The 57,671-nt window shown below is 44.0% G+C and carries 45 protein-coding genes, 3 tRNA genes and 3 rRNA genes (1 of these 51 running past the window's edge); 36 read left to right on the forward strand and 15 right to left on the reverse strand.

The window, feature by feature from the left end:
* Positions 1 to 250 precede the first annotated feature (250 nt).
* A complete protein-coding gene (locus tag FRZ06_20720) occupies positions 251 to 634 on the reverse strand; it encodes a DUF4363 family protein (GenBank protein QOX65606.1) in 384 nt (127 codons plus the stop codon).
* Entirely contained in the window at positions 631 to 1,341 is a 711-nt protein-coding gene (locus FRZ06_20725) for a DUF421 domain-containing protein (protein QOX65607.1), read from the reverse strand. The genes FRZ06_20720 and FRZ06_20725 overlap by 4 nt, the downstream gene beginning before the upstream one ends.
* A 118-nt stretch (positions 1,342 to 1,459) precedes the next feature.
* Here FRZ06_20725 and FRZ06_20730 point away from each other — a divergent pair, with 118 nt between their 5' ends.
* From FRZ06_20730 to FRZ06_20755, 6 genes are all read left to right on the forward strand, one after another.
* Complete coding sequence (locus FRZ06_20730; protein ID QOX65608.1) at positions 1,460 to 2,719, forward strand: MFS transporter; 1,260 nt, start codon at positions 1,460 to 1,462, stop codon at positions 2,717 to 2,719.
* A 606-nt stretch (positions 2,720 to 3,325) separates the two neighbouring features.
* Positions 3,326 to 4,850, forward strand: a 16S ribosomal RNA gene (locus FRZ06_20735).
* Between the two features lie 67 nt (positions 4,851 to 4,917).
* Positions 4,918 to 4,994 (forward strand) — tRNA-Ile (locus tag FRZ06_20740).
* A 307-nt stretch (positions 4,995 to 5,301) separates the two neighbouring features.
* Positions 5,302 to 8,186 (forward strand): 23S ribosomal RNA (locus FRZ06_20745).
* 60 nt (positions 8,187 to 8,246) lie between these two features.
* A 5S ribosomal RNA gene (gene rrf / locus FRZ06_20750) occupies positions 8,247 to 8,363 on the forward strand.
* Together the 16S, 23S and 5S rRNA genes with 2 tRNA genes alongside form the textbook arrangement of a ribosomal RNA operon.
* Before the next feature lie 8 nt (positions 8,364 to 8,371).
* Positions 8,372 to 8,446, forward strand: a tRNA-Glu gene (locus FRZ06_20755).
* A gap of 190 nt (positions 8,447 to 8,636) precedes the next feature.
* Here the strand turns inward: FRZ06_20755 and FRZ06_20760 are convergent.
* On the reverse strand, positions 8,637 to 10,337 hold the full coding sequence (locus FRZ06_20760; GenBank protein QOX65609.1) for an XRE family transcriptional regulator: 1,701 nt from the start codon (positions 10,335 to 10,337) through the stop codon (positions 8,637 to 8,639).
* Positions 10,338 to 10,561: 224 nt separating this feature from the next.
* Between FRZ06_20760 and FRZ06_20765 the strand changes: the two genes are divergently transcribed.
* The gene (locus FRZ06_20765; protein ID QOX65610.1) at positions 10,562 to 12,409 is read left to right on the forward strand and encodes a diguanylate cyclase; all 1,848 of its coding nucleotides are present in this window, start codon (positions 10,562 to 10,564) and stop codon (positions 12,407 to 12,409) included.
* Between the two features lie 2 nt (positions 12,410 to 12,411).
* On the opposite strand, the gene FRZ06_20770 is transcribed toward FRZ06_20765, so the two are convergent.
* Positions 12,412 to 12,627, reverse strand: a complete 216-nt coding sequence (locus FRZ06_20770; protein QOX65611.1) for a hypothetical protein — start codon at positions 12,625 to 12,627, stop codon at positions 12,412 to 12,414.
* A gap of 50 nt (positions 12,628 to 12,677) precedes the next feature.
* Here FRZ06_20770 and FRZ06_20775 point away from each other — a divergent pair, with 50 nt between their 5' ends.
* Positions 12,678 to 15,077 carry a hypothetical protein gene (locus FRZ06_20775; protein ID QOX66029.1) on the forward strand — a complete coding sequence of 800 codons (2,400 nt, stop codon included), beginning with the start codon at positions 12,678 to 12,680 and terminating at the stop codon, positions 15,075 to 15,077.
* Positions 15,078 to 15,161: 84 nt separating this feature from the next.
* On the opposite strand, the gene FRZ06_20780 is transcribed toward FRZ06_20775, so the two are convergent.
* Positions 15,162 to 16,703 (reverse strand): hypothetical protein, encoded by a 1,542-nt coding sequence (locus FRZ06_20780; protein QOX65612.1) that lies wholly within the window; start codon positions 16,701 to 16,703, stop codon positions 15,162 to 15,164.
* A gap of 356 nt (positions 16,704 to 17,059) precedes the next feature.
* On the opposite strand from FRZ06_20780, the gene FRZ06_20785 reads away from it, so the two are divergent.
* Positions 17,060 to 17,142: transfer RNA gene (locus FRZ06_20785), tRNA-Leu, on the forward strand.
* Positions 17,143 to 17,201: 59 nt separating this feature from the next.
* On the opposite strand, the gene FRZ06_20790 is transcribed toward FRZ06_20785, so the two are convergent.
* Both FRZ06_20790 and FRZ06_20795 read right to left on the reverse strand, forming a co-directional pair.
* A complete protein-coding gene (locus FRZ06_20790) occupies positions 17,202 to 17,987 on the reverse strand; it encodes an ABC transporter ATP-binding protein (protein ID QOX65613.1) in 786 nt (261 codons plus the stop codon).
* Positions 17,968 to 19,002, reverse strand: coding sequence for an iron ABC transporter permease (locus FRZ06_20795; protein ID QOX66030.1), 1,035 nt, complete (start codon positions 19,000 to 19,002; stop codon positions 17,968 to 17,970). Before FRZ06_20795 ends, FRZ06_20790 begins: the two co-directional genes overlap by 20 nt.
* A 411-nt stretch (positions 19,003 to 19,413) precedes the next feature.
* Here FRZ06_20795 and FRZ06_20800 point away from each other — a divergent pair, with 411 nt between their 5' ends.
* The 8 genes from FRZ06_20800 to FRZ06_20835 all read left to right on the forward strand — a co-directional run bounded on the left by FRZ06_20800 (position 19,414) and on the right by FRZ06_20835 (position 29,029).
* Positions 19,414 to 20,469 carry an ABC transporter substrate-binding protein gene (locus tag FRZ06_20800; GenBank protein ID QOX65614.1) on the forward strand — a complete coding sequence of 352 codons (1,056 nt, stop codon included), beginning with the start codon at positions 19,414 to 19,416 and terminating at the stop codon, positions 20,467 to 20,469.
* Between the two features lie 361 nt (positions 20,470 to 20,830).
* On the forward strand, positions 20,831 to 21,025 hold the full coding sequence (locus FRZ06_20805; GenBank protein QOX66031.1) for a hypothetical protein: 195 nt from the start codon (positions 20,831 to 20,833) through the stop codon (positions 21,023 to 21,025).
* A 411-nt stretch (positions 21,026 to 21,436) separates the two neighbouring features.
* Positions 21,437 to 22,378 (forward strand): L-lactate dehydrogenase, encoded by a 942-nt coding sequence (locus tag FRZ06_20810; GenBank protein QOX65615.1) that lies wholly within the window; start codon positions 21,437 to 21,439, stop codon positions 22,376 to 22,378.
* A 92-nt stretch (positions 22,379 to 22,470) separates the two neighbouring features.
* Entirely contained in the window at positions 22,471 to 23,499 is a 1,029-nt protein-coding gene (locus FRZ06_20815; GenBank protein ID QOX65616.1) for an ABC transporter substrate-binding protein, read from the forward strand.
* A 79-nt stretch (positions 23,500 to 23,578) separates the two neighbouring features.
* Positions 23,579 to 24,514, forward strand: a complete 936-nt coding sequence (locus FRZ06_20820; protein ID QOX66032.1) for an ABC transporter permease — start codon at positions 23,579 to 23,581, stop codon at positions 24,512 to 24,514.
* A complete protein-coding gene (locus FRZ06_20825; GenBank protein ID QOX65617.1) occupies positions 24,511 to 25,311 on the forward strand; it encodes an ATP-binding cassette domain-containing protein in 801 nt (266 codons plus the stop codon). The genes FRZ06_20820 and FRZ06_20825 overlap by 4 nt, the downstream gene beginning before the upstream one ends.
* A gap of 175 nt (positions 25,312 to 25,486) precedes the next feature.
* Positions 25,487 to 26,266: a methyltransferase domain-containing protein gene (locus FRZ06_20830; protein ID QOX65618.1), complete on the forward strand. Its 780-nt coding sequence runs from the start codon at positions 25,487 to 25,489 to the stop codon at positions 26,264 to 26,266.
* Between the two features lie 318 nt (positions 26,267 to 26,584).
* On the forward strand, positions 26,585 to 29,029 hold the full coding sequence (locus FRZ06_20835) for a sodium-translocating pyrophosphatase (protein QOX65619.1): 2,445 nt from the start codon (positions 26,585 to 26,587) through the stop codon (positions 29,027 to 29,029).
* Positions 29,030 to 29,132: 103 nt separating this feature from the next.
* Here FRZ06_20835 and FRZ06_20840 read toward each other — a convergent pair whose 3' ends face one another.
* Complete coding sequence (locus FRZ06_20840) at positions 29,133 to 29,534, reverse strand: bacteriohemerythrin (protein QOX65620.1); 402 nt, start codon at positions 29,532 to 29,534, stop codon at positions 29,133 to 29,135.
* Between the two features lie 21 nt (positions 29,535 to 29,555).
* Positions 29,556 to 29,939 (reverse strand): desulfoferrodoxin, encoded by a 384-nt coding sequence (locus tag FRZ06_20845; protein ID QOX65621.1) that lies wholly within the window; start codon positions 29,937 to 29,939, stop codon positions 29,556 to 29,558.
* 361 nt (positions 29,940 to 30,300) lie between these two features.
* Here FRZ06_20845 and FRZ06_20850 point away from each other — a divergent pair, with 361 nt between their 5' ends.
* Complete coding sequence (locus FRZ06_20850; protein QOX65622.1) at positions 30,301 to 31,614, forward strand: phenylacetate--CoA ligase; 1,314 nt, start codon at positions 30,301 to 30,303, stop codon at positions 31,612 to 31,614.
* Complete coding sequence (locus FRZ06_20855) at positions 31,614 to 32,045, forward strand: ACT domain-containing protein (GenBank protein QOX65623.1); 432 nt, start codon at positions 31,614 to 31,616, stop codon at positions 32,043 to 32,045. The genes FRZ06_20850 and FRZ06_20855 overlap by 1 nt, the downstream gene beginning before the upstream one ends.
* 217 nt (positions 32,046 to 32,262) lie before the next feature.
* On the opposite strand, the gene FRZ06_20860 is transcribed toward FRZ06_20855, so the two are convergent.
* Positions 32,263 to 32,838: a hypothetical protein gene (locus FRZ06_20860; GenBank protein QOX65624.1), complete on the reverse strand. Its 576-nt coding sequence runs from the start codon at positions 32,836 to 32,838 to the stop codon at positions 32,263 to 32,265.
* Between the two features lie 416 nt (positions 32,839 to 33,254).
* Between FRZ06_20860 and speD the strand changes: the two genes are divergently transcribed.
* Positions 33,255 to 34,037 (forward strand): adenosylmethionine decarboxylase, encoded by a 783-nt coding sequence (gene speD / locus FRZ06_20865; GenBank protein ID QOX65625.1) that lies wholly within the window; start codon positions 33,255 to 33,257, stop codon positions 34,035 to 34,037.
* Between the two features lie 18 nt (positions 34,038 to 34,055).
* Entirely contained in the window at positions 34,056 to 34,931 is an 876-nt protein-coding gene (gene speE / locus FRZ06_20870) for a polyamine aminopropyltransferase (protein QOX65626.1), read from the forward strand.
* A gap of 262 nt (positions 34,932 to 35,193) precedes the next feature.
* On the opposite strand, the gene FRZ06_20875 is transcribed toward speE, so the two are convergent.
* Both FRZ06_20875 and FRZ06_20880 read right to left on the reverse strand, forming a co-directional pair.
* Positions 35,194 to 38,304 carry an efflux RND transporter permease subunit gene (locus FRZ06_20875; protein ID QOX65627.1) on the reverse strand — a complete coding sequence of 1,037 codons (3,111 nt, stop codon included), beginning with the start codon at positions 38,302 to 38,304 and terminating at the stop codon, positions 35,194 to 35,196.
* 1 nt (position 38,305) lies between these two features.
* Positions 38,306 to 39,499 carry an efflux RND transporter periplasmic adaptor subunit gene (locus FRZ06_20880; GenBank protein ID QOX65628.1) on the reverse strand — a complete coding sequence of 398 codons (1,194 nt, stop codon included), beginning with the start codon at positions 39,497 to 39,499 and terminating at the stop codon, positions 38,306 to 38,308.
* A gap of 162 nt (positions 39,500 to 39,661) precedes the next feature.
* Between FRZ06_20880 and FRZ06_20885 the strand changes: the two genes are divergently transcribed.
* Both FRZ06_20885 and FRZ06_20890 read left to right on the forward strand, forming a co-directional pair.
* Positions 39,662 to 40,336, forward strand: coding sequence for a response regulator transcription factor (locus FRZ06_20885; GenBank protein ID QOX65629.1), 675 nt, complete (start codon positions 39,662 to 39,664; stop codon positions 40,334 to 40,336).
* Complete coding sequence (locus FRZ06_20890; protein QOX65630.1) at positions 40,333 to 41,394, forward strand: HAMP domain-containing histidine kinase; 1,062 nt, start codon at positions 40,333 to 40,335, stop codon at positions 41,392 to 41,394. Before FRZ06_20885 ends, FRZ06_20890 begins: the two co-directional genes overlap by 4 nt.
* Here the strand turns inward: FRZ06_20890 and FRZ06_20895 are convergent.
* Entirely contained in the window at positions 41,383 to 42,294 is a 912-nt protein-coding gene (locus FRZ06_20895; GenBank protein ID QOX65631.1) for a MerR family transcriptional regulator, read from the reverse strand. The genes FRZ06_20890 and FRZ06_20895 overlap by 12 nt on opposite strands.
* A gap of 117 nt (positions 42,295 to 42,411) precedes the next feature.
* On the opposite strand from FRZ06_20895, the gene FRZ06_20900 reads away from it, so the two are divergent.
* From FRZ06_20900 to FRZ06_20930, 7 genes are all read left to right on the forward strand, one after another.
* On the forward strand, positions 42,412 to 43,821 hold the full coding sequence (locus tag FRZ06_20900) for an MATE family efflux transporter (protein QOX65632.1): 1,410 nt from the start codon (positions 42,412 to 42,414) through the stop codon (positions 43,819 to 43,821).
* A gap of 88 nt (positions 43,822 to 43,909) precedes the next feature.
* On the forward strand, positions 43,910 to 44,869 hold the full coding sequence (gene moaA / locus FRZ06_20905; GenBank protein ID QOX65633.1) for a GTP 3',8-cyclase MoaA: 960 nt from the start codon (positions 43,910 to 43,912) through the stop codon (positions 44,867 to 44,869).
* 37 nt (positions 44,870 to 44,906) lie between these two features.
* The gene (gene moaC, locus FRZ06_20910) at positions 44,907 to 45,434 is read left to right on the forward strand and encodes a cyclic pyranopterin monophosphate synthase MoaC (GenBank protein ID QOX66033.1); all 528 of its coding nucleotides are present in this window, start codon (positions 44,907 to 44,909) and stop codon (positions 45,432 to 45,434) included.
* Between the two features lie 15 nt (positions 45,435 to 45,449).
* Positions 45,450 to 45,878 (forward strand): MOSC domain-containing protein, encoded by a 429-nt coding sequence (locus FRZ06_20915; GenBank protein QOX65634.1) that lies wholly within the window; start codon positions 45,450 to 45,452, stop codon positions 45,876 to 45,878.
* A gap of 233 nt (positions 45,879 to 46,111) precedes the next feature.
* Positions 46,112 to 47,509 carry an oxaloacetate decarboxylase subunit alpha gene (locus FRZ06_20920; protein QOX65635.1) on the forward strand — a complete coding sequence of 466 codons (1,398 nt, stop codon included), beginning with the start codon at positions 46,112 to 46,114 and terminating at the stop codon, positions 47,507 to 47,509.
* Between the two features lie 365 nt (positions 47,510 to 47,874).
* Positions 47,875 to 48,444, forward strand: a complete 570-nt coding sequence (locus FRZ06_20925) for a 50S ribosomal protein L25/general stress protein Ctc (GenBank protein ID QOX65636.1) — start codon at positions 47,875 to 47,877, stop codon at positions 48,442 to 48,444.
* Between the two features lie 259 nt (positions 48,445 to 48,703).
* Entirely contained in the window at positions 48,704 to 49,423 is a 720-nt protein-coding gene (locus FRZ06_20930; protein QOX65637.1) for a Fic family protein, read from the forward strand.
* A gap of 50 nt (positions 49,424 to 49,473) precedes the next feature.
* Here FRZ06_20930 and argH read toward each other — a convergent pair whose 3' ends face one another.
* Positions 49,474 to 50,826, reverse strand: a complete 1,353-nt coding sequence (gene argH, locus FRZ06_20935; GenBank protein ID QOX65638.1) for an argininosuccinate lyase — start codon at positions 50,824 to 50,826, stop codon at positions 49,474 to 49,476.
* On the reverse strand, positions 50,777 to 52,045 hold the full coding sequence (locus tag FRZ06_20940; protein QOX65639.1) for an argininosuccinate synthase: 1,269 nt from the start codon (positions 52,043 to 52,045) through the stop codon (positions 50,777 to 50,779). Before FRZ06_20940 ends, argH begins: the two co-directional genes overlap by 50 nt.
* 630 nt (positions 52,046 to 52,675) lie before the next feature.
* Between FRZ06_20940 and murB the strand changes: the two genes are divergently transcribed.
* From murB to whiA, 6 genes are all read left to right on the forward strand, one after another.
* Complete coding sequence (gene murB, locus FRZ06_20945; GenBank protein QOX65640.1) at positions 52,676 to 53,602, forward strand: UDP-N-acetylmuramate dehydrogenase; 927 nt, start codon at positions 52,676 to 52,678, stop codon at positions 53,600 to 53,602.
* Positions 53,603 to 53,654: 52 nt separating this feature from the next.
* Positions 53,655 to 54,479, forward strand: coding sequence for a PHP domain-containing protein (locus FRZ06_20950; protein ID QOX65641.1), 825 nt, complete (start codon positions 53,655 to 53,657; stop codon positions 54,477 to 54,479).
* Positions 54,480 to 54,569: 90 nt separating this feature from the next.
* Positions 54,570 to 55,418, forward strand: a complete 849-nt coding sequence (rapZ, locus tag FRZ06_20955; GenBank protein ID QOX65642.1) for an RNase adapter RapZ — start codon at positions 54,570 to 54,572, stop codon at positions 55,416 to 55,418.
* An 80-nt stretch (positions 55,419 to 55,498) separates the two neighbouring features.
* On the forward strand, positions 55,499 to 56,482 hold the full coding sequence (locus FRZ06_20960) for a YvcK family protein (protein QOX65643.1): 984 nt from the start codon (positions 55,499 to 55,501) through the stop codon (positions 56,480 to 56,482).
* A gap of 82 nt (positions 56,483 to 56,564) precedes the next feature.
* Entirely contained in the window at positions 56,565 to 57,386 is an 822-nt protein-coding gene (locus FRZ06_20965) for a 3-keto-5-aminohexanoate cleavage protein (GenBank protein ID QOX65644.1), read from the forward strand.
* A 137-nt stretch (positions 57,387 to 57,523) separates the two neighbouring features.
* Positions 57,524 to 57,671: the start of a DNA-binding protein WhiA gene (gene whiA, locus FRZ06_20970; GenBank protein QOX65645.1), read on the forward strand. It continues 806 nt past the right edge of the window; the window shows 148 of its 954 coding nt (coding positions 1-148); its start codon is at positions 57,524 to 57,526; its stop codon lies beyond the right edge, outside the window.

Consider the following 57,671-nt stretch of genomic DNA (forward strand, 5'->3'; position numbering starts at 1 on the left):
ATTCATATCAGTGCCATAGGCACCTGCGGAATCGGATTGCTCCAATGATACCGCAATGACGGATCAAGCCGGCGTAAACCGGAACAAACCAATCAATCGATATACTACACTAAAGATTCAGAATTCCTTAATGCAGCAGCGGACGCAATATTGTATCGCAAACTAGACTGTTTTTCGTTCATAAGCGACATCCCATCTTATGACACTTCACGCACAATATTTACTCTACTTAATTTAGATATTACTATGATTAAAAAATATTATCAAGGGTTATTAATTCATTTAAATGTAAAAAACCAAGCTGCTCTTTAATACAGCTAAGTTCACCGGAAGCAAGGGGCACACTGTTCGACTTAATGTAGTTTTTTGCTTTGGCAATGGAATAATCCGTTTCCATAACAGCAGAGGTATTAAAGAAGAAGGTATAGACTTTTTTCTGTTTATGCCATTTTTCAGTCAAGCTTTCTATTTGCGTTACAGCCTTCTCCCAGTCCTCAGAATAAACACTAACCAGAATATCATCTTCTATCATTCCGGTCAGCTCATGAAGATTACTGTCTGCATAATTAACGAAGATTCCCCAACTGGCAATAATAATGACCATGCTGGCAGCGGAAATGATTAGAGCTTTCACTTTATCGGCACCTCCTTTAGCATTTCTTTACGGCTCTTTCCTTTTGGATAAACATGCAGTTGCTTCTTTTCATCAAAGAAGCATAAGAATACTTGGGAGTAGTCATTAATTTTAAGCTTTGAAAGCTCTTTTTTTAGGTAAGCTTCCTCTTTGCCAAGAAAACTTAGATTTCTTTTATATAATATACCGTCTGATATCAAAACCATAGGCATGATTTCTGAGGAGGCCGGAATGCCCATGTCCTCAGGTGTCAGGGGGGATTTTTCTGGCTTTGGTATTACACTTAAATCTCCGTTAGCTTCAAGAACAGCATAATCCACATCAGCAATGGAGGGATAGTTCTTCAGCCTTAATTGCTCCATAAGGTCATCAATGGTAATTCTCTGGCTTTTCAATTCTTTCAGGTTAAGGTTCCCGTGGTCAATGAGAATACTCGGTTTACCATTTAGCAGAGCATTTATCTTGGTGGATTTGATAGAAAGGAACGAAATCAGAACTTCTAAAAAAAGCAGAGTCAGGATCGCGGCAGCACCATTGATGAGCGGAATATCTAAAGATTCGATTGGAATTGCAGCCAATTCGGCAATCATGAACAGCAATACCATTTCAAAGGGATCCATCTTCGACAATTCCGCTTTCCCCATGACTCGTATTACAAATAAAACGACAAAATAAAGAATGACAGTCCTAATCAGTATTATTAGCATTTTTTTCACCTCCGGGAAATCATACTTTAAGTATTGTGTACTTAAAAGAGGACTGTTATACTTAAATTTGGCACTTTTGAACAGCTGAATACAATAAGAGAGTTGGTTAGTTACAAGAATGAAAACAAAATATTACAGTTATGTAGGGATCTATTTATTTACTTTCGCAGGGCTCGGTTCGCTTTTGCCGCTGCTGGGACAGTACATGGCAAGCATCGGTTTTTCTGGAGTCCAGATCGGAATCGTTACAGCAGCCGGCACAGCCATAGGAATTGGTGCTTCACCATTCTGGGGATATCGATCCCATCATAGCAAGGATAGTACTAAAGTGCTCCTCTTCTTATGCATCGCAGCTACGATCATCATACTGAGCGAAGCCTTTGTGAAACAATATATCGTGTTTCTTTTCGTTTATATGGTATTCGCCTTTTTCCAAACCCCTATTATGCCTTTGATTGATGCTATGTCCATTAAGGATCAGGTAAACTTTGGATCTGTTAGAAAATGGGGTTCTATTGGCTTCGCAGTGGGTGTTTTTGTGGCGGGGCAGATTGCAGATGCAGCAGGTCTGATCATTATCCTTCCTTTATGTGCTTTGGGATATACGGTGGCATGGTTCATATTGGTTCGGCTTAGAAAGAACAGAAACAGGAAGGCAAACGGTATAAGGAGTTATGAAGAGGAAACCATTCAGAGATGTGCTGCCTCCGACCTGAAAGAATATCAATCAGGGAACCACAGCAACGATGCTGCTCATGAAAAAAAGAAGGGGAAAAACAGGGACAGCTATCTCATGCTTCTTAAGAATAAGAAATACATGGCGTTGCTCCTTGCAGCCTTTTTTATAACAGGTACGAATGTTGCCAATAACACATACTTCGGTTTTCTATATAAAGATGTAGGCGGAAGTATCGCTGGAATCGGAATTGCATTTCTTTTAATGTGCAGCTCCGAAGCACCTTTCATGGCATGGTCCGAACGATTGTCAAGACGATTCGGTATGGAAAAGCTGATTTTGTTTTCATTAATTATGTCAGCACTTCGATATTTATGGTACAGCACGGGACCCGCACCCGGATTACTTATTGGAACTTTTTTCGTTCAGGGAATGGTAACGGGAATTGTTTTAGTTGAACTGGTTCGTTATTTGAACTGTCTTGTTGATCCCGCCATCATTGGAATGTCAATGGCGCTCTACTATGCATTTTCATCGAACTTCAGCTCGATTGTCTGTCATCTCATTGGCGGCGCCATCCTTGATCATTATTCCGGAGCACACGTCTATCTGTTCTTTTCCATCTATAATATAATAGGAGCACTTGTGTTTGTCGGATTTGGTCTTCACAAAAAGAATCGAAATGATGTTATAAAAGAATGAAAAAAGTATAAAAAAGAGGTTGACAGGTGAAGCTAGATTTGTTAAGATAACACTTGCTGTCAGGCGATTCGGTGAATCCTAAGGCCCTGATAGTTAAGTAAAAAAAGATGAAAAAAGTCACAAAAATGAGTTGACAGAAACAAGCATCTTTGATACTATGAATAAGCACCTTTCGAGACGAGCTTAACGCTCTGAAAGAAAGGGGTAGCCCTCAAAAGACGGACAGTCGAGCTTCGAAAGGAGCCGAAAAAAAGTTAAAAAAGAGGGTTGACAAAGAAGCGTAGATGCGATATGATATAAAAGTTCGCTAAACGCGGATGCTTCGAAAGAAGCGATGAACCTTGACAACTCCATAGTGCAGAAATTTAGTCAAAGAGATCTTAGCTGATCTCGGAAAACTAAAGTACAAATACAATCAGCAATGATTGGTAAGACAAATTCAAACTTGTTTGAAGGAGTCAACGTACAATTCTTTGAAAAAAACAATAATTCTGAGATTCGTATGCCATATGAAAATATGCAAATGAAAATTAGAACAAAGCGAAACGCAAACGCGTTTTACTGAGCAAGATTTAACTGCTTGAGTAATCAAGTATTAAATACCATTTATTAAGAGTTTGATCCTGGCTCAGGATGAACGCTGGCGGCGTGCCTAACACATGCAAGTCGAGCGGTATATACTTAAATGAAACTTCGGTCGAGTGAGAGTATAGAGAGCGGCGGACGGGTGAGTAACGCGTAGGCAACCTGCCCCATACAGAGGGATAGCCTCGGGAAACCGGGATTAAAACCTCATAACGCGAGGGAGTCACATGGCTTCTTCGCCAAAGATTTATCGGTATGGGATGGGCCTGCGTCTGATTAGCTAGTTGGTGGGGTAACGGCCTACCAAGGCAACGATCAGTAGCCGACCTGAGAGGGTAATCGGCCACATTGGAACTGAGACACGGTCCAAACTCCTACGGGAGGCAGCAGTGGGGAATATTGCACAATGGGCGAAAGCCTGATGCAGCAACGCCGCGTGAGCGATGAAGGCCTTTGGGTCGTAAAGCTCTGTCCTTGGGGAAGAATAAATGACGGTACCCTTGGAGGAAGCCCCGGCTAACTACGTGCCAGCAGCCGCGGTAATACGTAGGGGGCAAGCGTTATCCGGAATTATTGGGCGTAAAGAGTGCGTAGGTGGTTTTGTAAGCGCGGGGTGAAAGGCAATGGCTCAACCATTGTAAGCCTTGCGAACTGCAAGACTTGAGTGCAGGAGAGGAAAGTGGAATTCCTAGTGTAGCGGTGAAATGCGTAGATATTAGGAGGAACACCAGTGGCGAAGGCGACTTTCTGGACTGTAACTGACACTGAGGCACGAAAGCGTGGGGAGCAAACAGGATTAGATACCCTGGTAGTCCACGCCGTAAACGATGAGCACTAGGTGTCGGGGCCGCAAGGTTTCGGTGCCGCAGTTAACGCATTAAGTGCTCCGCCTGGGGTACGCACGCAAGTGTGAAACTCAAAGGAATTGACGGGGACCCGCACAAGCAGCGGAGCATGTGGTTTAATTCGAAGCAACGCGAAGAACCTTACCAGGACTTGACATCCCTCTGACAGTCCCTTAACCGGGATCTCTCTCTTCGGAGCAGAGGAGACAGGTGGTGCATGGTTGTCGTCAGCTCGTGTCGTGAGATGTTGGGTTAAGTCCCGCAACGAGCGCAACCCTTGTCATTAGTTGCCAGCAGTTCGGCTGGGCACTCTAGTGAGACTGCCGGGGATAACTCGGAGGAAGGTGGGGATGACGTCAAATCATCATGCCCCTTATGTTCTGGGCTACACACGTGCTACAATGGCTGGTACAAAGAGAAGCGAGACGGTGACGTGGAGCAAATCTCAAAAACCAGTCCCAGTTCGGATTGTAGGCTGCAACTCGCCTACATGAAGTCGGAGTTGCTAGTAATCGCGAATCAGAATGTCGCGGTGAATGCGTTCCCGGGTCTTGTACACACCGCCCGTCACACCATGGAAGTTGGGGGCGCCCGAAGTCGGTCAGTTAATAGGCTGCCTAAGGCGAAATCAATGACTGGGGTGAAGTCGTAACAAGGTAGCCGTATCGGAAGGTGCGGCTGGATCACCTCCTTTCTAAGGAGACTTAAATTTCTGCACTATGAGTTTAATAAATTACCCTTGAAATCCTTAACCGGATTTCACTATAGGGGCTTGTAGCTCAGGTGGTTAGAGCGCACGCCTGATAAGCGTGAGGTCGGAGGTTCGAGTCCTCCCAAGCCCACCATTTATACTTTCAACAGTATAAACAACACAGAACTCCAATGATCCTCACAGGGGATCAGGAAGAGCAATGTACCTTGAAAACTGAACAATGCAAAATATATTTCGAATTAACAACGAAATCGAGGTTGTGTAGAAATACACAGCAAAAGTTAAAAACTAAGTAAAGTCTTTTCTAGATCTTAACGGATCGAAAGAGACTGTAAAGGGTTTTAACTACAATTTCAATAATTTGAACCGAGAAACCAGAAAAATTACTGAGTTAATTAACAAAGTAAACCAACGCTGTCTAACGCAGACAGCAAATCACTTTTGGTCAAGTGAATAAGAGCATAAGGTGAATGCCTTGGCACTAGGAGCCGAAGAAGGACGTGGCAAGCTGCGATAAGCTGCGGGCAGGAGCAAACATCCGTCAATCCGCAGATTTCCGAATGAGGAAACTCACTTGTGGTAATGCGCAAGTACCCTGTACTGAATTCATAGGTACAGAGGAGGTAACCGGGGAACTGAAACATCTAAGTACCCGGAGGAAGAGAAAGAAACATCGATTCCCTAAGTAGCGGCGAGCGAACGGGGAAGAGCCCAAACCGGATTTATCCGGGGTTGTGGACCACTCATAACGTGAAGCGTTCATAGTCGAAGCGAACTGGAAAGTTCGGCCGTAGAGGGTAAAAGCCCCGTAGGCGAAATGGACTAATCATAGAGTGGCACCAGAGTACCACCAGGCACGTGAAACCTGGTGGGAAGCAGGGGGGCCCACCCCCCAAGGCTAAATACTACCTAGTGACCGATAGAGAATAGTACCGTGAGGAAAGGTGAAAAGAACCCCGGGAGGTGAAATAGAACCTGAAACCTTATGCTTACAAGCAAAGGGCGCAAGTGACCTTGTACTTTTGTAGAACGGGCCAACGAGTTATGGTATGTAGCAAGGTTAAGGTGCTGGAGCACCGGAGCCGAAGCGAAAGCGAGTCTGAATAGGGCGTCAAGTTGCATGCTGTAGACCCGAAACCGGGTGACCTATCCATGTGCAGGTTGAAGTATCCGTAAAAGGATATGGAGGACCGAACTCATGTCTGTTGAAAAAGGCTGGGATGACGTGTGGATAGCGGTGAAATTCCAATCGAACCCGGATATAGCTGGTTCTCCTCGAAATAGCTTTAGGGCTAGCCTCAGTCAAAGATACTCGGAGGTAGAGCACTGAATGTTCTAGGGGCCTTCACCGGTTACCGAAAACTATCAAACTCCGAATGCCGAGATATTGTTTACTGGGAGTCAGACTGTGTGAGATAAGTTTCATAGTCGAAAGGGAAACAGCCCAGACCAACAGCTAAGGTCCCAAAATGTAAGTTAAGTGGAAAAGGATGTGGAGCTGCATAGACAACTAGGATGTTGGCTTAGAAGCAGCCACTCATTTAAAGAGTGCGTAATAGCTCACTAGTCGAGTGGCTCTGCGCCGAAGATAAACGGGGCTAAAACTTACTACCGAAGCTTTGGAATGATTCTAACGAATCATTGGTAGAGGAGCATCGTATGCGGGTAGAAGCTGTATCGTAAGGTATGGTGGACTGCATACGAGAGAGAATGTTGGCATGAGTAGCGTAAGGCAGGTGAGAATCCTGCCCACCGAAAATCTAAGGTTTCCTGAGGAAGGTTCGTCCACTCAGGGTAAGTCGGGACCTAAGCCGAGGACGAAGGTCGTAGGCGATGGACAACTGGTTGAGATTCCAGTACCACCGAAAATCGTTTGAGCGATGTGGGGACACAGAAGGATAAGCTGAGCGCGCCGTTGGTTGAGCGCGTCTAAGCGTCAAGGGAGATCTGGTAGGCAAATCCGCCGGATCAATTCTGAGGCGTTATGGGGAGGAAATTAAAGTACCGAAGCAGCTGATTTCACACTGTCGAGAAAAGCCGCTAGCGAGATCGTAGGTGCCCGTACCGCAAACCGACACAGGTAGATGAGGAGAGAATCCTAAGGTGAGCGAGAGAACTATTGTTAAGGAACTCGGCAAAATAACCCCGTAACTTCGGGAGAAGGGGTGCCAGCGCAAGCTGGCCGCAGTGAAAAGGCCCAGGCGACTGTTTACCAAAAACACAGGTCTCTGCTAAAGCGAAAGCTGATGTATAGGGGCTGACGCCTGCCCGGTGCTGGAAGGTTAAGGGGACTGCTTAGAGCAATCGAAGGCATGAACTTAAGCCCCAGTAAACGGCGGCCGTAACTATAACGGTCCTAAGGTAGCGAAATTCCTTGTCGGGTAAGTTCCGACCCGCACGAAAGGCGTAACGATCTGGGCACTGTCTCAACAATAGACTCGGTGAAATTGTAGTACCGGTAAAGATGCCGGTTACCCGCAGCAGGACGGAAAGACCCCGTGGAGCTTTACTGTAGCTTGATATTGGATTTCGGCGTTGCATGTACAGGATAGGTGGGAGACTATGAAACCAGGACGCCAGTTTTGGTGGAGTCACCGTTGGGATACCACTCTTGTAACGTTGAAATTCTAACTGTGCGCTGTTATCCAGCGTCAGGACAGTGTCAGGTGGGCAGTTTGACTGGGGCGGTCGCCTCCTAAAGAGTAACGGAGGCGCCCAAAGGTTCCCTCAGCGCGGTCGGAAATCGCGCGAAGAGTGTAAAGGCAGAAGGGAGCTTGACTGCGAGACATACAGGTCGAGCAGGGACGAAAGTCGGGCTTAGTGATCCGGTGGTTCCGAGTGGAAGGGCCATCGCTCAACGGATAAAAGCTACCCGGGGATAACAGGCTTATACCCCCAAGAGTCCACATCGACGGGGTGTTTGGCACCTCGATGTCGGCTCGTCTCATCCTGGGGCTGAAGTAGGTCCCAAGGGTTGGGCTGTTCGCCCATTAAAGAGGTACGCGAGCTGGGTTCAGAACGTCGTGAGACAGTTCGGTCCCTATCCGCTGTGGGCGTTGGAAATTTGAGTGGAGCTGTCCTTAGTACGAGAGGACCGGGATGGACATACCTCTGGTGCACCAGTTGTTCTGCCAAGAGCACGGCTGGGTAGCTATGTATGGACGGGATAAGCGCTGAAAGCATCTAAGTGCGAAGCCCCCCACAAGAATAGATTTCCTCCAGAAATGGTAAGACCCGTGAGAGACTATCACGTTGATAGGTCGGAGGTGTAAGTGCAGCAATGCATTCAGCTGACCGATACTAATAGGTCGAACGCTTGACCATTGATTTCAAGGTAAAATATTTTGACATTGTTCGGTTTTGAGGGTACATGATACCTTCAATATCCGGTGACTATAGCGAAGAGGTCACACCTGTTCCCATCTCGAACACAGTAGTTAAGCTCTTCAGCGCTGATGATACTTGGCGGGCAGCTGCCTGGGAAAGTAGGACGTCGCCGGTTTTTTTTAAGGCCCCATGGTCAAGCGGTCAAGACACCGCCCTTTCACGGCGGTAACCCGGGTTCGATTCCCGGTGGGGTCACCAATTAGTGCAAAAGCACGAAAAACTCTGTTTATTACAGAGTTTTTTTTTATTTTATAATCCCATTATCTATTTGAATAAACAAACCTATTGTGATATGGCACCCTAATGTGTCAAGACAACCTATTTTGGAAAAGGCAATCGATTGACTTAAAATCAATGATTGAATGAGCAAAAGCATATCTGACTGTCGTTATTGTAATGAGTCAACTGAAAGGCTGTGTTCAGATTTTTTACGACATTGTTTGATTAGTTGCCGCAGCTTTTTAATAGCCTTTTTTTTGTCCTTCGTTTCTTCTGAAAGCTCATCCCATAAAAAAAGAAAGTAATTGTGAAATGCTTTCACGATACTCTTATCTGAGATAGTAAAGTTCTTTTCTTGATGAGATATGTCTTTCTTTATTACATGATGATAGGTTTCAATCATCACCAGGCCATCATACTTTACCATCCAGTTAATATTTACAATATGCGGATAGTCATTCTTGCTTACAAAAGCGATTTCATAGTTATCATAGGTCTGGAGCAGATAAATGAGGTATTCCAGTTGACAGATGATATCAATATTATCAGGTTTTATATTTCTTAGAATATAGTTTTCATCAAAGGAGTATTTATTGTTCTCAATTAGGTCATCAAGTGCTTCAATGAAGTATATGTCTTTGTATTGATAGCTTCTGATCTGCACGTGAAATGCTTCCAGTCTCCGATTATGCAGGTGGATGCGGTATGAAAGCTCCTGACCTGTTATCCCTGTCAATTTCAAATATTTTTCATAGAGAGCCGATGGCATTGTCGTTGTACTTAAGCCTTCCTTAAATACGTATTTATTGCCTGGATGCTCTTCAATATCAGCAAAAACCTTTTGAAATTCGTAGGAATCCTGAGGCGGATATATTTTTAATAACGGGACCGCAGCCGATAGATCCTGATAATATCGTGCTGACCAGATTTCAATACTCTGCCTTGATTGAAACAGAAAGGCACTATCTGGCACTCCTTCGCTTTGTGTAGAAAAGCCACATATTGCTCCAGCTTTTGGAACAATGCATAACTCCTTGTTAAAGAACGATTCACCAGATTTTTTGTGGTAATAAACTTTAAGGTTTCCTGCAGAAAGTAGATGGAGGTTTTCTATGATTCTTACCGTTCGCTTTCCATTCTCGTCTACTTTAATCAGCAGGACTATCTCGCGACCGCATCGCAGCAATTCGTCCATGATCTGTACCAGCATGCGGGTGAGCTCTTGCGCGCCGGGACTTAATAGTAAATCACTATTGCATGTGAGCAAAATTGGTTCTCTAGAATTATGTTTCTTCATCGCTGTTAAAAGAAGATTAATAATTGCACAAAGGATTTCTGATGACCCGCTGATGATTTGCACCTTATCATGACCGGAAGTGAGCTGTGCTCTCGTTCTTCCAATCAGTTGAATTGCGTTTCTATGTTCCATTTCGTTTCGCGCTGATAAATCTTCATTTCCTGAATCTGTATTCGCACGGATTGCGTTTTGTTGTTGTGCCTTGATTGTAACATTTTTCCTGCTGTGCTTTAGTTTATTTTGTACTTTCAAGGAGTAATTTTGGGATGACTGCAAAAACAGTCTTAAGCTGAACTTCAGACTCTCTTCCGTTGGGCTAGATAATGGTACTTCGTATCTGGCCAGCAATTCGATCACTGCATTTCTTTGGACCAGGTTATCCAATCGTTTCATAATAGAATCCAGTATTAGTTCAATATATGGTGATTCATTGGATGGTACCCTTTCGTTTCGTAACCATTTATATATTAAGGAAGAGTCGATATTTATTTCTCTTGAAAGCTTACTGCTTTTCATATTTAAGGCGCTTAGAATTCCCGATAAACATTCGCTATAGGTAATATTCTCTTTCATTTTCTGCTCCCATACTTAACAAAAGTTAGATTAATTCAACGAAATTGATACCCATTCATTTTACTTCAAACATAGCACACTGTAAAATCCTGTTGGATTTTGTCAGAAAAGTGGACAGGACAAATTGGAAAGTTTAGGGATTTTTTCTTTTGATTTGTGTATGATAGAAAGCATCATAGCTGGATTCCCAATCTTAAGAAAGTGGCAGGCAAGGAGAGCATGGAATGGAGAAAATTCGACCTGAACGAAAACCGAATCATCGGAAAGTGCTGCTAGTGCTATCAACACTTATGATTTTTATGATCAGTTATCTATGCCTTTCAAATGGTGTATTCATTATATATCAAAATTTGTTCTATATCCCCATCGTATACTCCTGCTTCCGGTATGCAAGAAGCGGTTTGATTTTTTCCTCATTCATCAGCATGTTTCACTATGTGCTCTTTTCCATATTTCACCCTGAGCCACTGTGGGATGAGATTGTGAGGTTGGGTGTGTTTCTTGCAATTGGACTAATTACATATCGATTGTCCGAAGGGATAAAAAGAGAACGATTAACGGTTGAACATCTAAATCAGTGTCTTATAAAAGATTTGAATGCACGAGCGCAGCTAGAAGAGCATCTGGAGCAGGAGAAGGAACGGCTTCGGATCACCATTACCTCCATTGGTGATGGTGTAATTTCAACAGATCAGAGGGGAAGAATAACAATTTTAAACCAAGTAGCAGAACGAATGACAGGTTGGAAACAGGCAGATGCCCTTGGTTTGCCTATTGAGAAAGTTTTTCGAATTGTTAATGAAGAAACCGGAGATATCTGCGAAAATCCTGTTCATAAGGTTTTGGAGCTTGGTGTTACTCAAGGCCTCGCAAATCATACAGCATTAATCTCACAAGACGGTACTGTGCGGTCCATCGCGGACAGTGCCGCTCCTATTAAAAATAAATCTGGGGACATACAAGGTGTAATTATTGTATTCAGAGATGTTACCGATGAGAAAAAAAGGCAGGACGAAATCTACTTTAAAAGCTTTTATGATGCACTGACGGGAATGCATAACAGAAGATATTTTGAAGAAGAATTTAAAAGACTCGATGTGGCTAGAAATCTTCCGATTTCCATTATCATGGGGGATCTTAATGGCCTGAAACTTGTCAATGACACGTTTGGGCATGCACGGGGGGACAAACTCCTGATGAAAGCCTCCAGTGCATTGAAAACGGCTTGTCGATGCGGTGACATAGCTGCCCGCTGGGGTGGTGATGAATTTGTGATGCTGCTGCCCAAAACAACGAAGGCGGAAGTTGAGGATATTGTAAAAAAGATTTTGCGGTCCTGCAGTAAAATGAAGGTTGGATCACTGAATGTCTCTGTTTCATTAGGCTGGGGAACTAAAACTGAAAAAGATGAAAGCTTAAGTAAGGTTTTGAAAAGTGCAGAAGATTTTATGTACAAGCATAAGCTGGCCGAAAGCGGCAGTATGCGTGGAAATATCATCCATGCCATATTCCGTACCCTTCGGGAAAAAAATCCTCGAATTGAAAGCCACTCAGAGCGGGTGAGCCTCCTCTGTGAGCAGATTGGCACAGCGATGAACCTATCTGCGAAAGATATCAATGAATTGAAAGTCAGCGGACTTCTGCATGATATCGGGAAAGTCACAATTGATGACAGGATTCTCCAAAAGACTGAGAAGCTGACAGAATATGAGTGGTTAGAAATTAAGCGACACTCGGATATCGGATACCGTATCTTGAACACATCACCAGATATGTCTGATATTGCTGTAAATGTTCTTTCTCACCATGAACGTCCCGATGGTAAAGGTTATCCCCGGGGAATTTGCGGAGAAGAGATTCCACTGGCATCGAAAATCATCGCTGTTGCAGATTCCTATGATGCCATGACGAATGAGAGGCCCTATAATAAGATTCAAAACAAAGATGAAGCAATTGAGGAGTTGATCAAAAATAAGGAAACTCAATTTGATTCGATAATCGTTGACCTATTTATCGAAAAAGTACTTCGTGGCAGGGAGAGAATAAAATGCCCATCAGAGAATTCACCATAGAATCAAAGAAAGAGAAAGAGAAAGAGAAAGAGAAAGAGAAAGCGAAGTAGAAAGAGAAGTAGAAAGCGAAGGAAAAGGAGAAATGGAAAGAGAAGGAAAAGGAAATAGAAAAAAGAAAAAAAGAGAAAGCAAAAAGAAAAAGTTGGTAAGGTGCTAGTCAGCGAGTGATCGATGATTTGGAGAACAGGAGGAAGTGTTGTTGACGATAAGGAAGGCACAAATAACGGTCTTAATTGGAACTTTAATCACATTTGGCATTTTGGGTTTGATGGCCATTCAGATGAAGGACGACCAGCAGCTCATGACAAGAAACCTGCTTGCAGCAGCGGCGCTTTCGGTCGTAATTACTGGAATAACAGCAGTGATTACCATAAGCAGAAACAGTAATAGACAGAAAAAAGAGCTGCACAATATTGAACAAAGACTCGCGGACAGAGAGGAGGCCCTTCAAAAGAGTACTCTGATGGCTGATGGGATTGCATCTGGTGATTTCTCTCTATATCCTATTGCTCAGTCTGAGCAGAGTCCATTGTCAGCTGCATTACATTCCATTGCGTACAATTGCAATTTGCTAATAAATGAAGCCACAAAGATTTCGCAAACATCCTGGCAGGGAGGATGGAATGAGCAAGTGGACACCAGTTTACTGGAAGGCGGATTTGCAAAGATCCTAAAACTTCAGTCTGATGGACTCTACACAGCAGGGGAGCATATCAAACTTATAAAGGAATATATGAATCGATTTGCAGAGGGTGAGGACTTAGCAAATCTTGAAACAAGATGTGATGATAGTAGATTTTTATTCATAGATGAACTCAAAAATATATGTAAGCCCTGTGAAGCATTGCAGGAGGAGCTCGATCTTCTTCTCAAAGCAGTTGTGGAAGGTGACCTGTCTCACAGAGTCCATCAGGAGAGACTGGGTGGAAGATATCGGAAGATGGCAGATTGTGTGAATGAGACGTTAGATCTTGCAGCTGCACCATTGAACTTGTCTGTGATGTGTTTGAAACGGATCAGCGAAGGGAAAATTCCGGAGCGTATTACTGATTATGCGGGGGGATTCCTTGAGGTGAAAAATAGCATCAACCAATGCGTTGACGGTATGGAAGCCCTGATTGAGGTTAGAGATCTTTTAAATCGAATGAGTGTCAATGACTACACTCATACTATGGAAGGGAGATTCAATGGGATCTTCGAGGAACTTGCATCTGGAATCAACGGTGTCTCACAACGTATTCGAAATACCATACGAATATTAAACGACATTGCGGAAGGAGATCTTAGCGATCTGGATGACCTGCATAAAATTGGGAAAAGAAGTGAAAATGACATGCTGATGCCTTCTATGATCAAGATGATGGAGAATATTCAGGGATCTGTGGATGAAGCTTCACGGCTTACCAATGCTGTTATCGAGGGGAAGTTAACCATGCGATCAGATTCTGACCATTTTGAAGGTGCATGGAGAGAACTTATCGATGGTATGAGCCACATCATGGCTGAAGTATCGAAACCTCTGCAAGAAGTTTCAGAGGTCATGGGAGAAATGCGTTTGGGCAGACTGCAGACTTCGGTGAGAGGTGCTTATCAGGGAGATTTCAATCAGCTTGCTCAGTCCATCAATATCTTTACATCGGACTTGAGGTCAGTCATTAGTGACATAACGCTAACAGTAGGGCAAATTGCGGGAGGCAATCTGGCGGTAGATCGGGTCAGAGAATACCAGGGTGATTTTTCACATATTTCAGAAGCGCTCAACAATATTACTGATTCGCTAAACGAAGTCATGGGAGAAATGAATAAGGCATCAGATCAAGTGGCTGCAGGATCCCGGCAGGTTTCCGAGGGGAGCCAGTCCCTTTCTCAGGGATCAACAGAGCAGGCCAGTACCGTACAGGAATTAGCCGCCTCCATTACTGAAATAGCGGCTCAAACGAAACAGAATGCAGTAAATGCAAACAATGCTAATGATTTTGCTTCTCAGGCTAAGGTCAATGCGGAGAAAGGCAATCAGCAAATGAAAGAAATGCTCCGAGCAATGTCTGATATTAGTAATTCCTCAGTAGATATTTCAAAGATCATCAAGGTCATCGATGATATTGCATTTCAAACCAATATCCTTGCACTAAATGCAGCTGTAGAGGCTGCCAGGGCAGGTCAGCACGGGAAAGGCTTTGCAGTTGTTGCAGAAGAGGTTAGAAACCTTGCTGCCCGCAGCGCTGATGCAGCAAAAAATACCACAGAGCTGATTGAAAGTTCCATTGAAAGTGTTCGAACTGGGACTGAGATTGCCAATGAGACTGCAGCTGCACTTAACGATATCGTGGAGACGATTGGACAAGCAGCGAACCTGGTAGAAAATATCGCAGAGGCTTCCAACGAGCAGGCTTCTGGCATTGTTCAGATCAATAAAGGGCTCGATCAGGTTTCCCAGGTTGTTCAGAATAATTCAGCAACTGCTGAGGAGAGCGCCGCGGCAAGTGAGGAACTCTCCGGACAAGCAGAGCTCCTAAAGGAAATGGTCAGGAAATTCAAGCTAAGGGACTGCCTGGATGAATCAGATAAAGACAAGAGAGCCCTTTCCATCCGTAAGCATGAAGCAATGCCCGCAATACATACCTATGAGCAATTGACGCTTGGACATAAGTTGGGGAACAAGTATTAAAAAATATCCAGATGGCGGGAAGTTGTCCCGTCATCTGGATATTGTATACCTCATGCAGTATTAAGTACTGGGTAAAAAATAATCTTAAGATAAGAATAACGAATACGCAACACCAATAGAACCTATTATAAATAAAGAAAGGATCACCTTTGCGGGCATTTTTCCATTATTCTCAACCGCTTTTCCAAACAGACCAAATACAAACGGATGGATCAGGAATGGCATTGCAAAGATAAGAGGAATCAGTGATGCTGCTTCCTGGCTGAACATTCCGCCCTGAATCGCTGCAAAAAGCCCAAAGTGAGAAATTGCGGAAGATGTTGCCATTGCAGAATCATTAATGCTCATGCCCGAAAGTGCCAGCATTAGAAAGCTTCCAAACACTGCTACGATCTGAAAACCAAATGAAAACTGCATCAACCCTTTCACTTCTTTTGTCTTATCTCCGGAGGCAGATTTTAAAGTTCTCAGGGATAAATACGTAAGTCCGATCCCAACAACAACAAGCGGGACCACCCAGCCTACGTATAAAGAACCTCTCGATGCGCTGGCTGCTAAGATTGAAAATACGAAAATGTGCCCGAAAAAGGGGATGTTTATCATGATTGGAGCCCTCGATGCGGCTTCATCACCCAGATCACCTGCAGTACAAGCACCGGTTAATCCAGAGTGAGATAAAGCACCTGCCATACCGGGTCCGAGGTTTCTCACATGGTTTGCTTTAGCGATCCAGATAAGAAGGGTAAGCCCTCCAAACATCCAGAATAATTGACCGAAGAGGCCATATGCCATAACTGCTTTCATTCCCGTTATCTTGAATGCTTCTACCATAAGGGAGCCTCCTACAATGAAGTTGGCCGCCAAAACAACCGGAATTCCGGCAAAAAGTAGGGAGCGCAGTGTAGGGCCAAATTTCCAATCAGAGAAAACAGCTCCGATTCCGGCTGAAATCATCATTGCGAAAAATATTTGTGGTAAAGCGATAATTGGTTTTACCGAATTCGCAATTAAGGATGATAAAAACAAGATCATTATGATTATTATAATTTCGAGAACACCTTTTCTAAGATACTGGCGCTTATCCTTAATTTTTGCACGGGGGTCAATCAATATGACGGCTCCAGCAAGGCCCAGATATGCGATGATAGGATAAAATTGGTGAAGAGGGTCACCGCTCACAACACCACTAATCAGCCGATTAATACCTTCAATTCCCAGCAAAATAAAAAATGCTCGAATGATAAAGATTAACTGTGTATTTTTTGTTCCAAGCAGTATTTCGTCTTGGCATAATGATACTGTATCATCAACAGCGATCTCTTGGTGGGTTAGAATTTTTTTGATTTCCTGGCCTCCGACAAAAAACGAAGCGATTAATGCCGTTATGGTGACCTTACTCATCAGAATTACAACTGGCAGCTCTTTGACACCGGGAGTTGCAACGTTTCCAGCAACAAGAGAATAGCCCATTAACAATCCGAAGATAACAATGATCAGGATCGGGGAATACTTTGTTCCTGACACAACTGTTCGGGCGATTAGGATAATCGGTATGACCAGCAAGAAAGTGATTACGAGCTGATCAAGCATTTGAATATGGGAGACTTGCTCTAAAATTTTCTCCATTAAATACCTCCTAATAAAGATTGAAATATTAACGATCAAGATAATATATCATAGGTTTGCGGCTGGAATCAACTCTTAAATAGCCTCGAAAGCAAAGACAGCAAATTAATACTGAATATAATAAGTTTGCGGTTAAACCAGTACGTTTTTGCCGATTTCTGATCAAAAATGAAACATTTTGAATTAAATACTATGACTCTAGTAATTTTCAATACTGAATTCATGCATGAGAAAAATGAACAGAATATTTTATAAAAATTAAAAAACAGTTGACAAAGGTAGTGGAAATCGGGTACAATCAAACTTGTCACGTCGCTGATCCTTAAATTAAGGATGTGCAGTGAACAAAATAATATGCGCGATTGGCGGAATTGGCAGACGCACTAGACTTAGGATCTAGCGGGCGACCGTGGGGGTTCAAGTCCCTCATCGCGCACCATTTGGAAAAGGGCACAGCATTAGCAGTGCCCTTTTTTATTATGGGAGTGCATGAGAAGCTCAGAAGGACAGGTAGGCGATACTTAAACCTCCCGTGATAGGATTTGTATAAACCTCACACGTTACATCATAGACATCGCTGATTCGTTTTTTTGTCAGCACCTCTATGGGGGTGCCGCAGGCAACAACGCTTCCCTGCTTTACCATATAGAGGTAATCGCAATAATCTGCAGCAAGTTCGAGATCATGCAAGGCTGCAAGGGTTCCAACGGACAATTTCTTCACGACGGATAGAATTTGCAGCTGATATTTGATATCCAGATGGTTTGTTGGTTCGTCCATAACCAGGAACGTTGGCTGCTGCGCCAAAGCACGAGCCAATATGACACGCTGCTTTTCTCCTCCGGAAAGAGAGCTATAGCTGCGTGTTTCATATCCGGACAAGCTAACCTGATCGAGTGCCCTTTGTACAATTTCATAATCATCTTCTGTATCGCCTTCTAGAAATTTTTTATGAGGTGTTCTCCCCATCAATACCATTTCTTGAACTGTGAAATCAAAGCTGATTTCATTAAACTGACCGACAACACCCATCATTCGAGAGACTGTTTTAGGATCAGTATTTAATAGATCCATACCATTTAGATAGACTTTACCCTGTTTCGGTTTGACTACTTTGTAGATACTTTTTAGTAGCGTTGATTTTCCACATCCGTTAGGACCAATTAAACCAACAAATTGTCCTTCCTTTACTCTGAGCGAAATATCATTGACGATATTGATATTGCTGAGTGATACCGTAATATTCGACGCTTCAAATCCCATTCTATTTACCTCCAAAACCATAGCCCTTTTTTATTAGCATATACATAAACATCGGTGCTCCGATCATAGAAGTGATGATGCCAATGGGGAGCTCGCTCTGATAAATTAATATCCTGGCAAGAATGTCTGCCCAAATCAGAAAGATTGAACCAAAAAGGATGGATGCAGGAATCAACCTTTTATGATCAGAGCCCAAAATACCCCTAACAATATGAGGGATAATTAGCCCGACAAAACCGATTGTACCACAGCTTGCGACCATAATTCCTGTAACAATAGATGACATGAGCATATAAATTCTGAGGTGGCGGGTTAAAGAGATTCCCAGCGTGACTGCAGTTTCGCTCCCCAGAAGCATGGTGTTTAATGTTCTGAACTGGGTTAGAAAGAAGATTGAGGCAATCACCACTCCGATTCCGATCAGCGGCAGTTTGTTCCATGTGGCAGAAGCAAGGCTTCCCATCGTCCAAAAAGTAACCGTTTTAATTCCCTCTGCGTTGCTTGCAAAATAGACAATAAAGTTAGAAAACGCATTGCATAGGGCGTTTATTACCATTCCTGCAAGGAGCAGCTTTATAGAGGTTACTTTGCTGCCCATCCCTGCAATCACCAGGACGAGAAGTGCGGCTCCGAAGGCTCCGGCAAATGCCCAAGCGGCAATGCCGATTTGCCCCAATACTCCAGGTATACTAAAGCCCATCAGGATTGCAAAGGTTGCACCCAGCGCACCGCCGGAAGATATTCCAAGAATGTATGGGTCGGCCAAAGGATTTTGAACAGAGGCCTGCATAATTGCGCCGCAGAGAGACAATCCTGCGCCGACGAGCATGGACATCAGTGCGCGTGGCAATCTAAGGTGCCATATAATATCTGCAAAAGATGCCTGACCAATTCCCTCTAACGAACCGATTTGCATGCCAGAGCCTTTATAAAGCAAAATCTGAAAAGTATCCTGAAGGGATATCGGCACTTGACCGATGGAAACAGAGCAGCCAATGGAAAAGAGAATCAAAAGAGACAGAATAACCAGCAGCATTCCAAATGCTACATCCTGTATGCCTTTCTTATTGTTCCATACTTTTTGCTCTTGAAACTGAATTTTCATAAATTAGACTCCCAGCCTTTAATTTTGTTTTTCATATAATACTTGACACTATCATTTGATTGCGTGGTTGAATTCCAGATTAAGCGCATGAAGTTAGTCTAAACTAACTTTGGCTAGTATATCATGGACGGCCATTTCTGTCAAACTAGAATCAACGCGCTTTTGTGCTCTCGAACTGGATAAAAAGTGGCAGCTTTATTTAATGATTGAAATTGACAACTGCGGATCTGTATTATATACTTGCGTAGTTAGATATAACTAACTAAAAATACGCAAGAACCCAAAAGGGATGATAAGTTACAAAAATAAATCCCGGAAAAACGAAAGCAAAGGAATGATAGAATGAGAAAAATTGATCAAAAATATTTATTCATAATGTGTTTGATATTGCTGCTGGCAGGAATGATGGGATGCTCCTCAAGGATTTCTGATGAAACCAATGGGGCGGCAGAAGGGGGTATTAATAAGCAAGTGCAGGATGGTTTTTCAACAAACTATCCTCTGTCAGTTTCAAATCATAGTATAGATGATGGAGTTTGGTCAGAAAAAGATCAGGTATTCAAAGCTGCGCCCCAACGGGTAGTAGCCAACAATCAATCCATCGCGGAACTGCTGATTCGCTTGGGATTGACCAAGTCAATGGTTGGCGTTGCTGCATTATACGGTGAAACCGCTGAAGATATTTACAATGAATTCCAAACGATACCAGTTCTTTCTAGTGAGTATGTGGGTAAAGAACTAACGCTTGGGGCTGCTCCTGACCTTGTCATTGGGAGAGCGGATTTATTTGCTGATTCGGAATGGGGCGTGGGAACTGTAAAAGAATTAAATTCCCTTGGAATTAATACATATATATTAAATACCGGAAAGAAAGGAGCAACAATATCCGCGTTGTTTCAGGACATCAAAGAGATTGGCACAATTTTCAATGTTCAGGAGAATGCTGCAGCTTTTGCTGCTGATTTGCAATCCAGGCTGGACAAGTTAAGCGAGAAGGTATCGGAAGAACAGGAGACCCTCCGGTACGCTTATGTTTCTGTGACTGACGGAAATCTCGCGGTTTATTCCGCCAGCAATGATACCTTCCAAAATAGCGTTCTAAATATTATAAAGCTGGATAACGCTTTTAAGGATGCCGCCGGAAACAGTGAAATCAATCTGGAACAGTTCGTGTCTGCAAACCCGGATGTACTGCTGATCTCTCATTATAATGGTGGGCAAGATCCAATGAAATCAATAGAGCAAATATACAATATGCCTGCACTGCAGTCTATTTCTGCTGTGAAGAATCAGAGGATATTCATCATCGACTTTAGCCGATTTTGGGGGTATAGCTATCAAATCATCGATGGCGCAGAACAGCTTTCCAAGGAATTGTATCCAAACCTCAAGGATTGATCCGCCGAAGGAGGCAGAGAGGAACGAAGCAAAGCTTTCAGTCATAAAATGAAGGGTGCGAAGTGTATTTGCTTCATTTTATAGATAGGGAGTGTTTATGTTGCAATACTGGCAGCATCCAAATGATTGCTCAGGATATTACGGCAGCTGCAGCGGATCGTTTTCCTCTGTATATGCTGGTGTGGTAACAACAGCTGCGCAAATTGTCAACGACCAGGAAGCGGTACAATTTGTTCCGCCGGTTGTGGAACGCAGCGGTGTGGAATTCAATGGTAAAGATCTTTTAAGAATTATCGTACCAGGTAATTATTTCTGTATGGGTTTTGTAACTCCAGCTGCTGATGAAGCTGGTCCAATAACTATTTCAATAGGGCTTAACGGCCCAGGCTTTGGATTGTATGGGGCTAATAACGGTCCTGCAGCAGGACAGCAAGTGGTCTGCTTCGGATTCACCGGATTTATCCCCAGGGGGACGACTCTTGGCTTGTATAACGCAAGCGGAAAATCCATCCGACTCAGCCGCTTGCCTGCAAGAATTGCAGTTTTCAGGATATGACAACGCGAATCCAGAGTTTGCTCCGTATTGAGAATCAAGAATCAAGAATATTGGTCAAGAATTTTTCATATGCAAACAATTTGCCCCGTTGACAATCAAAAAATCCTATAGTATAATTCATAAATACAAGTAAATGAATGAAACCGTTGAAGCAGAAAAAAATCAGAAAGCGACCTGATAGAGAGCAGGGGTTGGTGGAAGCCTTGCAGGGAGTGCTGAATAATATGGACTGCTGAGGGCGGCGTTAAATGCGCCGACGTAGGATCCGCGTAAGTGGTCAGGGATATGTTTGTATCCTGCTGAGAGTTCTTGATAGAACTGAAACAAGGTGGCACCGCGGAAGTATTTTCGCCCTTGATCTGTACGTTAGATCAAGGGCTTTTTATTTTTGAAAAAAGGAAAGAGGATAATATGCAGAACTATGGAAAAATTGTAATTATCGGCGCTGGTCATGTCGGCTCGCATTGTGCGATGGCTCTTGCCTGGCGAAGCGTCTGCAGTGAAATTGTCCTGGTTGATCTTGACAGAAAAAAAGCAGAAGCACAAGCGTTGGATGTAGGAGATGCACTTTCCTTTCTGACCGCGAATACGGAAGTAAGGGCAGGAAGCTATTCGGACTGTTCTGATGCGGATATCGTTGTCATCGCAATCGGAGAACCCAGGCAGCCAGGGCAAACCCGGCTGGATCTTTTGGAAAGCTCTGCAAGGATGCTGAATGCTCTGATCGGTGAGCTAAAGCAAATTGAAATAAGAGGGATCGTAGTTACCATAACAAATCCTGCTGATATCGTTGCTGACTATGTCCGTCGAGGACTGGGAATGGATCGATTCAGAGTCTTTGGAACTGGAACTTTGCTGGATACGGCTCGCTTGATCAGAATCCTGTCTGAAGAAACTGGAGCAAAGCGAGGTGAAATCAGAGCGTTTTCCCTGGGCGAGCACGGTGATTCCTCCATGATTCCTTTTTCGCAAGTACTGATACATGGTAAGCCTTTTGAAAGTTTTGCACAGCTCGACAAAGAAGTGGTACTGCAACGAACTCGGATGAGTGGAATGGATATTATTAACGGCAAGAATTCCACGGAGTTTGGAATCGGTCAAGTGTTATCGCTGCTCTGTGAGGGTATCCTAAGAGATGAAAAAATGATTTTCCCACTATCTGTTTTGCTGGAAGGAGAATACGGGCAGAAAGAGGTCCACTGCGGTGTTCCTTGTCGGATTGGCAGAAATGGGATTGAAGAAATTGTAGTGTTGGCACTTTCAGCCGAAGAGCAGCAACAACTGAATACATCCTGTGAGATCATTCGAAAACATATCGCAATGGCGCAGGCAGCAGCTCCACAAAACGCTTAAATGATAAGTGATATGACAAAATTAGAAGCATTTTATATATTTTAAATTTAACCATCGGTTAATATTGATTCATAGAAAGTGAGTGTATTATTATGAAAGCATTAAAAAAAATATTTCTGTTCACAGTCGTAACTGCCCTTGTAGCCTTGAGTCTGAGTGCCTGCGGAGGCAAGACGGCCGATAACGGCGCAGAAACACCTGAAAATGTAAAGCCAAAGCTCAAGATCGCGATTGTTCAGCCAATGAGTCATACTTCGTTGGATCAAATTCGGGATACTATCATTTCTGAGCTCGAAGCATCCGGCCTCAATACTGAAATTGAAACCCTTAATGCGAATGGAGACACTTCAGCTCTTGCTACTATTTTGCAGAATGTAAAATCCAAGGGCGTTGATATTGTTATTCCAATCGCAACTCCGACTGCGCAGAGTGCAAAGAGCGTATTTGATGGGGATGGAACTCCTATTGTGTTTGCCGCAGTTTCAAACCCTGTGGCGGCAGGACTGACTGGAGAAGACTGCAAGGATATTACTGGAGTATCCAACAACATTCCATCCGACGAGATTGTAAAACTCATATCCAATTTCCAGCCGGATTATAAAAAGATTGGGTTTCTTTATACTTCCAGTGAAACCAATTCTGTTGCTACCATTGCAGCTGCCAAAGCTTATTGTGATGAGAATGGAATTGCTTATGAAGAATCCTCCATTGCGAGCCTGACAGAACTTCAAGCAGCAGTAAACAGTCTGCTATCGAAAGGCGTTGATGCGTTGTATACCGGAAATGACAATTCCATCGCATCCGCAATGCCAACCTACACCGATGCAGCTTATGCAAAAAAAATCCCTGTATACTGCGGAGCAGATTCCATGGTTGCTGACGGAGGCTTTGCAACCATTGGCGTGAACTATGTACAGCTGGGTAAACAGGTCGCAGCGATGGTTGAAAAGGTAGCAGCTGGTACATCCCCTGCAGAAATGCCATACGAAACACTTGCCGAATATGCCAAGTTTGTGAATTTACAGGCAGCAGACAAAATCGGCTTTGCGCTTACGGATCAGATGCTGGAGGGATTCAGCGTGCTGGTTGAAAAGGATGGCACGAGTCATTTTGGCCAATAAATCTTTCGGTAAGCATCTATAACCGTCGATATTTATTTTAAAGAGAAGATAAGAGATATGAGATATGCTATACTTTGACATGCTACTATCAGCGCTGGGCCAGGGTGCAATTTATGCACCCATGGCTCTTGGCGTATTTATAGCCTTTAGAATCTTGAATACTCCGGATTTGACAATCGATGGCAGCTTTGTATTCGGGATGACAGTCTGTGCCATGGTAACTGTGGCAGGGCATCCGATTGCTGCCGTCTTTGCGGGCACTGCAGCAGGAATGATTGCAGGTCTCGTAACCGGAATCCTGCAGACAACATTGCAGATTAATGCCATTTTATCTGGAATTTTGACCATGACAGGCTTATATACCATTAACTACATGGTGCTTGGCGGGCAGGCGAACCTTTACCTGCAAAGCATGCAGACCAATGAAACTGGTGTTGAGGTACCCGTTGCGAGCCAGACCATTTATAAAATGATGGCATCGGTATTCGGCAGCGGAGAGATTTCTGCACTTGTATTATCTGCAATTATAGTAGTGGTGGTTTCTATCATTTTATGCATCTTCTTTAAAACGCGGCCGGGCATGGCCATCAGGGCCACAGGCGATAACGAAGAGATGGTGCGATCTTCCTCAATCAATGCCGATCGTTCCCGTACCTTCGGGATCATGCTGGCCAATAGCCTTGTTGGACTGTCTGGAGCGATGCTTTGCCAGCAGCAGCGCTATGCGGACCTGGGCAGCGGTAATGGAATGCTGGTCGTGGGCTTAGCCTCCGTTATTATCGGCCAGGCACTGTTTGGAAAGCGAGGCGTTACCATCGGCGTAGTGTCGGCTGTGGTTGGTTCGGTGATCTACCGCATTATTCTTCAGGGTGCTTACCAGATTGATATGCCAAGTTATATGGTCAAGCTACTGTCTGCCCTTATTGTGACAATTGCACTTGTAATGCCGCTTACCAAAGAAAAAATGAACACCATGCGGATTCGCCGTGCGGGAGAAAAGGAGGCATACAAATGAGTTCACAGCTTTCTATCACCCACCTGACAAAAAGTTTTGAGACGGGAACTGCAAACCAGAAAATTGCACTGGACAATTTTTCGCTAGAGGTGGAAACAGGAGAATTTATAACGATACTTGGCTCTAACGGCGCAGGAAAATCTACGCTGTTCAATGCAATTCTGGGAAAGTTCCTTCCGGATAGCGGAAGAATCATACTGGACGGAGAGAATATTACCTATTGGAAGGATTATAAAAGAGCGGAAAAGATCGGCTGCCTGTTTCAAAATCCCCTTCGCGGAACAGCTCCCAATATGACCATCGAAGAAAATCTGGCACTGGCTTATACAAGGAATGCTTCAAGATCTTTTTTCGCAGTGAGCCGTAAAGATTCTGACTACTTCCGCGAATTGCTGGCGACTCTGGACTTGGGGCTGGAAAACCGGATGAAAACAAAGATGGGACTTCTTTCAGGAGGACAAAGACAGGCTGCATCACTGCTTATGGCAACGATCGCCAAACCGAAGCTGCTTTTGCTGGATGAGCATACTGCAGCTCTTGATCCAGTTACTTCAATGAAGGTGCTGGAAATAACCGGGCAGATTATCGCACAAAACCGATTGACTGCGTTGATGATCACACATGATATGAATCAGGCTCTGACCTTTGGAACCAGAACCATCATGATGGATCGAGGAACGCTGGTGTTGGATATCCATGGACCGGAACGAGCAGAAATGACTCCGAGAAAATTGGTGGACCTTTATACCGATCAATCAGGACAAATGCTGTCCGACAGAACGATGCTTTCGTTATAATAATATGGACTTACAGAAACGCTGAATTCTTAAGAATTCAGCGTTTCTCAATGTTTCTGTTCATCTCGTCCCAGCATATATATAATAATGACGCTGTTATCATGTAATGAAAGTAAATGTTACATGACACTAGTCATATGCCTGCTGCTGCAAGGCACTGGGGGGATCGTCGGATATGGAAAAAAATATTGATTTTGGCTATGTTGCCGATCTTTATGATTATTATGCCACAGGTTCATACGATTTGAATTTCTATAGAAACCTCTGCAGAAACAGGGAAAACATCTTAGAACTGATGTGTGGGACAGGAAGGGTGTCCATCCCTTTAATCAGGGAGGGCTTTCCCATTACCTGTGTGGATTATTCAGAGGAAATGCTGGAAGTTTTTCGGTCAAAACTTGGCGATGAGTCAGAAAATTCTCGTCTTGTTTGCCAGGATGTATGTGAGCTTGAAATGGATCATCTTTATGACCTGATCGTCATCCCCTCCAATTCCTTATCTGAAATTTTGGATAAAGCAAAACAGCGAAAGGCGATCCAAAACATTTACCGACATCTCAAACCGGGCGGTATATTTTTCTGTGCACTATATAATCCGTTTTACCGGGTAAAACAGGCTGATGGAACGATCAAATATTTGGGGAAATATAATCTGGACGGCGGAAGATCCATGGTAATCACCTATTATAATATCTATTTGAGTGATCTGCAGATCATCAGCGGCACTCAGTTTTATGAAATCTACGATTCTAATAATAGAATGATTGAGAAACGCTGTCTTGATGTACGTTTTTCCGTAATTACAAAAGAAGAGATTTGTCAGATGGCGAGGTCAGCAGGATTTTCTGTGAAAGCAGTTTACGGGGATTATGAACCTTATCATTATGATGAGAAAAGTACCTATATGAATTTTGTCTTTGTCAAAGAAAAACGAGGGGGAAGGTGCAGACGATAAGGGCTCAAATTACGCATAAAGAAGCATAATGTGAATAATTATGCATGAAAAAGAATGGTGATATTTGTAGAAAATAATGATTAAACATCACAAAAAATACAATTTAAAATGGTGTGGTTTATGTAGGGTATTCGCGAAAGTAATCATGAATTAATTGATGTAAATGTTGCAATTACTCACATTTGAATTAAAACTGGTTTCAGAAGTGAAACGTCGAATCTTGTCGAAATATATTCAAGCTTCTTGTTGATAAGGTTGTTAAATTGATGTAAGATAATTGAGTGCTTATAATATATTTTAACGAGGAGGTGTATTAAAATGCACTGTAAAATGAAGAGCCTCATGATAGGACTTTTCGTCTTATGTACACCTGTGACGGCTTACGCCAATGAAGCAGACTTGGACATTCCGCAGTTAAGCTCGTCCCAGAATTCACTGTTGATGATCGGTATGGCGATCTGTGTTCTTGGGGTATTTTTTGGGTTTTATCAATTCAATAAGGTGAAGAAACTTCAGGCACATCAATCAATGCTGGATGTAGCAAACACAATATATGAGACGTGTAAAACCTACCTAATTCAGCAGGGAAAATTTCTTGGTCTTCTTTTAGTCTTCATCGGTGCCTGCATAGCTTTCTATTTCGGTGTACTGGAAGGAAAAGGTATTGGAGGAGTCAGTGTAATCCTTTTCTGGTCTGTAATTGGTATCTTGGGCTCATATGGAGTCGCATGGTACGGAATTCGCATGAATACCATGGCTAACAGCCGAATGGCATTCGCATCACTTGAAGGGAAACCTTTAAAGCTATTAAATATACCACTTGATGCTGGAATCAGCATCGGCGTTCTCCTGATTTGCGTAGAACTATTTATGATGCTAGTGATTCTGCTCTTTATTCCGAGAGATCTTGCCGGAGCCAGTTTTATTGGGTTTGCGGTGGGAGAATCTCTTGGCGCTTCGGCTCTTAGAATTGCTGGTGGAATTTTTACAAAGATTGCAGACATCGGATCAGACCTCATGAAGATCGTATTTAAAATCGGTGAGGATGATCCCAGGAATCCAGGCGTTATAGCAGACTGCACCGGAGACAACGCGGGAGACAGCGTTGGTCCTACCGCTGATGGATTTGAAACATACGGTGTAACCGGTGTGGCACTGGTCTCTTTTATCGTACTTGCCGTAACCGGTGATCTGCAAAGAGATCTTCTTGTCTGGATCTTTACGATGCGCGTTCTTATGATTATTACATCTGTAACTGCGTTCTTTATCAACAGAGTGGTTACAAATGAGAAATATAAGAATGCAGTGGATTTAGATTTCGAAGAACCTTTGACCAGCCTGGTCTGGATGACCTCAATTTTATCTATCGTTGTAACCTTTATTGTCAGCTACGTTCTCATCGGCCCAGGTACCATAGTCTATGCGGCAGGAGGCAATCTATGGATTGTGTTGTCCTGCATTATCAGCTGCGGAACCATCGGAGGAGCTTTGATTCCAGAGCTTACAAAGGTTTTTACAAGCCCAAAATCAAAGCATGTTAATGAGGTTGTCAATACCTCCAGAGAAGGCGGAGCATCCCTGAATATTCTCTCTGGCCTCATAGCAGGAAACTTCAGCGCTTTCTGGATGGGTATGGTGTTCTTCATTCTCATGCTCATCGCTTATTTGGCAAGCGGCTTTGGTCTTGCAGATATCATGATCTATCCCTCGATTTTTGCTTTTGGTCTGGTTGCCTTTGGATTCCTGGGAATGGGACCTGTCACCATTGCGGTGGACAGCTATGGTCCGGTAACGGATAACGCACAGTCTATTTATGAGTTGTCTCTGATCGAATGCACGGAAGGGATTGACGAAGAAATTAAGCAGAAGTATGGTTTTGAACCAAATTTTGAAGTTGCAAAACACTTCCTTGAGGCAAATGATGGGGCAGGAAATACCTTCAAGGCAACTGCCAAGCCTGTATTGATCGGAACGGCGGTTGTCGGTGCCACCACCATGATTTTCTCTCTGATCCTTGTCATTGAAAAGGTTATAGGGGTTAAGCCTGAGTTGATTTTGAATATGCTGAATCCCTATACGATACTCGGCTTTATCTGCGGAGGGGCGGTAATATACTGGTTTACTGGAGCTTCTATGCAGGCGGTATCAGCAGGTGCTTATAAAGCAGTGGAATACATAAAACAAAACATTAGACTTGATGAGGATGCGGACCTGAAAGCTTCTACTGAAAAATCCAAAGAGGTTGTAAAAATCTGCACCCAGTATGCACAGAAGGGTATGCTGAATATCTTTATCGTTGTATTCTCATTCACACTTGCTTTTGCGTTTTTCTCTGCGCCGGCAAAAAGCCCTTACCCGGTTTCCTTCTTCGTTTCATATCTGATTTCCATTGCGGTTTTCGGATTATATCAGGCGATATTCATGGCCAACGCGGGGGGATGCTGGGATAATGCAAAGAAAGTGGTTGAGGTTGACTTAAAGATGAAGTGTACGGAGCTTCACGATGCCACTGTCGTAGGAGATACGGTAGGAGATCCGTTCAAAGACACCTCCTCTGTTGCATTAAATCCCATCATTAAGTTCACTACACTTTTCGGTCTGCTGGCAATGGAAATTGCAATTACCGATTCGTTTAAGGGCATTGCGCCTTACGTTGGTGGTATCTTCTTTGTCATTGGTTTGGTATTTGTGTATCGTACCTTCTACACAATGAGAATCCAGCCGAAGGCGGAACCGGAAAGCGTAAGTATGGCAGAAGAATAAATTATACAAAAAGTGGAAAGCTCTGTGCCATTTGGCACAGAGCTTTTCTGTTTTAATTGGGTTTCTATAGCTGTTCTTATCGGCGAAAAGAATCCGATCATGGTTATCGGCTGTTTGCAAAAACACCTATTTTTTTGTCCTCAACGGAAATGTGCTTCAACAGCCAGTCAACGACCATTTGATTGGCATTGAGGATCACGATGATATTTCCGCCGGATTCTTCGTATTCTTTTTTCAGCTTTGCCAGTGCTCCGATGAAATCCGCATGCATTTTTTTCTGCCCCTCAAAGCCGGGGTAGTTGATAGAGAGCATGTAGCTTTCCTCATCTTTGAAATGCTTTTTGGTATAATCATCTAAAAAGCCCAGCAACGGAGAGATGAATTCCTTTGACTTATTATTTTTTCCTGCTTCAAAGAGCTGATTTGCCATATCAAACAGCTTCTGGTGCTGCTGGTCGATACTTCCGACTCCAACGGATAAATTCGATGTCCATTCAATTGCCATCTTACGGTATCCTTTCGTTATTTATATAGCAGCCTTCCACAGTCCGTGCAGGTTGCAATATTCGTATGCAGCAACAGCAGTTTCGCCATCACTCAGAGCAAAGGAGGCTTTTGGCTCTGCGCCGACTTCAAGATATTTGAACTGTCCTCCCAGACTTGTCTGAAGGTAGATCCAAGCGATATGATGTTCTGGCAGCATGGGGTGGGCTACGCTTCCAACCGCTACAGTCACTGTGCTTCCGTCAGCTTCTACAACAGGAACGTGCTTTTCAGTTGCGCCGTCGCTTGTGTTGGCTTTCATTTCAGTCATGTTTTCCCCGCAACATGAAACCGGGGCACCGGACTCCTCCAGTAAAGTGATGATGTTTCCGCAGTGCTTGCAGATAAAGAATTTTGGTTCTTTCATAATGTAAACTCCTTTCAATCTATCATAATGTAATTTTTTTGTGAACTAAAAAAATTATACCACATTCTTTCGAAATCAAACAAGAAAGGTATCAAAAGATTAACGAGGGAATCACAAAAGCTTAACGCTTCCGACTATGGATTCTTTTCATTCCTCCAGAATATAGAAATCCATGCCTTGAACAGGATTTCAGGATGTGATATAATCTGGCTTGTAGGTAAGTAGCATAGCAGGGTACAAATGAATGAGTGGAAACGATACTTCTATTTACCGAGGTATCGTTCTTTTTTTGAAGGCGTTTTCGCGCACATTCCTTTATTTGTGCATAATTATGAATGATTTTTGGGAGGTATGCAGGAAAATGATTGCCAGCAAAATATGGAGCAAAGAAGAAACTTTTGAACGGGAAGAATTTGAAAAGCTGCAGCTTTTGAGGCTTCAGAAAACGGTTGAGCGGACTTATCAAAATGTCCCTTATAATAGAGAAAAGCTGAAGGAGGCAGGAATTGAACCAGGCGATATCAAGACGCTGGCAGACCTGCAGAAAATCCCTTTTACAGTAAAAGATGATTTTAGAAAAAATTATCCTTTCGGACTTTTTGCGTCCCCGAAAAAAGATGTTGTTCGATTTCATGCATCTTCCGGTACCACAGGCAAGCCCACGGTAGTAGGGTACACAAAAAATGATATGGACGTTTGGTCTGAATTGATCGCAAGGCTGGGAACAATGGCGGGTGTTACCGATGAGGATACTGCTCAAATCGCCTTCGGATATGGATTGTTTACCGGCGCCTTTGGCCTCCATCAGGGGCTGGAGCGAATCGGGGCTTCTGTCATCCCCATGTCCAGCGGTAATACGGAAAAACAGATCATGATTATGCAGGATTTCGGAACAACAACCCTGATCAGCACACCATCCTATGCGTTACATATGGCTGAGGTTGCGTTGGAAATGGGCATTGATCCCAAGAAAGACCTGAGCTTAAAATGGGGACTGTTTGGCGGAGAAGGCTCTACGGAAGGTATGAGAAGAGAAATCAATGAAAGATGGGGTCTCTTTGCTACAGAAAATTACGGTATGAGCGAGCTCATCGGTCCTGGTGTGTCAGGCGAATGTCGTGCCTTGCGCGGCATGCATATCAATGAAGATCACTTTTTCCCAGAAATCATCAATCCTGAGACTGGTGAAGTCTTGGGAGAAGGAGAGGTAGGAGAGCTGGTGATCACAACCCTTTCCAAAGAAGCGCTTCCGGTTTTGCGATACAGAACGAAGGATATTACATCCCTTCATTATGAGAAATGCGATTGCGGCAGAACTACGGTGAGGATGTCAAAGATTCAAGGACGTTCTGATGACATGCTGATTCTGGGCGGCGTCAATGTATTTCCGTCTCAGATTGAGGATGTACTTCTTCATGTGGAAGGAATCGGCCCTCATTATCAGATCAAGGTATTTAAAAAAGGTTATCTTGACAAAATCGAGGTGGATGTTGAGTTAATCGATGCAAATCTTTTGGATTCTTTCACTCTTTTAGAGAATCTGAATCAGAAGGTCAAGCAGCAGCTGAGAACTGTTTTGGGAATTGATGCAAAAGTAAATTTAGTGGAGCCAAGAAGCCTGGCCAGATTTGAAGGCAAGGCGAAAAGAGTAATCGATATGAGGGAGGTAAAATAATGTTGATTAAGCAAATATCAATTTTTATTCCAAACAAAAAAGGAAGCCTGTCCCAGCTCACCGATATTCTAATAGCGCATCATATTGACATTCGAGCGATTGCAGTGTTTGATACTGCGGAATTCGGAATTCTCAGGATCGTAGTAGATGACCCGGATCGTGCGGTGGACGTACTGAACAAGGAAGGTGTAGTTGCAAAGGTCAGCAGGGTCATCGCCGTAGAACCTGAGGATAAGCCGGGCAGCCTGAACACCATCTTTTCAATTCTTCGGGATGCGGATATCAATATTGAATATATCTATTCCTTTATTATGAGGCAAAAGGAAATGCCCTACGTTGTTTTGAAGGTTGATCAGCAGGAGAAAGCGGTGGACGAACTGACTGCACATGGAATCAATGTGGTCAATAAGGAAGAAATCTACGGAAAATAATGAAACATATCAGTATAAAGATACGGATGTATTGAAATACAGAAGCATAGAAAGATCATGACAGATCTTGATAAAGCGAGTAATAAATATAGAGCGAGCCGCCGGATTTCTCCAGCGGCTCGTATGTTTTTGATTGATTCCTCCAGCGGCTCGTTATATTTTTGATTGACTGCATTGACCTCATTGATTTAATTGGCTGCTTATTATATCACAAAAACTAATGAATCATAAATTTGAACTTGAGGATTCCGTCTTCACAGCTTAGATAATCAAGTTCCAGTGAAGGGGGTATTTTCTCTGCGATATCGTGGGCATCGATGTCAATGACCAAGGTATCCTTTGTCACTGACAACCAGCCTAGTTTTGCCATCTCAGCTGCTGTTTGGAGATAGCTTCCCTTTAAGCCCGCAGCCTTAACAGCCATACTCTGAACAAAATTGCCTTCGGATTTGATATCTTCATGATACGTAAAGGTCATCCGATGAGTTCCGTTTTGAAATTCAAAACGATCAAATGTAAGCATCAGCATCGCTTTGATCCTTCCAAGCTGCTTGGCATTACCGTCAAGCTCCATATAGATAGAGTTTTGCTGAAACGTCATCAGATAATCGTTTAGGAAAGGAGAAGCCTTGTCCATAATCAGCATCTTAAAATCCCGATTGATCATACTCTCGGGGATTGCGAGGATGCCTCTTTCCATATCCTCTGCTTTGAAAGCGCTCAATAGAGAGTAGGCAATCTCTTTATTTCTGAGCAGTACGCCCAATAATTTCTTAATTCCTGCATCTGTCATCGTAATCACCTCTGAACTTCATTGTGTATCATCGTTTATTGCTTATTGCTTATTGCTTATTGCTTATTGCTTATTGCTTATTGCTATTGCTTATATCTTATTGCTTATCTTTATCTTAGTAAGCTGCAATGATCGCAATTGCTAAAATACTACGTTTATTATACCATAATAGGGTTTGCATTTTTATGAAATCTTAGCCGCATCTTTTTCTTTGTTGTGAAAACAGAGGACTTGGGCCTAGGCGAGCAAATGCCATACATTGCAAGAAAAATCTTCTGTCAAGATCATTGCATTTTTGACATGCTGGTGTTACAATGTATAATTGTTCTATGGATCATTGTCTGCCAAAATTCAATTAACATGTATTTTGATAGGCAGCTAACAATTACGATAAGAAAGGTTGTGGGAAGGTAAAGTTGGAAAAATTACAGCTACATGGATTTAATAACCTGACAAAAACACTGAGCTTTAACATGTATGATATCTGCTACACCAAAACGGTAGAGGATCGGCGCGCTTATATTGAGTATATTGATGAACAATATAATGCGGAAAAATTGACCGAAATCCTGAAGAATGTGGTTGAGATTATCGGCGCCAAAATTCTGAACGTAGCTGTTCAGGATTACGACCCCCAGGGGGCGAGCGTAACCATCTTAATTTGTGAGGGCAGTGCTCCTCCGGAGACTGATGTAAAGATTGATAATCCTTCCGTTGTTGCTCATTTGGACAAAAGTCACATTACGGTGCACACCTATCCGGAATATCACCCGGACGGTGGCGTTTGTACTTTTAGGGCAGATATTGATGTATCAACATGTGGAGAAATTTCACCTCTGATGGCATTGAATTACTTAATTGATAGCTTTGCCGCCGATATGATGACGCTGGATTACCGTGTCAGGGGATTCACCAGAGACATCACCGGCAAAAAGATGTTTATCGATCATAAACTGAGCTCGATCCAAAATTACATCGCGCAGGATCTGATTGATCGATACTATATGATTGACGTCAACGTTTTTCAGGAAAATATATTTCATACGAAATGTAAATTGAGAAACTTTGATCTGGACAATTATTTCTTTAACTTCTCTGTGGATGATATTTCCACGGATGAGATCAATTTAATTACTTCAAAACTAAGAAAAGAAATGGATGAAGTCTTTTACGGCAGAAACATGCCGGACAAGATCTAATAATTGGAGGTGTAGTGAATGTTATTAAAGAACAGTGATTTGTGGTTTTCAGAATATTATATGGATGACGACGTAAAGCTCTCTCTCAAAATTGATGAAGTTTTGCATGTAGAGCAGACGCCGTTCCAAAAATTAGAGATGTTCAGAAATGAGACCTTCGGAGTATTCATGGTTCTGGACGGATATACACAGGTAACAGAGAAGGATGAATTTGTTTATCATGATATGATCTGCCATCCGGCAATGTGCGTAAATCCGAACATCAAGAATGTCTTGATCATCGGAGGCGGAGACGGAGGCACAGCAAGAGAAGTTGCCAGATACAAATCCATCGAAAAGATTGATATGGTTGAAATCGATGAAGCAGTCGTCAGAGCATGCGAGAAGTTCATGCCATCCACTTCCTCCGTATATTCTAGTGAGCCTAGATTGAACCTTATGTTCGACGACGGTTTAAAATTTGTGAAAGAAGCTCCTGCAGGAGCATATGATCTGATCCTTGTGGACTCTACCGATCCTGCTGGCCCGGGAGAAGGACTCTTCACCGTTGGCTTTTATCAGGATTGCTTCCGAGTACTCAGCGACAACGGTATCTTAATCAATCAGCATGAAGGTGCTTTCTATGATGGCGACATCGAAGAGATGAAAAAGGCCCATGCTAAGATTAAGAAAACCTTCCCCATTGCAAAGGTATTTGGCTTCAATACGCCAACCTACGCATCCGGTTACTGGTACTTCGGATTCGCTTCAAAGGCGCTCGATCCTATGAAGGACATGAAGCCTGAAGCATGGAATGCACTTGGTCTTGAGACAAGATATTACAATACAGACCTGCACAAGGGAGCATTTTCTCTGCCCAACTATGTGAAAGAGATTCTTGCATCTGTGGAGTAGGAATAAGAATAATAAAATAATTGACGATTAATCAAAAGCTGCTTCCGCTGATCCGGAGGCAGCTTTTTCTGCCATATTTGGCTATGAATCATTTTGTTGGCGTATCATGACCTTTTGCAGAAATTTAACTTGTTTTATCAATGCAAACGATCTATTCCTGATGAAAGGAAACCGATCGTGCGATGCGGTTTCCTTTCATCAGGAATAGATCGTTGCATGTGTGTGTATCTATCAAAAGGTTAGGTATTTGCTAAATCAGGTCTTATCCGATTTCTCTTTTAAGAGCCTTTTTCTCTTTCCTTTTCATGCCCGGCGCTCGTTCTTTCAGCCGGGAAATCACTTTCTTCATATCATCCAGTAAGGTATAAACCACAGGTATGACCAGCAAGGTCAGCAGGGTGGAGGAAATCAGCCCGCCGATGATCGCAATCGCCATAGGCTGGCGCATTTCAGAGCCCATACCGGAGTCCAGTGCCGTTGGAAGCATACCGAAGATCATAGCCAAGGTAGTCATCATGATCGGCCTCAGACGTATCATCCCGGCTTCCAGGATCGCTTCTTTTCGCTGTAGTCCATCCTCACGCCTCATCTTGATAAAATCTACCAGCAGAACTGCGTTTTTCGTAACGAGCCCCATCAGGAAGATAATTCCAATGAGTCCAACCATACTCAGGCCTGCTCCTGTTACAAAGAGGGCAATCATCGCGCCAATGACTGCCAGAGGCAGAGATACCATGATGGCAAGGGGATCGATCCAGCTTTCAAACTGAGCAGCCAGAATCAGGAATACAAACAGGATTCCCAATATCATTGCCTGGCCCAGATCTCCCATGCTCTCCTCCATCATCTGCTGATCACTGCCAGAGCTGACCGTGATTCCTGCCGGAGGAGGGAGCTCTTTATACAGTTTATCCAAGAAGGCTCTGCTGAGCTCGGAGGATGTAATTCCCTCGTAGTTTGCCTGGACCTGAATATCTCGAACCTTGTCATAACGGTTGATCTGGGAAGAAGCGGTTCCGTATTCTTTCGTAATAAGCTGCTCGATGGGAATCATTCCCCCGGTTGTTGAACTAGCTAGATAGATTCCTCCAACATTGTCCAGACTAGAGCTCTGGGCATTGTCTACGCTGACCTTCACATCAATTCGGTCTCCGCCTTCCTCATATTGTCCTACCGTCACTCCGTTAAAAAGAATGCCTAAGGTACTTGATACGCTGGAAGGTGCCACACCCAGGTCCGCAGCAGTATCACGGTTGACTAGAATTGTTGTCTCTGGTTTTCCCGCCTTATAACTGATTCCCACATCCACAGCACCGGGGATTCCTGCAAGAAGCTGCTTGGCCTTTTGGCTGTATCGCAGCAGTTCATCAAAATCCTCTCCTTGGAAATGGAGAGAAAAGTTTTTTCCAGAGGAGCCTCCCATGCTTGTCGTTCCTGTCACTGAAAGATCAAGCCCCGAAATCAGTTTGAGCTCTTTGCGCATTTGTGCGCTGATTTCATCTGAGCTCAGTTTTCGATCCTCTTTATCCGTCAGATCAAGGTTTAAGCTGATACGGTCTTTTTCCACCGTTGTATATACAGAATTTACATCAGGGTAGCGGCTGACGATCTCCTCCACCTGCTTTGCTTTTGCTTGCGCCGCTGCAAGGGACAGACCCGAATCCAGGTCGGCACTGACAGTAATGGTGCCATTATCCTGCGCAGGTGTAAACTCCATCCCCATCATAGGAATCAACACCAGGCTGAAAACAAACAGCGCAATGGTAACCAGGATGGTCTTTTTTCGATGCTCTAAAATGACATCCAGAATCTTTCTATAATAAATACCCAGCAGGTCAAACTGATGATTGAACCAGGCAAGAAACTTTCCTAATATGCCTCTCGGTTCATGTTCTTCCTCTTCTTCCCTGACATATTTGGCCGACATCAGCGGCACAAGCGTAAAGGAGACGAATAGAGAAACGAGTACGGCAACAGCGATGGTCAAACCAAATTCTCTGAAAAATGAACCCAGTATTCCGGACATGATGGACATGGGAAGGAATACCGCCACAATGGTGAGTGTAATGGCTAAGACTGCAAGGCTGATTTCTCCTGTAGCTTCTTTTGCTGCCTGCATTGGAGTCTTACCCATACGAAGATGCCTTACAATATTTTCAATAACTACAATGGCATCATCCACCAGCAAACCGACAGATAGCGACAGTGCCATCAGACTCATGGTATTCAGCGTAAATCCCATCAGCTTCATTGCTGCAAAGGTTGTAACGATGGAAGTCGGTAGGGAGACGGCACTGACTACGGTACTGCTCAGAGTACGGAGAAACAGAAAAATAATTACAACTGCCAGGATACAGCCTTCTACCATGGTACTCTCAACGCTTTCCACAGAAGATCGGATGAACTCAGAATTGTCGCTTACCACATTGATATGAATTCCCTGAGGAAGCGCGGCTTGTAATTGTGAAATCTTCGCCTTGATATCATCGGTTACAGCAACGGTATTGGTTCCTGACTGCTTGACAATATCCATTCCGATGCATTCTGCACCGTCATAAAAAGAAATGCTTTCTTTCTCCTTGTATCCGTCAACGACCTTTGCAATTTCGCCCAACCGGATTTCCGTGCCATTCCTGTTGGCAATAATTACATTTTCGAATTCTGCGGCATTCTTCATGCCGCTGTAGGTACGAAGCGTAACCTCACGGGAATCATCGGCAACCTTTCCGCTGGGAATGTCGATATTATCACTGCTGAGCCCCCCGATGACTTGATTAATTGTAAGATTCAGGGCTGCCAGCCGTTCTTTATCCACGTTAATCTGAATTTCCCGTTCCAGCAAACCATAGGTGTCAATGGATCCGACTCCTTCCACAGCATTTAATGAAGGTACGATGGTTTCATCCACCAATTCAGAAAGTGCAGCTTCATCCAAGTCACCGCTGACTGCCAGAGAAAGGATTGGCATGGCATTAAAGTCGACTTTTGAGATGACAGGTTCTTGAATATCATCGGGCAAAGAACCGCGTATGCTGCTCAGCTTGGCCCGTACATCCTGAGCCGCATCGTCGGCGTTTCTGGAACTGTCGAATTCGATGGCCGTCATGGAATAACTTTCTCCAACGCGGCTTGTAATGTGTTTTACACCAGAGATTTGACCTACTGCATCCTCCACGACTTTTGTTACTTTGGATTCCATCTGATCCGGAGATGCTCCCGGCAAAACAATGTTGATCATCGCATAGGGCAGATCGGTTTCCGGCATATCGTTTAGATTGAGTCCCAGAAAGCTGACGACTCCCATCGCCAGGAGTGCAATGATGACGACGATGGCGAAAATAGGTCTCTTTAAACTGATATCGGTAAGAAACATATTACTTCTCCTCTCCGATCACAGTCACAAGATCTCCATCCTGGAGAGAATTTAAATTGGTAACGATGAGCTGGTCTCCTTCCTGCAAACCTGAAGTGATTTCGATCATGTCCTCCGAAGTCTCGCCAATGGTAACAGAAATACGACGGGCAGTACCATTATCAAGGGTGAACACTGAATAATTTCCCCCTGTCCCTGCAACAGCCTTCATGGGAACGGCCAGAGTCTGAGGCTTCTCCTGGCTGGAGATTTCAATGTATCCGAAGGTTCCCGAATTTAACGATCCACTCGCGTTGTCGACTCTGATCAGACAGTCGAAGACTCTGGTCTGACTGTTTGCAGAGGCAGCGATGCTTTCCACTATCCCTTTGTATTCGGTTCCTGCGTTCTTATCTGGTCTTAAAATAACCTCTTGACCAGCAGCAACCTTGCTCAAATCCTCCTGCATCAGTTGGATTTCGGCCTTGATTGTGGTATTGTTATTTACTGTTGCGATGACCGTTCCTCGATTGAGATACTGACCTACACTAATGTTTTTTCCACTGATTTCACCGGTGATGGGCGCCTTCACCACACAATCATTTAGTGAATTTGTAATATCTTGGATATCAACCTGCTTCAACTGAACATTGGCCTGAGACGTCTTATATGCGCGCATTGCAGCCTCATAAGCCGTTTTGGAGCAGGCGCCCTCCGCATACAACTGCGCGGCGATATCATAATCGCTCTTTGCAGATTCCAGGCTCAATTCGAGCTTACTCAGATCGAGTTGGGCTGTCTTCAGGTCATTCTGCAGATCCTTGTCATCAAGATACGCCAGCGGCTGCCCTTGGGTCACCAAATCGCCGTTCTCAAAGCTGATTTGAGTAACCTGCCCTGATGTCCCGCTGCTGACAGCGGCTGCCTCAGCCGGATTCAGATTTGCTTTATATATTAATCCCCCAAATGAATTTATAAGTTTTACCGTCTCTGTTTCTACGGCGACGATATTGTCTGACGCTTCCATCCCCCCTGGCGTCTTTTTCTCTGCGAAAATATTGAATCCCGTTAAGAGTACCACGATTAATACGACCGCTATGATTATGATCTTTTTATGACCCAGCAAATTCTTTAAAAGAATTCGGCTTGCTTTTTCAACATTTCCCATTGATTCCTCCATTTTATTCTTTCTCATACACACTCTGAGAAATTCCATTTAATACGACTGGTATTATGATAGAATGGTTTTATTAAATCAACGTTAAACCATTATTAATTGAACATTAACTTTCAATTATTTTCTTAATGTCCAGTTAATATAGGGCGGATACAATTGAGCTATGGGAGAAAACTGATATGGATTGGAGGAGGACTTTGTATGTTTAATATTCTTGTTGTTGAGGATGATGCAAAGCTTGGCAGCATTTACAGCACCATCCTTCGGATGAATAAATACAATCCGTATATTGCGGACAACGGGCTGGCTGCTTTAGAAATTTTAGACAAAGAGTATATTGATTTAATCATTACGGATGTTATGATGCCCGGAATGGATGGTTTTGAACTGACTGAGACTCTCAGAGAGCACGGATATAACATGCCGATCCTGATGATTACAGCAAGAGAAAGCTTTCATGACATGCAAAAGGGGTTTCTTTCAGGAACAGACGATTATATGGTCAAGCCGGTCAATTGGGACGAGATGATACTGCGGATCGGAGCGCTATTACGGCGAGCACGGATTGTGAACGAACGTAGGATTATCTGTGGTTCCACCATCCTTGACATGGATTCGCTGACGGTGGTGCAGGGTGATGAGGTCAGTATCCTTCCGTTGAAGGAATTCTTACTATTGTTTAAGTTAATTTCGTCCTCAGGAAAAATCTTCACCAGACAGCAGATCATGGATGAGATTTGGGGAATTGACACCGTCTCAGACGAGCGTACGGTAGATGTCCACATCAATCATTTGAGAGAGCGGTTTAAGAATTGCAGCGATTTTGAAATCGTTACAGTGAGAGGATTAGGATATAAGGCGGTGAGAACAGAATGAAAAAGATCACATTTCCAAGTTTATGGGCTGCCTTTGTAATCTTCGTGTTTTTGAATATTATCTTCACATCTCTTCTTGTAATCTTTATTATTTACGCCATTGCTTATGTGGGGATTGCGGATGATGTTAAAAGTCCAAAGGCTCTTTCCACCTTGTTTGGAGTCTTATTGTTCAGTGTTGTGATTGCAAGTACGATCAGTTATTTTATCGGGAAGCATGTATTTAAGCCTATTAATAACATTAGTCAGGCAATGAGAAACGTGTCAAAAGGGGATTTCAGCATTCGACTAAACTACGATGGAACCGTGAAAGAGCTGGAAAATATGTCTGACAATTTTAACTCTATGGTGCATGAGCTTGGTAATATGGAAGCCTTACGAAATGACTTTGTAGTCACCGTTTCCCATGAATTCAAAACGCCCTTGGCCGCGATAGAAGGCTATGCAACGATACTTCGGAATCCGGAACTTACGATAGAGGAATATCGGGAATTTCTGGAAAAGATTACTGAGAGTATCAAGCAGCTTGCACAGCTTTCCAGCAGTATCCTGATGATTTCCAATCTGGAAAACAAAGAAATGATAACAGAAAAGAAACGATTCCGATTGGATGAGCAGATTCGACAGGCCGTACTTTTACTTGAGCCACTCTGGGAACGCAAGCATCTCACGCTCAATATCGATCTGGATCATGTATTTTACTTCAGTAACGAAGAGCTGCTGATGCAGGTCTGGATTAATCTCATCAATAATGCAGTCAAATTTACTCCGAAGAATGGTGAGATCAATATTCTGCTAAAGGAGTTCCCTCAAAGCGTTCAAATAACAGTTTCCGATACTGGGGTAGGTATGACTCCTGAAGTCCAGAAATATATCTTTGACAAATTCTTCAAGGAGGATCGTTCCGGCAGTATTGAAGGAAATGGTCTGGGATTGGCCCTCGTCAAGCGGATCATTGATTTAAGCCATGGCAAGATCAGTGTTCAGAGCGAGCCTGGCCTTGGTTCCAGCTTTGTTGTTACATTGCCGGTGGCAAGAACGCTCATTTCAATACAGTAACTTCACAGAGATCTTCAGCACATAATTGTCGTAGCCCTTCATTGAAAGCTCATCCAGAATGACGTCCTCATAAAAAAATTCTCCCATAGAGTATCCCTCTGCGGCAACATACTTTGTCAGCCTGGCATAATCCGCAATGGCGGTGTCGAACCCTCCCCAGTGGTAGATCACGGCATAGCGGCCCCGGGGTTTCTTATGATTTACGGCATGAATTTCATTGCCGCTGAGCTTCGTATAAAAATGAGAGTAATTGTAATCTGTCTCATTTGGGATTTTACTTGTCGGAATCATCCCGCCAATGGAGTACGCACTGTAAATATCCAGATCGTGACACAGATTCAGATGACCAGCAATGGCCTGGGCCATTTTTTTTGCGTCCTCCGTGCCGTTGTAGGGAGTCGCAAGGAAGTATTCATCTTCTGAAAGTTCCTCTGTCATCACGGTTCCTGTCGTTACCTTTAGCGCATCCTGAGTAAGCCGAACCTTGGTTTTCAGCATATTTTTCAGCCAGTTTAGATCCTCCATTTTACGATCGATTTCCTTGATCTTATCGCTCAGCAGGTCGATCAAATCCTCGGGACTGCGATGATTCAGATATTCTTTAATGCTTTTCAACGGCATATCCATTTCCTTCAGCACCGAGATTACCTGAAATACCTCAAGCTGGTTGTAGGAATAATATCGATAGCCGTTCTCTTTCTTTATTTCAGGAGAAAAGATGCCAATTTCATCATAATGAAACAGCGTCTGCTTCTTCACCTTGCATAATCTTGCAAACTCACCCGTAGTAAAGTAAGCCTCAAAAGCCTTGTTCTGCTTTTCAAAGGAGTACTCCATCTCCTTCGGGACATTCTTTTGGCAATGCTCTTTGTCCAGACAATTTTTTTGTGTCATTTTCATCTCCCCCCTTGACTATATGGTTACCGTACACTTTATCATAAAATAGGATCAACTGCAATGAGGGACATTTGAGATGAAGGCTGCTTGACCTGAGGTACATGAAATCCGGCTGGAGGGATGGGTGTGTCATTATGCAGATTGATAGATAGGAAGGTTATTATGGAACATATATTTGATAAGGGTGTAACGGTAAGAAGATTTGCAAGCTATGTTACGCCATCGGTAATCATGCTTGTTTTCATCGCATTATATTATTTGATCGATGCATTTTTTGTTGCAAATTATGTCAACTCAGACGCACTGGCGGCAATCAGCATTGTATATCCCATTTCCGGCTTCGGTTGGGGCGTCTCCATCATGCTGGCCGCAGGATCCAGCGCAATTGTGGCAATGAGAATGGGTGAGGGAAATCAGCAGGAAGCAAATGAAAAATTTTCTCTCATCTGCATCTTTTCTGTGGGGCTGGGAGTCCTATTTACCGTGTTGGGGCTGACGTTTTTTGAGGAGCTGATTGAACTTCTTGGAGCTAATGAGACGCTGAAGGTTTACTGTATGGATTATGGCTGGATTTTAATTCTTGCACTGCCGACGGCGTTTCTGGGGGTCTTGCTGGAATATTTCATCAGGGTGGACGGAAGACCAGGATTTACGCTGTTTCTCTATGTATCGGGCGGGATTGTCCACCTGGTTCTGGATTATTTGTTTTTGGTCTGCTGGGGTTGGGGCATTGAAGGGGCAGGCTGGGCTACCGCTGCAGGACAGCTCACTGTCCTCCTGCTGGGCCTGATTTATTTTGCAACCCAGGAAACAAAACTTAAATTTGTTTGGCCCAAATGGGACTTTAATTATCTAAAGGACAGCATCGTAAACGGGTCTTCGGAAATGGTATCCGAGTCCTCAACCGCTGTAACGGTCTATGTCTTCAACAGAATCGTCTTAAAAATGGCTGGAGAGGACGGGGTAGCGGCTCTGAGCATTGTACTGAATACCCAATACCTTCTGATCTCGATTCATTTAGGCTTTATTACAGGAGTCGCTCCCTTGATCAGCTTTTATTATGGGGCGAAGGAGTACCTCAAGGTCAATCAGTTTCTCAGATATTCCGGCGTTTTTGTATTGGTTTCCTCTTTCTGTGTCTCGCTGCTGGCGATCCTGGATGCACCTTTGATTGCAGGGGCCTTTGCAAAGCCGGATACAGAGGTTTATCATATTGCAATTGTAGGAATTCGATTTTTGTCGGTGGCGTTTCTCTTCAATGGAATTAACGTTTTTGTATCAGGTTTCTTCACCGCATACGGCAACGGGGTCATCTCTGCACTTGTTGCTATGAGCCGGGGACTTATCATGGTTTTGATAGGGGCGCTGACGCTGCCTCATTTCTTTGGAATCAACGGCGTTTGGATGACGGTGGCATTTGCTGAAATTACGACATTTGCTCTTTCCGTCTTTATGCTTCGGAAATATCGATCCGTGTATGGGTACGGGCTGAAAAGAGATATCCATGAAGGAATAAGAGATCGGAATTGACGGAATGCATTTCATTCAGTACAATGAAAGAATACAGGTAAATATTGAGATCAGACAAATTTCAGCAAAAACTAGTATGGGGGACGTTATGAAGGATCGTTTTGGCAGAGAGATAAGCTACATGAGAATTTCCGTAACCGATCGGTGTAATCTGAGATGTAAATACTGTATGCCTGAAGAGGGTATTGAAAATCTCGGACATGATAAAATTCTGACATTTGAAGACATCCAAAGAATTGTAAAGGCAGCAGCGGAGCTGGGAATATCAAAGTTTCGCATAACTGGAGGAGAACCCCTGGCGAGAAAAGGGATTGCAAGCCTCATCGAGCAGCTTGCAGCGACGGAGGGGGTCAAGGAGCTGGTTATGACCACCAACGGTACATTGCTCGCCGGACAGGCAGAAGCTTTAAAAAAGGCAGGCTTGAGCAGAGTGAATATCAGCGTCGATTCCCTGCTCTACCATAAGTACGAAGAAATTACTAGAGGCGGCGACCTGGATGAGGTTTTTGAAGGGGTAAATGCAGCCCTTGCCGCAGGACTGACGCCCGTAAAACTCAATGTTGTGGCCATGGAAGGCTTCAACGACGATGAAATTCTGAACTTTGTTCAGCTAACCATCAACCATCCGCTGGATATTCGATTTATTGAGCTTATGCCCATTGGACAAGCTGCATTCAGCAGCGGGTACCGCTATCTCTCTTGTGATGAGATCAAAACTAAGCTACCAAGTCTGATTCCGCTGAAACGACAAGACGGAGTTGCAGATCTTTACCGATACCCTGAGGCTCAAGGCAATATTGGATTTATCAGTCCTATGAGCAGGCAGTTTTGCGGAGATTGCAACAAGATAAGGCTTACAGCCGATGGAAAATTGAAACCCTGTCTACATACCGATCAGGAGATCGATCTCAACGAAATTCTGCAGTTAAAAGATCATGAACTCCTGAAAGAGACCTTGCGGCAGGCCATACTCCAAAAGGGAGAGCAGCATGAACTAAACAGCGGCGGTAAACCCATTGAACGGGAAATGAACCGGATCGGAGGCTAAGGTGAAGGAAACCACTGACAACGACAGAAATCAGATGATGCAAATTGATCAAGATGAACCGGCCTGCATCGGTGAAGCAGAGCTGACCCACATTGATCAGAACGGACGGCCCAAAATGGTGGATGTGGGAGAGAAACAAGACACCGCCAGAGTGGCTGTGGCAAAGGGCAGTATCTACATGAAGCCGGAGACGTTGGAGCGGATTAAGGCTGGTTCGCTGGCCAAGGGAGATGTCCTTTCCGTTGCACAAACTGCGGGAATCATGGCAGCAAAAAACACAGCATCGGCGATTCCGATGTGCCATAATATATTCATTACAGGTATAGAAATGGATTTTGTTCTTGATGAAGAACATTCTGCAGTCCATATAGAAGCCAGTGCCAGCACCATCGGAAAGACCGGGATAGAGATGGAATCACTGCATGCGGTCTCCGTTGCGGCGCTTACGATTTATGATATGTGCAAGGCCATAGACAGAGGGATGCGAATCACGGATATCAGACTTGTAAAAAAAACCGGAGGAAAATCCGGAGACTTTACAGGTGAGTATGATAGAGCTGAATAAAAGGAGGATAACATCATGGCAAAAGTAATATCCATTAATACCAGTGACAAGACTGGCCAGATCAAGCTGCCGGTTTCAGAGGCTGAATTTATTGAGGGCGGAATCAAAGGGGATGCACATTGCGGTCTGGACGAGATCAAACAGGTAAGCCTTCTGGCTGACGAGAGCGTTGATAAGATGAGAGCGATGGGACTAACCTTAGCAGCGGGAGCTTTCGCTGAGAACGTTACAACCCAAGGGATTGAGCTGAAAACTCTTCCCATCGGCACCATGTTGAAAATTGGTGAGACCCTTCAGCAGGTTTCGAGAATCGGCAAGGAATGTCATACCGGCTGCGCAATCAAACAACAAACCGGAACTTGTGTTATGCCGCTGGAAGGAATTTTTACAAAGGTTATCAAGGGCGGAATTGTTCGGGTAGGGGACAGCATCGAGCTCGTATAATATAAAGGATTTTAAACTTGGTCATTAATATTGTATACATTTAGAGGTTACTATTGATTTTATCGATTATACTACTATATAATGGATTAAATCACCTGGAATTCTAAGGAAACGCTGTTTCCTCCCCGGATGAAAAGCCGGCCCGATGAAAGCAGCGTTTTTTTCGATACGCGTTAAAAAACGTTGGTTCATCAGCGCTTTCTTAACGAAAATATGTGAAAATGGAGGATGAAATGGCAAAGGTAAAAATAACGGAAACAATTTTGAGAGACGGACATCAATCGTTGATTGCTACCCGTATGACCACGGATGAAATGCTTCCAGCACTGGAACTTCTGGATGGAGTTGGTTATCATGCAATGGAAGTATGGGGAGGCGCAACCTTCGATGCCTGCCTCAGATTTCTGAACGAAGACCCATGGGAACGTCTCAGAATTATCCGGAAAAATGTGAAGCATACAAAACTTCAGATGCTGCTGAGAGGGCAGAACCTCTTGGGATACAAGCACTATGCTGATGATGTTGTTGATGAATTCGTAAACAAAGCCATTAGCAACGGAATTGACATCATTCGTATCTTTGATGCATTAAATGATACCCGAAACCTCCAGCGTTCTATCGAAGCTACAAAAAAATACGGCGGGCATGCACAGGGAACCATTTCCTATACCATCAGCCCTGCCCATACCGATGAAGTATTCATCAAGCTTGCCAAGGAAATTGAACAGATGGGTGCAGACTCGATCTGTATCAAAGATATGGCCGGTTTGCTGAGCCCATATAACACCTATGAACTGGTCAAACGGATCAAAAAGGAAATCAAGATTCCGCTTGAACTTCATACTCATGCAACCAGTGGACTTGGGAGTCTCACGTATATGAAGGCTGCAGAAGCAGGCGTGGATATTATTGATACGGCGCTTTCGCCATTTGCGGAAGGAACCTCCCAGCCACCTACAGAGCCGCTGGTTTATGCTTTCAAAGGAACGGAGTATGATACTGGACTGAACATGGATCTTCTGAATCAGGCTGCGGAGTATTTCCGCCCAATCAGAGAGAAATATATTGCCAGCGGACTTCTCGATCCTAAACTGATGGGCGTGGACATCAATACACTGATCTATCAGGTTCCCGGAGGAATGCTTTCCAATCTGGTTTCTCAGCTGAAACAGTCCAATGCTATGGATAAATTCGAGGAAGTATTGAAAGAGGTTCCGAGAGTTCGTGAAGATCTGGGTTATCCGCCACTTGTGACGCCTACCAGTCAGATCGTAGGAACACAAGCGGTATTGAATATCGTAACGGGAGAGCGATACAAGATGGTACCTAATGAGGTGAAACAGCTTGTAAAGGGTATGTACGGCAAGACCACCGTTCCGATTAAAGATGAAATCGTAAAGAAGATTATCGGGGACGAAGAGGTAGTTACCTGCAGACCGGCGGATCTCATCGAACCGGAATTAGAGAAGACACTGAGAGAGGTTGCTCAGTATGTGGAGCAGGATGAGGATGTTCTCACAAGAGCGCTGTTCCCGGGACCTTCAGTGGAATTTTTCAAATATCGAAATGCAAAGCGGTATCAGATTGATTCGACTTTGCTGAATGAAGAGGATATGGTATATCCGGTTTAATATAGAGTAAAAAGTAAGGGGGACCCGATGGAACCATTTTCTGGCTAGGTTTGCTCTTTCGATTTATCTATGTTATACTACTTATATATTAATAAAAAAAGAACCGTCTTTACAAGAAGGGCTTTTGGTATCCACCGTATGGTGTTGTCTAAAAGGCCCTTCTTTTATATTATTATCACCTATACCGCCAGCTAGCATCTTGACAGACTGAAACTTTGGTTTTAAGATTGCCTGAATTTATATCTGCGTTTTTGTCATCAGGTGATGCAGCCTAGCTGTATAGGGAAAGCTATGGCGTTCAATCTGCACGATGTAGATTGAAATATAAATAGTATCCAATAAATTAAACCTAGGAGGAAAAAAACATGGATAACATCAGAGTTCAAAAACGTGACACATCGCTAAAGGCCAAGCAGTTGAGGAGATCTGGATTTGTGCCGGGCAATATTTTTGGTGGAACGCTGCAGGAGTCAATATCAATTCAAATTGATGAAGCAACCGCACGCAAGTTGATTCGCCTAAAGAGGGAGGGCAGCAAGCTGCGGCTTACTCTTGATGATCAGGTCATCCCGGTACAAATTAAAGAAAAAGAGCAAAACACATTGAGTGAGGAGATCCTTCACATCAGCTTTCAAGCTCTCAGAGCAGATCAGAAAGTCAACAGCGTGATTCATATCCTGCTTAAAAACATGGATAAAATAGCAGGGATACTGGAAAGGATTATGCTTGAGATTCCTTATGCATCTCTTCCTGCTGATATGATAGACACCATAACGATTGATCTTGAAGGTATACGGGTTGGCAGTGTTATAACAGTCGCTGACATTCCAGAATTACGAGACGAGAAAATCGATCTTCAGGTTGATTTGGATAGCATTATCCTGAGAATCAATGATAAAAACCGCGCTACCGTGCAGTCTCAAAAAGAATCTTAGCACGTCAGTCGTTCCGATGCTGCTGAGTGGATAACGCAGATAATGGGCAAACTTGCCCTCAAAACCATGTATGAAACATGCTCCCCTCAAGGTAACAAGCTTTATTTTTTCACTTGTCTACCTGGAGGGGAGCATTTTATATTCTCATATTTTGGTGGGAATGTTCCAGTTGATGCGATTAGTATACCATATAGAGGAAAATTATGTTACAATGAAACATAATTTAAGGGAAGGTACCCAGAGAAGGCGGTGATGGAACGTGTTTCGGGAAATTAAAAAGAAAAAGCTTATCCTCGAGAATCGAAAACCTTACACCTTAGAAACAGCAGAATACATAGAAGAGTTAAATCTGATGGACTGGATTTATACTTCAATGCGGCTTGATGGAAGCAGCATCGCTAAAACCAGTGTGCAAAAAATCCTAAAAGGAGAATTCCTGATCAATGTCAGCGTCAAGGATCACTCTCAGGTGGGAATCTATCAAAGCGCCATCCGTCTTGCGTACGATATGGCTGAGCTCGACATTGACCTCAATGAGTCCTATCTGTTCCGCTTTTATCAGATTCTGTCAGATCCGGTAAAACAGGAATACCGCAGGACCAATCCCGTACTTTTTATGCTGGAATACAACCCTCCTCATCCCAGTGAGATTGAAGAGCAGATGGATATTCTTTTTCAGTGGCTCTGTGAAGCTGACTTTGAGAGCAATCCCATACTGCGGGCAGCGTACCTTCACAACAAACTCGTTGAAATCTATCCTTTTGAGACCCATTCTGAGGCTGTGGCCAGAATGGCTATGTATTATGAACTGATCCGAAACGGGTATCCTCCAATTATGCTGAACCTCAGCGAATCGGAATACTACAGTGCCATAAAAAGCTATCTCAAAAAAGAAGAAATCCAGCCCTTGTATGAATCTCTCGAAAGAGGTGTATACAACAAGCTGGAAATTATGATGCAGCTTACCGCCGATCAGTAATGTCGTTCTGGGATCTACGCTAATGTTATTTTGAAACGATCTGCATCACGCTAGTTTGAAAGAATCTGCTCTACGCTCTCAAAGGACGTGGAGCCTTTTGATTTTTTTGCACTGATGCAGGCGCGAATGTCGATCTTTTCGAAGATGTCTTCTTCAAATTTCTCCGAGAAGCCTTTCAGCTCTTCCAAGGTCAGCTCCTCAATGGCCTTATTCTGCTCGATACAATACAGCACCAGGCGGCCGATGATTTCGTGACAGTCACGGAAGGCAAGTCCTTTGCCGACCAGATAATCTGCAGCGTCGGTAGCGTTCATAAAACCTGACTTTGCAGCCTGTTCCATCACGTGACTGTTAACCTTCATGGTTGCGATCATCTGAGTGAAGATCCGAAGGGAATCCTTTAAGGTGTCGCCGGCGTCAAATACCGGTTCTTTGTCCTCCTGCATGTCCTTGTTGTATGCGAGGGGGAGCCCCTTCATAATGGTGAGCAGGGTCATCAGATCTCCGTAAACCCGTCCGGTCTTTCCTCGGATCAGCTCGGCCATATCCGGGTTCTTCTTTTGCGGCATGATACTGCTTCCTGTGCTGAAGGCATCGTCGATTTCCACAAAGCGGAATTCAGCGGAGCTCCAGATGATCAATTCTTCACAGAAGCGGGACAGGTGCATCATGGCAATGGAGCAGCAGCTTAAAAACTCCAAGGCAAAATCCCTGTCGCTTACAGCATCCATGGCGTTGATACAGATCTTTGAAAAGCCAAGTTCCTCTGCCAGATAGTCTCGGTCGGTAGGATAGGTGGTTCCTGCCAGAGCACCGGAGCCTAAGGGCAGGGAATCGGTTCCTTCATAACAGTCGCCAAACCTTCTGATATCTCTGCGGAACATTTCCCGGTAGGCTGTCAAATGGAAGGCCAGCGTCACAGGCTGTGCTCTTTGAAGATGGGTATAGCCTGGCATCACCGTATCCTGATGAGCCTTGGCAAGCTCTGTGAGGGTGTCATTCAGATCTTTCAGCAGGGCAGTGATCTGAGTGATTTCTTCCTTCAGATAGAGGCGAATATCTACGGCAACCTGATCGTTTCTGCTTCTTGCGGTATGGAGCTTCTTTCCCACCGCCCCGATTCGCTCTGTGAGGATGCTTTCGATATTCATATGGATATCTTCTTGCTCGATGGTAAATTCAATCTTTCCGGCTTCAATGTCATTTAAGATCTCTAGTAAAGAGGACTCTATTGCTAGAGCCTCATCTTTACTGAGTATTCCTTGTTTTGCAAGCATTTTCGCGTGTGCGATACTGCCTGTAATATCCTGTTTATATAATCTGCGGTCGGTTTCTATGGATGCGTTGAATTCCTCAGCCAACGAATTCTCCGCCTTTAAGAACCTTCCTTTCCAAAGTTTCATCTGCTTTTTTTCCTCCTTGCTTGTTCTGCTTCAATATGGCTCTGATCTTCATTGCCAGGGAGAACAGATTTATGAAGCCTTCTGCGTCTTTCTGGTCATATACCTCATCCTTGCTGAAGGTAGCAAACTCTTCACTATACAAGGAGTTTTCGGATTTGGAAGCTACAGGCAGGCAATTCCCTTTATAGAGCTTCATTTTGACCGTACCGGTAACCTCTTCCTGTGTTACGTTGACAAAAGCGTCAATTGCTTCTCTCAGAGGCGTGAACCAGAGACCGTCATAAACCAGCTGTGCGTATTTTTGACCTACTATATTCTTATACGCCATGGTATCTCTGTCAAGAATTAATTTTTCCAGATCGGTATGGGCCTTATACAGAATCGTACCGCCGGGTGTTTCATAAACGCCTCTGGACTTCATGCCCACAAGACGGTTTTCAATAATGTCAATGGTGCCCACTGCGTTTTCACCGCCGATTTTATTCAGCTCGGTGAGGAGTGCAACCGGAGACAGCTTTTCGCCGTTCAAGCCTACCGGAACACCTTTTTCAAAATCGATGTCAACATAAGTGGGTTTGTCAGGAGCATCCTCAGGAGCTACGCTCATTACCAGAATGTCATCAAGATGTTCATTCCAAGGATTTTCCAGGTTTCCGCCCTCATGGCTAATATGCCAGATGTTCTGATCGCGGCTGTAGATTTTTTCCTTGGACTGGGCAACGGGGATGTTGTGTTCTTCTGCATAAGCCAAAAGGTCTTCTCTGGAGGAGAAGTCCCACATCCTCCAGGGAGCGATGATTTTAATGGCAGGATTCAGAGCCTTGATGGTAGACTCAAAACGTACCTGATCATTTCCTTTTCCGGTGCATCCGTGGCATATGTAAAACGCACCTTCTGCTTCGGCTACTTCAACAAGTTTCTTTGCCATAAGGGGTCTTGCCATTGAGGTTCCAAGCAGATAATCGTTTTCGTACACTGCGCCTGCTTTCAATGTAGGCCAGATATAGTCTGTAATAAATTCTTCCTGAATATTGATGATGTAAGATTTGGAAGCGCCTGTTGCATAAGCCTTCTTTTCCACTGCGTCGAAGTCTTCTACCTGTCCGGCATCACAGCAGACTGCGATCACCTCGTAATCATAATTCTCTTTCAGCCAGGTCAATATGATTGAAGTATCCAAACCGCCTGAATATGCTAATACTACCTTTTCCTTTGCCATTTTGATTTCCTCCTTCTGGGCATCTATTGTTATTTCCCGCGGCAGTCAAGTCCGAGCTGCTGCTGGGAGCTTTAGCCTGATTTCTGGTTATTGAAAAGAGTATACCACTGTAATTCACGGATTTCAATAGAAAAATAAATATTTATACATAATATTTAATATTTATGCAGTTCTATGCACGGAAGGGCTTGAACAACAGCCAGAAGGACCATCAGACCGGTAAGCATATCGATAGATTTACTCTATGCTTGTGTTCCTTTAAGACAGAGCTGAAAAGAACTGAAATGAAAATGGCACCTTTGACATATAATAATCTTGACTGCCCGAATTCAAACCGGTTCAAATGTTTCGTTGCCAGATGATAACAAGCGGTTACGATTCACAGCCTGGGAAGAAGGCATTGCTTGTGGCCCTACCGACAGCCGATGGGGCAGTAACCAACAGCTCTTCTCACTGAGCAGGCTGTAATCGTAACCAGAAGTGTTCTGCAGCTGGAATCGGCCCCATTTTATCCGGTTTACTTTGGTATTTTTTTTATATATAATAAAGGTAGCCTTCTGTCAAAAGGGGGTACTCGGATCGGGCGTTAATTTGCCGTCCGGAGTGATCTCGGTGAATGGAGGAAAAGGATTGAATATCAGCAAAATTTACGAGGAATTATTACTACTGATAGATAAAAATAGAATGGTGCTTGATGCACCTATGAAGGAATATACATCTTTTAAAGCAGGCGGGACAGCAGATCTACTGATCATACCTAAAGACAGGGACGAGTTGATGAAAGCACTGGATGTTGTAAGCCGCAGCGGAGTGGAGCATCTTATTATGGGAAATGGCTCCAATTTGCTGGTGAAAGACGGGGGATACCGGGGCGTCATCATTCGAATGGGGGAAGGCTTTCAAGATGTGACAACAGAAGGAAGCCGAATTACCGCAGGCGCAGGAGCGCTTCTTTCTACAGTGGCCCGAGAGGCCTGCAATGCTTCCCTTGCCGGGTTTGAATTCGCATCGGGCATCCCCGGTACCGTAGGTGGTGGAGCATACATGAATGCCGGTGCATATGATGGAGAAATGTCCATGATTATCGAGAGCGCAGAGGTCCTGTCTAAAGACGGATCGCGTATCTTTCGGCTGAGCAAGGATGAACTGGAACTATCGTACCGACACAGCATTTTTCAGAGGACGGGAGATGTTCTGCTGAATGCGTGCTTTCTTTTGAAGGAGGGCGATCAGGAGAAGATCTCAGACCGGATCAAGGAACTTACTGCCAGAAGAACAGAGAAGCAGCCGCTATCCTATCCAAGTGCGGGGAGCTTTTTCAAACGCCCTCCTAACCACTTTGCCGGAAAGTTGATCCAGGATGCGGGTCTGCGCGGGCTGTCTTTGGGAGGCGCGCAGGTATCAGAGCTTCACTCAGGCTTTCTCATCAACAGAGGCGGAGCCACTGCTTCCGATATTGTAAACCTCATGGAAGTGATCCGCAGTACCGTGTTTGAGAACTCCGGCGTACTACTGGAGCCTGAGGTCAGAATTGTTGGAGAAGATTTAAAACGATAGCACGATACCAGTCGATTTTGCGATATAAATTGAATGATGCGATATAGATTGAATGATGCGATATAAACTAACTCGGAAACAAATTGAAAATAAACAGGAGACAAAATTGATGAAGGATCAATCTGAAAATAAATATAGGCTGTCCTATGATCTGCACACCCACACCACCTTTTCCCACGGGAAGGGCTCCATTGAAGATAACGTAAAAGCAGCGGTGGCAAGAGGACTGAAGACCATCGGGATATCGGATCATGGCCCGGGGCACGTTACCTACGGGGTGAAACGGAAGAATATTGCGGTGATGCGGGATGAGATTGATCGGCTGAAGCCATTCTATCCGCAGATCGAAATTCTACTGGGCGTAGAGGCAAATGTAATCAACCCCTCCGGTCGTCTGGACGTATTGCCGGAGGAGCTTGAACATCTGGACTATCTCCTCGCAGGATACCATTTTGGCGTCTTTGGAGAAAAGCCGGTGCAGGCTCTCGGTCTCCATACCAGAAACTTTATACTGACAGGATGGTTTCACAGAAGCACGAAAAAGCAGCTGAAGCATAATACAGATTTGGTGGTTCGAGCGATCTATGAAAATGAGATTAAAATACTGACTCATCCCGGAGACAAGGGCGTATTCGATATCGCCGAAATTGCAGCAGCATGTGCAGCACGGGGTACTCTGATGGAAATCAGTACCTGGCATGACTGGCTTACGGTTGAGGGAATCAAACAAGCTGCAAAATCAGACACTCGATTCGCAATCAGCAGCGATGCGCATACGCCGGATCGTATCGGAGACTGCCTGGGAGCTGTGGAAAGAAGTATCGCTGCGGGTCTGGACCTAGAGCGGATTGAAAATCTAATTGTAAGAGATATTTGATAACTGTAGCAATACAAGAATAGAAGAATGCAGAAGAATAGAGCACCGTATTCAGAAGATGAATACAAAAGATGAAACGAGGTTGAAACAGTGGATGTAATTATCGTAACAGGATTATCGGGAGCTGGAAAAAGCCAGGCAGTCAATTGCATGGAGGATATGGGATACTACTGTATCGATAATCTGCCGCCGGTCTTGATCAAGAATTTTCTTGATCTGATCATGAGAGATAAAGTGTCGATTGAAAAGGCAGCTTTTGTGATCGACATCAGAGGGGGCGAATTTTTTGATGCCCTGAAATCGGGTCTGGTAGAGCTGAATCATGCTGGGGTGAAATATAAAATCATGTTTCTTGAGGCGTCTGACGAAATCCTCATCAGAAGGTTCAATGAAACCCGAAGAACCCATCCACTTGCCTGTGCGGGCAATACCTTAGAAGGGATCACGGCGGAAAAGCAGAGACTTTTGGAAATCAGAAAGATCGCAGATTTCATTATTGATACTTCCAACATGAAGACTGCCCAGCTGAATGAAACCATCAAAAAACTGCTTGGGACAGAAGAATGCGGATCTAGCTTTACCATCAGCGTGCAGTCCTTCGGATACAAAAACGGAATGCCGCTGGATGCGGATATCGTCTTTGATATGAGATTTATACCAAATCCGTACTATTTGAAAAGCATGAAAAAGCTGACCGGTAATAGTGAGAAAGTGAGTAACTATGTGCTCAAATTTCCGGAAGCTCAGGAGTTCCTAAACACAGTTCATGATCTGATCAATCGGCTGATCCCCTTTTACAGCAGGGAGGGCAAATCCCATCTGGTTGTTGCTTTTGGGTGTACCGGCGGACAGCACAGGTCGGTTGCAATGGCAAACGAATTTACAAAAAGACTGCTGGAAGAGGGAAAGCGCGTGATCAAAGTCCACAGGGATCTTTAGCGAAGCGCTGATTCCTTCCGTGCGCATCTCCATAAAATCAGTGCTTCCTTAGAAAAGCACATTCTTAGAAAGGGAAAACAATGATTAATGAGAATTATGCCGGACCGAGAATTGCAGTGATCGGTGGGGGAACCGGCCTATCCGTTATCCTGCGGGGGATGAAGCGTATTACGGATCAACTTACGGCGATTGTAACGGTTGCCGATGACGGGGGCGGATCCGGTGTTTTGAGGGAAGACCTTGGGATGCTTCCTCCCGGAGATATTCGAAGCTGCATCCTTGCCATGGCAGATGAAGAGGGGCTGATGCTCGAGCTTTTGAAATACCGTTTTACAGAAGGAATGTTGGAAGGGCAGAGCTTTGGAAACTTGCTGATTGCAGCACTCAATGGGATTTGCGGCAATTTCGAGGAAGCTGTTGCCAAGACCCATGAAATTTTAAGAGTAAGGGGTCAGGTACTGCCCGTGACCGGTACGGATATCCGGCTGGGCGCAAAGCTTGAAAACGGCGCGCTGGTCTTTGGAGAATCACAGATTCAGCCAGAGGTCCTTCGGCAGGGAAGCCCGATCCAAAAGGTCTTTCTGATACCGGAAAACCCTACTGCCACAAAGGGCGCAATTGAGGCTATACATAACGCAGACATTCTTGTCATGGGTCCGGGGAGCTTGTTTACAAGCATTATTCCCAATTTCCTTGTTGAAGGTGTCGCTGACGCAATAAGGCAGGCTTCAGGCAGAAAGATCCTCATCTGCAACATGATGACCCAGCCCGGCGAAACGGATCACTTCACCGTCTGGGATCATGTTGAAAAAGCCTCCCGCTATCTGGGGGACGGAGTCATTGAATATGTCATCGCAAATAATACGGTGATTGACGAAGAAACGCTGAAACCATACAGTGAGGATGGAGCCGAGCAGATTATACCCACTGCAGAAGATCGATTCAGGCTCAAGGAGTTCGGGATCTCTCTTATCGAGAATAATTTTGCAGAAGTAAAAAAAGGATATATCCGACATGACGCGGATCGAATCGCGAGCGTGCTCTACAGCCTGCTCAGCGACTAGATATACATTTGGGAGCGGGTTCAACTCCGACTATACAAGGAATTTGGACTTGCATTTATTTAATCTAAAGGAGAACAAACAAATGGAAAAACTCATCATCACAGCGGCGATCTGCGGTGCAGAGGTGACAAAGGATCATAATCCTGCAGTCCCCTATACCGTCGAAGAAATCGTCAGGGAGGCAAAATCTGCTTACGATGCTGGAGCATCTGTCATCCATCTTCATGTAAGAGAAGATGACGGTACACCGACGCAGAGCAAGGATAGATTTCAGGTTTGCGTAGAAGCAATTCTGAAAGAATGCCCTGATGTCATTGTACAGCCCTCAACGGGAGGCGCTGTTGGCATGACGGATCTTGAGCGTCTGCAATCAACAGAGATTGTACCTGCACCGGAATTTGCAACTTTGGACTGCGGAACTCTAAACTTCGGCGGAGACGAAATCTTTATCAATACAGATAATACGATTTTCAATTTTGCAAAGATCATGAAAGAAAGAGGCATTAAGCCAGAACTTGAGGTCTTTGATAAGGGAATGATTGATATCGCCATGAAAGCACATAAAAAGGGATTGCTGGTGGAACCGCTGCATTTTGACTTCGTTCTTGGTGTACAGATGACGGCTACCGTCAGAGACCTGGTATTTATGGTGGGCAGTATCCCGGCAGGAAGTACCTGGACCGTTGCGGGGATTGGCCGTCATGAGTTTGAGATGGCTGCTGTTGCAATCATCATGGGCGGCCATGTCAGAGTAGGCTTTGAGGACAACCTTTATCTGGAAAAGGGCGTTCTTGCAAAAAACAACGGGGAACTTGTTGAGAAAGTTGTCAAGCTTGCCAATATTTTGGGAAGAGAAATTGCTACCCCTGCGGAAGCCAGAAGAATCCTCAGCATCAGCAAATAATGAAAGATACTTTCCCTGTTGTAAAACGGCATGGATCAAACTTAACATAGCAATTTACAATACCATAAGATATTACACTGTCACACCTTGCGGGGAACACATCCCCGTAAGGTGTGCCTTATTGACAGGAGCTGCATATGTCGTTTTCCGCAACAACGAAAAATGAAATCGCACGAATTGAATCTGAAAAAAAATGCTGCAAGCTGGCCGAAATTGCCGGTTTTATCCGTATGTGCGGAACGATTAAGCTCTCCGGCGGCGGAAAGATCAATGTGGTGCTATTGA

It is taken from the genome of Clostridiales bacterium, from assembly GCA_015243575.1.
GTDB classification, from domain to species: Bacteria; Bacillota; Clostridia; order Peptostreptococcales; family Anaerovoracaceae; genus Anoxybacterium; species Anoxybacterium hadale.

Excerpts from the sequence above, each read along its gene's own strand:
- FRZ06_20725 (QOX65607.1), bottom strand. The coding sequence starts at position 1,341 with ATGCTAATAATACTGATTAGGACTGTCATTCTTTATTTTGTCGTTTTA.
- FRZ06_20730 (QOX65608.1), top strand. The coding sequence starts at position 1,460 with ATGAAAACAAAATATTACAGTTATGTAGGGATCTATTTATTTACTTTC.
- FRZ06_20760 (QOX65609.1), bottom strand. The coding sequence starts at position 10,337 with ATGAAAGAGAATATTACCTATAGCGAATGTTTATCGGGAATTCTAAGC.
- FRZ06_20765 (QOX65610.1), top strand. The coding sequence starts at position 10,562 with ATGGAGAAAATTCGACCTGAACGAAAACCGAATCATCGGAAAGTGCTG.
- FRZ06_20775 (QOX66029.1), top strand. The coding sequence starts at position 12,678 with ATGGCCATTCAGATGAAGGACGACCAGCAGCTCATGACAAGAAACCTG.
- FRZ06_20780 (QOX65612.1), bottom strand. The coding sequence starts at position 16,703 with ATGGAGAAAATTTTAGAGCAAGTCTCCCATATTCAAATGCTTGATCAG.
- FRZ06_20790 (QOX65613.1), bottom strand. The coding sequence starts at position 17,987 with ATGGTTTTGGAGGTAAATAGAATGGGATTTGAAGCGTCGAATATTACG.
- FRZ06_20795 (QOX66030.1), bottom strand. The coding sequence starts at position 19,002 with ATGCTGCTGGTTATTCTGTCTCTTTTGATTCTCTTTTCCATTGGCTGC.
- FRZ06_20800 (QOX65614.1), top strand. The coding sequence starts at position 19,414 with ATGAGAAAAATTGATCAAAAATATTTATTCATAATGTGTTTGATATTG.
- FRZ06_20810 (QOX65615.1), top strand. The coding sequence starts at position 21,437 with ATGCAGAACTATGGAAAAATTGTAATTATCGGCGCTGGTCATGTCGGC.
- FRZ06_20815 (QOX65616.1), top strand. The coding sequence starts at position 22,471 with ATGAAAGCATTAAAAAAAATATTTCTGTTCACAGTCGTAACTGCCCTT.
- FRZ06_20820 (QOX66032.1), top strand. The coding sequence starts at position 23,579 with ATGCTACTATCAGCGCTGGGCCAGGGTGCAATTTATGCACCCATGGCT.
- FRZ06_20825 (QOX65617.1), top strand. The coding sequence starts at position 24,511 with ATGAGTTCACAGCTTTCTATCACCCACCTGACAAAAAGTTTTGAGACG.
- FRZ06_20830 (QOX65618.1), top strand. The coding sequence starts at position 25,487 with ATGGAAAAAAATATTGATTTTGGCTATGTTGCCGATCTTTATGATTAT.
- FRZ06_20835 (QOX65619.1), top strand. The coding sequence starts at position 26,585 with ATGCACTGTAAAATGAAGAGCCTCATGATAGGACTTTTCGTCTTATGT.
- FRZ06_20840 (QOX65620.1), bottom strand. The coding sequence starts at position 29,534 with ATGGCAATTGAATGGACATCGAATTTATCCGTTGGAGTCGGAAGTATC.
- FRZ06_20845 (QOX65621.1), bottom strand. The coding sequence starts at position 29,939 with ATGAAAGAACCAAAATTCTTTATCTGCAAGCACTGCGGAAACATCATC.
- FRZ06_20850 (QOX65622.1), top strand. The coding sequence starts at position 30,301 with ATGATTGCCAGCAAAATATGGAGCAAAGAAGAAACTTTTGAACGGGAA.
- FRZ06_20855 (QOX65623.1), top strand. The coding sequence starts at position 31,614 with ATGTTGATTAAGCAAATATCAATTTTTATTCCAAACAAAAAAGGAAGC.
- FRZ06_20860 (QOX65624.1), bottom strand. The coding sequence starts at position 32,838 with ATGACAGATGCAGGAATTAAGAAATTATTGGGCGTACTGCTCAGAAAT.
- speE (QOX65626.1), top strand. The coding sequence starts at position 34,056 with ATGTTATTAAAGAACAGTGATTTGTGGTTTTCAGAATATTATATGGAT.
- FRZ06_20875 (QOX65627.1), bottom strand. The coding sequence starts at position 38,304 with ATGTTTCTTACCGATATCAGTTTAAAGAGACCTATTTTCGCCATCGTC.
- FRZ06_20880 (QOX65628.1), bottom strand. The coding sequence starts at position 39,499 with ATGGAATTTCTCAGAGTGTGTATGAGAAAGAATAAAATGGAGGAATCA.
- FRZ06_20885 (QOX65629.1), top strand. The coding sequence starts at position 39,662 with ATGTTTAATATTCTTGTTGTTGAGGATGATGCAAAGCTTGGCAGCATT.
- FRZ06_20890 (QOX65630.1), top strand. The coding sequence starts at position 40,333 with ATGAAAAAGATCACATTTCCAAGTTTATGGGCTGCCTTTGTAATCTTC.
- FRZ06_20895 (QOX65631.1), bottom strand. The coding sequence starts at position 42,294 with ATGAAAATGACACAAAAAAATTGTCTGGACAAAGAGCATTGCCAAAAG.
- FRZ06_20900 (QOX65632.1), top strand. The coding sequence starts at position 42,412 with ATGGGTGTGTCATTATGCAGATTGATAGATAGGAAGGTTATTATGGAA.
- moaA (QOX65633.1), top strand. The coding sequence starts at position 43,910 with ATGAAGGATCGTTTTGGCAGAGAGATAAGCTACATGAGAATTTCCGTA.
- moaC (QOX66033.1), top strand. The coding sequence starts at position 44,907 with ATGCAAATTGATCAAGATGAACCGGCCTGCATCGGTGAAGCAGAGCTG.
- FRZ06_20915 (QOX65634.1), top strand. The coding sequence starts at position 45,450 with ATGGCAAAAGTAATATCCATTAATACCAGTGACAAGACTGGCCAGATC.
- FRZ06_20920 (QOX65635.1), top strand. The coding sequence starts at position 46,112 with ATGGCAAAGGTAAAAATAACGGAAACAATTTTGAGAGACGGACATCAA.
- FRZ06_20925 (QOX65636.1), top strand. The coding sequence starts at position 47,875 with ATGGATAACATCAGAGTTCAAAAACGTGACACATCGCTAAAGGCCAAG.
- argH (QOX65638.1), bottom strand. The coding sequence starts at position 50,826 with ATGAAACTTTGGAAAGGAAGGTTCTTAAAGGCGGAGAATTCGTTGGCT.
- FRZ06_20940 (QOX65639.1), bottom strand. The coding sequence starts at position 52,045 with ATGGCAAAGGAAAAGGTAGTATTAGCATATTCAGGCGGTTTGGATACT.
- FRZ06_20950 (QOX65641.1), top strand. The coding sequence starts at position 53,655 with ATGATGCGATATAAACTAACTCGGAAACAAATTGAAAATAAACAGGAG.
- FRZ06_20960 (QOX65643.1), top strand. The coding sequence starts at position 55,499 with ATGATTAATGAGAATTATGCCGGACCGAGAATTGCAGTGATCGGTGGG.
- FRZ06_20965 (QOX65644.1), top strand. The coding sequence starts at position 56,565 with ATGGAAAAACTCATCATCACAGCGGCGATCTGCGGTGCAGAGGTGACA.